The organism is Haloferula sargassicola (assembly GCF_040362925.1).
GTDB lineage: Bacteria > Verrucomicrobiota > Verrucomicrobiia > Verrucomicrobiales > Akkermansiaceae > Haloferula > Haloferula sargassicola.
Genome location: NZ_BAABRI010000006.1, coordinates 167,816 through 216,977, shown reverse-complemented (window position 1 = coordinate 216,977; position 49,162 = coordinate 167,816). Strand labels below are relative to the sequence as shown.

At 65.0% G+C, this 49,162-nt stretch carries 39 protein-coding genes (1 of these 39 only partly in view); 15 read left to right on the top strand and 24 right to left on the bottom strand.

Annotated features, from left to right (window positions below; all coding sequences use genetic code 11):
• Nucleotides 1-605: 605 nt before the first annotated feature.
• The 6 genes from ABXH26_RS07070 to ABXH26_RS07045 form a co-directional block, all read right to left on the bottom strand.
• Nucleotides 606-953, bottom strand: coding sequence for a P-II family nitrogen regulator (locus ABXH26_RS07070; protein ID WP_184020297.1), 348 nt, complete (start codon nt 951-953; stop codon nt 606-608).
• 163 nt (nt 954-1,116) lie between these two features.
• On the bottom strand, nt 1,117-2,565 hold the full coding sequence (locus tag ABXH26_RS07065; protein WP_353566340.1) for an NfeD family protein: 1,449 nt from the start codon (nt 2,563-2,565) through the stop codon (nt 1,117-1,119).
• Nucleotides 2,566-2,570: 5 nt separating this feature from the next.
• Nucleotides 2,571-3,041 carry a hypothetical protein gene (locus ABXH26_RS07060; protein ID WP_353566339.1) on the bottom strand — a complete coding sequence of 157 codons (471 nt, stop codon included), beginning with the start codon at nt 3,039-3,041 and terminating at the stop codon, nt 2,571-2,573.
• Nucleotides 3,038-4,081, bottom strand: a complete 1,044-nt coding sequence (gene floA, locus ABXH26_RS07055) for a flotillin-like protein FloA (RefSeq protein WP_353566338.1) — start codon at nt 4,079-4,081, stop codon at nt 3,038-3,040. Before floA ends, ABXH26_RS07060 begins: the two co-directional genes overlap by 4 nt.
• A 70-nt stretch (nt 4,082-4,151) precedes the next feature.
• Nucleotides 4,152-4,667: a 2'-5' RNA ligase family protein gene (locus ABXH26_RS07050; RefSeq protein WP_353566337.1), complete on the bottom strand. Its 516-nt coding sequence runs from the start codon at nt 4,665-4,667 to the stop codon at nt 4,152-4,154.
• Nucleotides 4,664-5,026 (bottom strand): winged helix-turn-helix transcriptional regulator, encoded by a 363-nt coding sequence (locus ABXH26_RS07045; protein ID WP_353566336.1) that lies wholly within the window; start codon nt 5,024-5,026, stop codon nt 4,664-4,666. Before ABXH26_RS07045 ends, ABXH26_RS07050 begins: the two co-directional genes overlap by 4 nt.
• Nucleotides 5,027-5,077: 51 nt before the next feature.
• Between ABXH26_RS07045 and ABXH26_RS07040 the strand changes: the two genes are divergently transcribed.
• A complete protein-coding gene (locus ABXH26_RS07040; RefSeq protein ID WP_353566335.1) occupies nt 5,078-5,650 on the top strand; it encodes a DinB family protein in 573 nt (190 codons plus the stop codon).
• 15 nt (nt 5,651-5,665) lie between these two features.
• Here the strand turns inward: ABXH26_RS07040 and ABXH26_RS07035 are convergent, their stop codons facing one another.
• On the bottom strand, nt 5,666-6,976 hold the full coding sequence (locus ABXH26_RS07035) for a hypothetical protein (protein WP_353566334.1): 1,311 nt from the start codon (nt 6,974-6,976) through the stop codon (nt 5,666-5,668).
• Nucleotides 6,973-8,502, bottom strand: coding sequence for a hypothetical protein (locus tag ABXH26_RS07030; RefSeq protein ID WP_353566333.1), 1,530 nt, complete (start codon nt 8,500-8,502; stop codon nt 6,973-6,975). Before ABXH26_RS07030 ends, ABXH26_RS07035 begins: the two co-directional genes overlap by 4 nt.
• Nucleotides 8,503-8,617: 115 nt before the next feature.
• Here ABXH26_RS07030 and ABXH26_RS07025 point away from each other — a divergent pair, with 115 nt between their 5' ends.
• The gene (locus ABXH26_RS07025) at nt 8,618-9,961 is read left to right on the top strand and encodes an MATE family efflux transporter (protein ID WP_353566332.1); all 1,344 of its coding nucleotides are present in this window, start codon (nt 8,618-8,620) and stop codon (nt 9,959-9,961) included.
• Nucleotides 9,962-10,297: 336 nt separating this feature from the next.
• Here the strand turns inward: ABXH26_RS07025 and ABXH26_RS07020 are convergent, their stop codons facing one another.
• Nucleotides 10,298-10,990 (bottom strand): hypothetical protein, encoded by a 693-nt coding sequence (locus ABXH26_RS07020; protein ID WP_353566331.1) that lies wholly within the window; start codon nt 10,988-10,990, stop codon nt 10,298-10,300.
• A gap of 14 nt (nt 10,991-11,004) precedes the next feature.
• Nucleotides 11,005-14,442 (bottom strand): hypothetical protein, encoded by a 3,438-nt coding sequence (locus tag ABXH26_RS07015; protein WP_353566330.1) that lies wholly within the window; start codon nt 14,440-14,442, stop codon nt 11,005-11,007.
• 292 nt (nt 14,443-14,734) lie between these two features.
• Between ABXH26_RS07015 and ABXH26_RS07010 the strand changes: the two genes are divergently transcribed.
• From ABXH26_RS07010 to ABXH26_RS07000, 3 genes are all read left to right on the top strand, one after another.
• Nucleotides 14,735-15,367 (top strand): sigma-70 family RNA polymerase sigma factor, encoded by a 633-nt coding sequence (locus ABXH26_RS07010; protein ID WP_353566329.1) that lies wholly within the window; start codon nt 14,735-14,737, stop codon nt 15,365-15,367.
• The gene (locus ABXH26_RS07005; protein WP_353566328.1) at nt 15,364-16,731 is read left to right on the top strand and encodes an anti-sigma factor; all 1,368 of its coding nucleotides are present in this window, start codon (nt 15,364-15,366) and stop codon (nt 16,729-16,731) included. Before ABXH26_RS07010 ends, ABXH26_RS07005 begins: the two co-directional genes overlap by 4 nt.
• Nucleotides 16,732-16,846: 115 nt before the next feature.
• Nucleotides 16,847-19,222 (top strand): hypothetical protein, encoded by a 2,376-nt coding sequence (locus ABXH26_RS07000; RefSeq protein ID WP_353566327.1) that lies wholly within the window; start codon nt 16,847-16,849, stop codon nt 19,220-19,222.
• Between the two features lie 76 nt (nt 19,223-19,298).
• On the opposite strand, the gene ABXH26_RS06995 is transcribed toward ABXH26_RS07000, so the two are convergent.
• The 10 genes from ABXH26_RS06995 to rlmN form a co-directional block, all read right to left on the bottom strand.
• Nucleotides 19,299-20,033 (bottom strand): PEP-CTERM sorting domain-containing protein, encoded by a 735-nt coding sequence (locus ABXH26_RS06995; protein ID WP_353566326.1) that lies wholly within the window; start codon nt 20,031-20,033, stop codon nt 19,299-19,301.
• A gap of 120 nt (nt 20,034-20,153) precedes the next feature.
• A complete protein-coding gene (locus tag ABXH26_RS06990) occupies nt 20,154-21,173 on the bottom strand; it encodes an AAA family ATPase (RefSeq protein ID WP_353566325.1) in 1,020 nt (339 codons plus the stop codon).
• Nucleotides 21,170-21,769 (bottom strand): nicotinamide riboside transporter PnuC, encoded by a 600-nt coding sequence (gene pnuC / locus ABXH26_RS06985; RefSeq protein WP_353566324.1) that lies wholly within the window; start codon nt 21,767-21,769, stop codon nt 21,170-21,172. Before pnuC ends, ABXH26_RS06990 begins: the two co-directional genes overlap by 4 nt.
• Nucleotides 21,766-23,124: a phenylacetate--CoA ligase family protein gene (locus tag ABXH26_RS06980; RefSeq protein ID WP_353566323.1), complete on the bottom strand. Its 1,359-nt coding sequence runs from the start codon at nt 23,122-23,124 to the stop codon at nt 21,766-21,768. The genes pnuC and ABXH26_RS06980 overlap by 4 nt, the downstream gene beginning before the upstream one ends.
• A complete protein-coding gene (locus ABXH26_RS06975) occupies nt 23,121-23,702 on the bottom strand; it encodes a hypothetical protein (RefSeq protein WP_353566322.1) in 582 nt (193 codons plus the stop codon). Before ABXH26_RS06975 ends, ABXH26_RS06980 begins: the two co-directional genes overlap by 4 nt.
• On the bottom strand, nt 23,699-24,670 hold the full coding sequence (locus ABXH26_RS06970) for a radical SAM protein (protein WP_353566321.1): 972 nt from the start codon (nt 24,668-24,670) through the stop codon (nt 23,699-23,701). The genes ABXH26_RS06975 and ABXH26_RS06970 overlap by 4 nt, the downstream gene beginning before the upstream one ends.
• Entirely contained in the window at nt 24,667-26,475 is a 1,809-nt protein-coding gene (locus tag ABXH26_RS06965) for a VWA domain-containing protein (protein WP_353566320.1), read from the bottom strand. The genes ABXH26_RS06970 and ABXH26_RS06965 overlap by 4 nt, the downstream gene beginning before the upstream one ends.
• Nucleotides 26,472-27,404: a hypothetical protein gene (locus ABXH26_RS06960; RefSeq protein ID WP_353566319.1), complete on the bottom strand. Its 933-nt coding sequence runs from the start codon at nt 27,402-27,404 to the stop codon at nt 26,472-26,474. The genes ABXH26_RS06965 and ABXH26_RS06960 overlap by 4 nt, the downstream gene beginning before the upstream one ends.
• Before the next feature lie 35 nt (nt 27,405-27,439).
• Nucleotides 27,440-29,029: an AAA family ATPase gene (locus ABXH26_RS06955; RefSeq protein ID WP_353566318.1), complete on the bottom strand. Its 1,590-nt coding sequence runs from the start codon at nt 29,027-29,029 to the stop codon at nt 27,440-27,442.
• A gap of 56 nt (nt 29,030-29,085) precedes the next feature.
• Complete coding sequence (gene rlmN, locus ABXH26_RS06950) at nt 29,086-30,171, bottom strand: dual-specificity RNA methyltransferase RlmN (protein ID WP_434783421.1); 1,086 nt, start codon at nt 30,169-30,171, stop codon at nt 29,086-29,088.
• Between the two features lie 193 nt (nt 30,172-30,364).
• Between rlmN and ABXH26_RS06945 the strand changes: the two genes are divergently transcribed.
• From ABXH26_RS06945 to ABXH26_RS06925, 5 genes are all read left to right on the top strand, one after another.
• The gene (locus tag ABXH26_RS06945; protein WP_353566316.1) at nt 30,365-32,032 is read left to right on the top strand and encodes a site-specific DNA-methyltransferase; all 1,668 of its coding nucleotides are present in this window, start codon (nt 30,365-30,367) and stop codon (nt 32,030-32,032) included.
• A complete protein-coding gene (locus ABXH26_RS06940; RefSeq protein ID WP_353566315.1) occupies nt 31,951-33,381 on the top strand; it encodes an ATP-binding protein in 1,431 nt (476 codons plus the stop codon). Before ABXH26_RS06945 ends, ABXH26_RS06940 begins: the two co-directional genes overlap by 82 nt.
• A 253-nt stretch (nt 33,382-33,634) precedes the next feature.
• Nucleotides 33,635-35,755, top strand: coding sequence for a DEAD/DEAH box helicase (locus ABXH26_RS06935; protein WP_353566314.1), 2,121 nt, complete (start codon nt 33,635-33,637; stop codon nt 35,753-35,755).
• A 21-nt stretch (nt 35,756-35,776) separates the two neighbouring features.
• Nucleotides 35,777-36,301 (top strand): hypothetical protein, encoded by a 525-nt coding sequence (locus tag ABXH26_RS06930; RefSeq protein ID WP_353566313.1) that lies wholly within the window; start codon nt 35,777-35,779, stop codon nt 36,299-36,301.
• 51 nt (nt 36,302-36,352) lie between these two features.
• A complete protein-coding gene (locus ABXH26_RS06925; RefSeq protein WP_353566312.1) occupies nt 36,353-36,739 on the top strand; it encodes a VOC family protein in 387 nt (128 codons plus the stop codon).
• 30 nt (nt 36,740-36,769) lie between these two features.
• Here ABXH26_RS06925 and ABXH26_RS06920 read toward each other — a convergent pair whose 3' ends face one another.
• Together ABXH26_RS06920 and ABXH26_RS06915 are read right to left on the bottom strand one after the other, a co-directional pair.
• Complete coding sequence (locus tag ABXH26_RS06920) at nt 36,770-38,203, bottom strand: DUF7453 family protein (RefSeq protein WP_353566311.1); 1,434 nt, start codon at nt 38,201-38,203, stop codon at nt 36,770-36,772.
• An 85-nt stretch (nt 38,204-38,288) separates the two neighbouring features.
• Complete coding sequence (locus ABXH26_RS06915) at nt 38,289-41,339, bottom strand: 3-keto-alpha-glucoside-1,2-lyase-like domain-containing protein (RefSeq protein ID WP_353566346.1); 3,051 nt, start codon at nt 41,337-41,339, stop codon at nt 38,289-38,291.
• A 196-nt stretch (nt 41,340-41,535) separates the two neighbouring features.
• On the opposite strand from ABXH26_RS06915, the gene ABXH26_RS06910 reads away from it, so the two are divergent.
• Nucleotides 41,536-41,778 carry a hypothetical protein gene (locus tag ABXH26_RS06910; RefSeq protein ID WP_353566310.1) on the top strand — a complete coding sequence of 81 codons (243 nt, stop codon included), beginning with the start codon at nt 41,536-41,538 and terminating at the stop codon, nt 41,776-41,778.
• An 80-nt stretch (nt 41,779-41,858) separates the two neighbouring features.
• On the opposite strand, the gene ABXH26_RS06905 is transcribed toward ABXH26_RS06910, so the two are convergent.
• Nucleotides 41,859-42,401: a hypothetical protein gene (locus ABXH26_RS06905; RefSeq protein ID WP_353566309.1), complete on the bottom strand. Its 543-nt coding sequence runs from the start codon at nt 42,399-42,401 to the stop codon at nt 41,859-41,861.
• Here ABXH26_RS06905 and ABXH26_RS06900 point away from each other — a divergent pair.
• Complete coding sequence (locus ABXH26_RS06900) at nt 42,384-43,592, top strand: SecDF P1 head subdomain-containing protein (RefSeq protein WP_353566308.1); 1,209 nt, start codon at nt 42,384-42,386, stop codon at nt 43,590-43,592. The two genes, ABXH26_RS06905 and ABXH26_RS06900, sit on opposite strands and share 18 nt — an antisense overlap.
• Nucleotides 43,593-43,595: 3 nt before the next feature.
• Here ABXH26_RS06900 and ABXH26_RS06895 read toward each other — a convergent pair whose 3' ends face one another.
• Nucleotides 43,596-44,876 carry an ATP-binding protein gene (locus tag ABXH26_RS06895; RefSeq protein ID WP_353566307.1) on the bottom strand — a complete coding sequence of 427 codons (1,281 nt, stop codon included), beginning with the start codon at nt 44,874-44,876 and terminating at the stop codon, nt 43,596-43,598.
• Between the two features lie 218 nt (nt 44,877-45,094).
• On the opposite strand from ABXH26_RS06895, the gene ABXH26_RS06890 reads away from it, so the two are divergent.
• From ABXH26_RS06890 to ABXH26_RS06880, 3 genes are all read left to right on the top strand, one after another.
• A complete protein-coding gene (locus ABXH26_RS06890) occupies nt 45,095-45,712 on the top strand; it encodes a hypothetical protein (protein WP_353566306.1) in 618 nt (205 codons plus the stop codon).
• Between the two features lie 18 nt (nt 45,713-45,730).
• Entirely contained in the window at nt 45,731-47,191 is a 1,461-nt protein-coding gene (locus tag ABXH26_RS06885; protein ID WP_353566305.1) for a DNA polymerase Y family protein, read from the top strand.
• A gap of 69 nt (nt 47,192-47,260) precedes the next feature.
• Nucleotides 47,261-49,162, top strand: partial view of an error-prone DNA polymerase gene (locus ABXH26_RS06880; protein ID WP_353566304.1) — the 5' portion only. 1,227 nt of this gene lie beyond the right edge of the window; 1,902 of the gene's 3,129 nt are visible here — the first part of the coding sequence; its start codon is at nt 47,261-47,263; its stop codon lies off the right edge, out of view.

Here is a 49,162-nt window from a genome sequence, read left to right as displayed (position 1 = left end):
CCCCCCCCCCCCCCCCCCCCCCCCCCCCCCCCCCCCCCCCCCCCCCCCCCCCCCCCCCCCCCCCCCCCCCCCCCCCCCCCCCCCCCCCCCCCCCCCCCCCCCCCCCCCCCCCCCCCCCCCCCCCCGGACGGGGGCTTGGCAGCGCTCTCGCTCTGGTCGTCCGTTCGAGTCCCCGGGAAACCGCCTGCTCTCCCCGTCCTCTCCGATCGCCCTTCTCGCTGCCGGGAACTCGAACCGCCCCCACTCACTCACCAGCTCCACCTCCCTGCCCGGAGGTCCATGCCCGCCGCCCCCTTCCATCCACCTCCGACAAGAAGGGGCGGCGGGCATCGACCGCCGGGCGGGGGCTTGGCAGCGCTCTCGCTCTGACCGTCCGTTCGAGTTCCCGGGAAACCGCCTGCTCTCCCCCTCCTCACCGATCGCCCTTCTCGCTGCCGGGAACTCGAACCGTCCCCACTCACTCACCAGCTCCACCTCCCTGCCCGGCGGTCCATGCCCGCCGCCCCTCTCATACCCCGCCCCCTTCCATCCGCCTCTAAAAAACCAAAACGACCGCCTCCACGAAGGAAGCGGCCGCGTGGTAAAATGGTGGCGAGAACTGCTTGTCAGTTCACAGCGACAGCAGACGAACCGGTCTCGCCGGTCCGGATCCGGATGGCTTCTTCCACCGGGGAAATGAACACCTTGCCGTCACCAATCTTGCCGGTGTTGGCGCTCTTCACGATCGCCTCGCTCACCGCGCCGGCCTGCGCATCATCGACAATGATTTCGATTTTCACCTTGGGAAGGAAATCCACGGTATACTCGGAGCCCCGGTAGATTTCAGTGTGACCTTTCTGACGGCCGAATCCCTTCACTTCCGTGACGGTCATGCCCTGGATGCCCACTTCGGCGAGGGCTTCCTTCACTTCCTCCAGCTTGAACGGCTTGATGATCGCTTCGATTTTCTTCATGTTGCGCGGTTGGTGTGGCACTTCAAAGCAACAGACGTGCCAAATGCCCGGTGGAAAATTTTGAAATTTCCTGACGCTAGGCCGATTGCTTGGGAAAAGCCAGAGGAAATCCAGCGCCCTCTAACTTTTCGGCCAGCGGCCCGACCCGCGCCCAAAACTGATGTTAGACGTCGGCGGAGGACGGCGAAAACCGCTCCACTTTCAGCGTCATGCCGTCTTCCAGCACCCGGACCTCGCTGCCGGCGGGAATCAGCCCGTGGCGGGAAACGGCATCCCGTTTCCGCTCGGCGACCATCACCGTGCCGGATGGCCGGAGGTCGGTCAGCGCGATCCCGGTCATGCCCGCCAGGCCGCTCTGCGCGGCGGCATCGGTCGGCGCGCCGCCGGGCAGGTTGTGGACGGCCACCAGGCTGCGTAGCAGCGGGATCTGAGGCAGGAAACGGCCGAGCAGCAGGACGAAGCCGAGCGCCCCGAGCAGTCCGAGGCAAAGGAAGAGGCCGGGTTTCACCAGCAGCTCGTTGAGGCTGAAGTAGATGCCATCGTTGAGGTTGTCGCGGTTGAAGCTCCGCTGGTCGACCATCGCGAACCACAGCGAGCCGAAGATCAGGATGCCGCCGATGATGCCCGCGATGCCGCCGGGCAGGATGAAGAACTCCAGCACCACCAGCACCACGCCGAGCAGGAAGACGGCCATCAGCTCGTAGCCGGCGAGGTTGCCCGCGACATTGTTGCCGAAAAAGAACAGCCCGAAGGCAAGCAGCGCGACCGCCCCGCCGATGCCGAAACCCGGCGTCTTCATCTCGAACCACGCCGCGCCGATCCCGATCGCGATCAGCAGCGGCGACCAGGCGGCCAGATACCACGCGATGCGTTCAAAGCCAGTGGGTTCCGGGGTGACCACCGGGACGCCGGCGAGGCCCTCCTTTTCCAGAACCTCGTCGAGGCTGGCCGCGATCCCGTCGGCAAACAGCGGCTTGCCCTCATACTCCGTCACCGCCTGCGTGGCGGTCAGGTTGAGCAGCGCGCCCTTGGGCACGGTCACCTCGCCGAAGCTGCGTTCGTTTTCGTCGTCGATGATCATCATCGCCTGCAGCACGTCGAAGTTCCGGCCCTTCTGCTCGGCGATCGAGCGCATCGTCGCCTCGAACGCGCTTTCGAGCTTGGCGCGCATGACCTTGTCGATCTCGCCGCCCATCATGTTGACCAGCGCGGCGGAGCCGACGGTGGTGCCGGGTGCCATGTAGATGGTGTCGGCGGAAAACGCGATCATCGCTCCGGCCGACAGCGCCTCCCGCTCGACCCACGCGATGAGCGGGATCTCGAGCTTGGCGAAGTCGTCCATGATCAGGCTGCGGGTGTCGAAAGCCAGCCCGCCGGGGGTGTCGAGCCGCAGCACCACGGCCTTCGCGCCCTCGTCCTCGGCACGGTGGAGCGTGCGCTGCATGAACTTGAACGACTGCTTGTTGATCAGGTCCTTCTGGCCGATCGGGATGACCACCACCTGGCCCTCCAGCGAGGCCTCGCCGGAGCGGCCGAGCAGGTTGCGCTCGGGCACCTCGTCGGCGGCGAAGGCGAGAAGGTACGAGAACAGTAGTAGAAAAAGGACGCGCACGGGGATCAGTCGGGAAAGGTCTCGAAGGGCTGCGGCTTGAGCGCGGCCGGCGGGCCGAGGATTTCGGTCAAAAGCATCGCATTCCGCGCGGCGCGGGGCGAGCGGAGAAGGCGGTCGATTTCCGCCCGGTGCGAGCTGCGTCCGCGACGGCGGGTGCGGATTTCGAAAGCCCGGGCGAGCTGGAGTTCCTCGCGGCTCGGCTCGCGAACTTCCGGCAGCATGGGCGGCTTGGAAGCGGCCACCACCGGCTCCGGTTTCGGCGCAGCCGGCGGCTGCCAGGGCATCGGCGGAGGCAGGGTTTCGACCTGCCGGCGCCAGATGATCTCGCGCTCCTCGTCGGTAAACACCGACTCCTCGTCGGCATCCTTTTTCGGGAAGATCTTGTCCTTCAACCCGCTGAGCAGGGTGAGGATCACGATCACCAACAGCCCGATGGCGTCGCCGGGCAGGTCGGAAACATCGAAAGCGAGGATCATGAGTCCTGCGGCGGGGTGTCCGGGCCGTCGTCGGAGGCGATCGAGTCGCGCATGTCGGTATCGGCCACGATGTTGCGGTAGCGGGTGTAGTCCATCACGCCGAGATTACCGGAGCGGAAGGCCTCGGCGATCGCCTGCGGGACCTGGGCCTCGGCCTCGACGACCTTGGCGCGCATCTCCTGGGTGCGGGCGGCCATTTCCTGCTCGGCGGCCACCGCGGCGGCGCGGCGCATTTCGGCCTTGGCCTGGGCGACGCGCTTGTCGGCCTCCGCCTGCTCGGTCTGCAGGCGGGCGCCGATGTTGTCGGCCACGTCGACGTCAGCGATGTCGATGGAAAGGATTTCGAACGCGGTCGAGGCATCGACGCCTTTCTCGAGGACCAGCTTGGAAATGGCATCCGGGTTTTCGAGGACATGCTTGTAGCTGGCGGCCGAGCCGACCGAGGTGACGATGCCCTCGCCGACGCGGGCGATGATGGTTTCTTCGGTGGCGCCGCCGATGAAGGAATCGAGGTTGGTGCGCACCGTCACCCGGGCGCGGACGTTGACGGCGATGCCATCGCGCGCCACGGCGGTGATCTTGGAAACGCCAGCCTCGGGGTTGGGGCAGTCGATGACCTTCGGGTTGATCGAGGTGCGGACGGCTTCCAGCACGGTCTTGGTGGTGCCCTTCACGGCGAGGTCGATGGCGCAGGCGCGGTCAAATGATAGCCCGATCCCGGCCTTGTCGGCGGCGATCAGGGCGAGCACCACGTTTTCCACGTCACCGCCGGCGAGGTAGTGGGCCTCGAGGGTCTCCGAGGTCAGAGGCAGGCCGGCTTTCACCGCCGTGATCCGGGCATCGACGATGCGCCCGAACGGCACCTTCCGCAGGAACATCCCGATCAGGTTTCCCCATGAAACGGGGGCATTCGACAGCTTGGCGCGCAGCCAGGTCTTGAAAAACATCGAGACCACCAGCGCGGCGATCGCCAGCAGGATGATCACGACCACGAGGAAGACGAGGTTGCCGGTGCCTTCGGCGGCCAGAATTGCATTCATGCCCGCCAACCTACGCACAACCGGAGCCGGTGCCAGTGCAGAGGGCGTCTTCAATTGGAATCGGCTCGATCTAACCGAACGGGAACTCCGCCAGCGCCTCCCAAGGGCCGCCGAGGTAGCGCCACAGCCTAAGGCCCTCGATGCTGCCGCTTGCCGGAGGTGGATCGGTGGATTCGAGCGCCGCCAAGGTCGCGCGGGCCGTGTCGGGAGCGACCTTGTTCTGCACCGTGACATGCGGCCGGAAGCCCTGCCGATCCTGGCCGGTGAGCCACGGCTCCCACGCGCGGGCCAGCATTTCGCGCAGCGAACCCAGCTCCGGGCTGTCGATCCGCAGCGCCGCCCCGCGGCCGAGATGGAGGGTTCCGCCGGAAACGAAGGACATCGGCGGCAGGCCGGAAGTCACCTCCCGGAGCCGCTGCTCCACCGCCGCCTGCTGGTCGCCCGGCAGGTGGTGGAAAAGCGTGAGATGGGCCGGAATGAAGTTCCTCTCCGGCGGAAAATAGCGCCGGCGCAGCTGCTCGAAGCGCGCCTGGCTGCCGGCATCGAACGCCGCCGTGAGGATGAGCGGCTTTTCTCCATCGCTCATGGCAGCAGAACCTTGGTGCCCGGTTCCCAGGCGAGCCCCCAGTCGCGGATCGCCAGCACCACCGGCTTGAGCGCTCGGCCCTTTTCGGTGAGCTGATAAATGAAGCGCTTGCCGCCCGGCCCGGCCGGGACTTTTTCCACCAGCCCTCCCTCCACCAGCCGCGCCAAGCGGTCGCTCAGGATGTTCGTCGGAATCCCCTCCGGCGAGGCCGCGAAGTCCTTGAACCGCGTCGCCCCGAGCATCAGGTCACGGATCACCAGCAGCGTCCACCGATCGCCGAACCAATCCAACGCACAGGACACGGGGCAGGGTGATCGTCGCTCGGGCACGGCGTCATCATGAGCTTGGGTTGCTTGCATCTCAAAAGCATTTTTACTTGCAAAACACAAGCTTCTTGTTTCATTCGGATCATGGCCCATGAACCCCAACTCGCGCCGCCGGGAGCCGGGCTGCCATGGCCGGAGCTGATGATCGCCCGGTTCCTGTTCGCCCGCCACCGCAGGCGCGGCCGCGAGGCGCATGGGGAGCTCTTCCGCCGCGAGCGCGATGCCATCCTCAAGCTCGTCGAATCCCGCCCTCCGGACCAACGTGGCCAGCGGGTGCTGATCGACCGCGTCCGCGGCCTCGAGGACAGCAGCCGGAACTGGTCGCTGTGGATGACGCTCGACCACCTGCGCATCTGCCACGACGCCTTCGCCGGCATCATCGCCGCGCTCGCTGCCGGCAGCCCGCCGGCGGGAAAAGCCAGCACCGCCGACGTGAAACCCTCGCCCCAGGCCGGCCCGGAGACCGAGGGGGCCTTCGTGAAGTCCTGCGATGCCTTTCTTTCCGCCGCCGAGGCGGTGCCCGACCTGCACACCGCCGCGCGCTACGAGCACCCCTGGTTCGGCGCGCTCGATGCCGATGGCTGGCACGCGCTCGGCGGCCTGCATTTCCGCATCCACCATCGACAGATCGAAAAGATCATCGAGGGCCTGCGCTGACCGAAGCTCGAGGCGTCAATCCACGCGGATCATGTCCCGTTGCGAGGTGATGAGCTGCCAGTCGTAGCGCGCCTTGATCGCTTCCTCTTTGAGTCGCGGATCAGTGATCGAATCGATCGCACGCTGCGCTTCGGCGACGTTTCCCCGGACCCACAGGTTCCCGAGCATCATCTCCACGAAGCCGCTCTCGCGGTGCCAATCGCCGGCCGGCAGCGCCTCCAGCCACTGGCGGCCGCCGACCGGGTCGTTGAGCAGCATTTCGGAAATAGAGAGGTTGAAGATGCCGCGCACCTCCTCCCGCGGCGGCAGGCCCAGGGCCCACTCGGCGAGCGCGGTGCGATCGACCTCGAAGCCACGCAGCTTGTCCGCCACGCCGGCACCGAGAGCTTTCCACTCGCCCGCCTCGACCGCCACCTCGATGGCATCCAGCAGGGCCGGCGAGCGGTGGTCCACCTGGCTCAGCAACAGGCGCGCCGCCTGGCCGCGATCCGCTTCCGGCACCTTGTCCCACTGCGCGGAAAAGGCCTCGGGATCCATGCGCCGGATCGAATGCGCCCACGCCGCCATTTCGCGGATGCGGTCGCCGCCTTCCGGGGCCTTGCTCCATTCCTCGAACAAGAGCTGCGGGTCCCCTCCCTCCGAGGTTTCGAGATACAGGTGGGACATCCATTTCTCCACCTGCCCGGGCTCTCCCTTGGCTGCCATGGTGGCCAGCAGCTCTTCTTTGACGGAGGGCGTGAACTGGTAGTTCAGAGCCCTGATGAAGTCGCCCTGCACGCTTTCCGGCATTTCACCCAGCATCGAAGCCACCAGATTCGGCTCCTTGTCCAATTGGGCGAACATCCAATTTTGCGCCAGCAACTGCTTGGCCATCAGGTTCCGGCCGAGCGCATTCCACGATTCGATGGGCTGCTTGGTGAACGCTTCCGAGAAGGCCTGCGCCAAGGGATTGTACAGGAAGATCCTGCCGTCTTGCTGAGCGTCCCACGCTTCTCCCAAATAGGCCTCGATGGCGCTGTCGAGATCGTAGGCAGCCCATTCCCGGAGCAGTTTCACTTGGGCATTGATGCGCGCTCCCATGGTCAGCGGCTCCTTGATCAGAGCCGCCCAGGCCGCGCGATAGGCATCGATCCGCGCCTCCCGCCCGCTCAGCGCCTTGCCTTTTTTGCCCTCGGCCGCTTCCGGGGCCGACTTTCCGAGGGACTTTGCCTCCGCGGCGGTCGCTTCGTTTTCCGAGAAAAACCCCGTGCCATGCAGGGCCGCGGCGAGCCCGGCCCCGAGGGCGAGCGCTCCGAGATGGCTGAGAATCCGGGTCGTGGGTTTCATCGGTGTTTGGCGATGCGGCGCTGAAGTTCCGGGTCGGTGACTTCCGACCTCAGCTCGGCGGCGAGGTCGGGATTGCCGCCATCGACGGCCCGGGCCAGCGAGTAGAGGCCCATGTCGCGGTCGAGCCCCGGCGGGAGCTCGCGCACCCACTCCACGTAGCCCTCGCGAAGCCGTTCGTGGTTGGTGAAACTGCGGCGGTTCCAGGTGTCGAGGCGGTCCTCCCACTGCTCGGAGGTCTCGACCGGGACCTGCTGCAGCATCTCGAGATACTGCCGTGGATCCACATCCACGAAATGCGTTCGGGAGGCGTACAGGGCGAAATCATCCCGTTGCTCTTCCGGGAGGTCGTCCAGCAGCTCCATCGCGGCGGCCGGGTTCTCCTCCGCCAGTTCCTTGAAAACCAACTCCCGCAGGAAGTCCGGTTCGCGCTCCGCCAGCTCGGGCGTTCCCTGAAGGACGATGTCCATAATTTCCTGCGCGGTGGCTTCTCCGTGACGGAAGGCGAATGCCCAGTCCCGTTCCTTGTTCATGAGGACGTTCACGTCGTTCATCGCCATCTGGTTGATATTTCCTCCATTCGCCAATCGGAGGTCCAGGGGAAGGGTCGGATCCTCGCTCAGGTTTCGCCGCACCGTGGGATTTTGACCGAGCAGCCAGCGGAAGTCCTCGGACAAGGATTCGTCCTGCAACAAGGCCGCGAAATAGTCGCCCCGACCGGAAATTCCCTCGCCTCCCAGAACGAGGCCGAGATCGTCGAGCTCCACCGCCAGCTGCGTCAGTTCGTCGATCCTCTCGCCCGGCCACTGCTTGCCCACCTCTGCGGCAAACTTGCTCCAAAGCTCCGGAGCGAGCTTCTGCTTCATCACACGCACTCCGGCCCCATCCCCCTGTTTGGCCATCACATGCCCCAGCCGGGATATCAAGGGCGTCGCGGCAAAGGCCGGCATTTCCTTCGCCAAGTCCGCCCAATCCCCGGTGCTCCGGGTTTCGAAAAACTCCGCCCCGAAGCCGACGATCGCGGATTGAATCATCCATGGCGCGATTCCCTGGCTCTTCATCGCCCACTCCACCACCGCGTGCGGATCATTCAGAAGCAAGTGGTGAAGCAGCGCCCGTATTTCCAGCATCGCCGCCGATTTCGCGTCCCGATCCTTGAGGGTGAAATACGTTTTCCCAAGCTGGTCGAGGGCGCCCCCGAGATCCGCCGGCACCTCCATCTCGCGGATCCGGGCCACCAGCTCGTCCGGGGTTTGCGGCACCTCCGTGACGGCCCGTCCATCGGATTCCCGGAACGCTGACGCGAATGCATCCTTCGAGTCCGTCGCCATCACCCGGTCCAGGATTTCGCGTCCCGACTCATGCGCCGATGCCGCATCGCCGGCGGCCCGCCGCTCCGTCCGCGGCGCTCGGGCGAGCTTTTCCTTCTCCACGGAAACATCATCCCGCCCTTGAAACAACAGCCAGCCCGCCGCCAGCGCGAGGAGATGGGTCGCGATGCCGATGCCCTGGCTTTTGGATAAGCCCATCTTCCAGATCTATCTCCCGGACGCATGATGGCGAGAACTTTGGCATGCCCACCACCCCACGCCCCGGGCAATTCCGCCATCGACAGGGCCGAAAGATCATCGAGGGTCTGCGCGGATGAATCCGCCGCTGTCGCTGACCACCGATTCGATCGCACGGCTCACCTGGCGGATCGCGCTGCCGATGAGCATCGGCATGTTCTTCAACACGATGTTCAACGTCGTGGACACGCTGTGCGCCGGTTGGCTGGGGACCACCGCGCTGGCGGCCTTGTCGCTGTCGTTTCCCGTGTTCTTCGTGGTCATGGCCACCGGCAGCGGGCTGAGCCAGGGCACCACGGCGCTGATGGCGAACTACCTCGGCAGCGGCAACCGCGACGAGGCCCGGCACGTGTTCGCGCAGTCGCTGCTGATGTCGCTCGCGGCCGGCATCGTGCTCACCGGGCTCGGCCTCGCGACCGCCCCGGCGGTGTTCCGTTTCCTCGGCGCGGAGGGCGACTACCTCGGCACCGTGATGGCCTACATGCGGCCGATTCTCTTCAGCAGCATCGCCATCCTGCTGCCGATGGCGCTCAACGCCGCCCTGATGGCGATGGGCGAGACGCGGCACTTCCGCAACTTCCTGATCGGCGGCTTCGTGGCGAACTGCGCGCTCAATCCCGTGCTGATGTGGGGCCTCGGTCCGTTTCCGGAAATGGGCGTGGCCGGGCTGGCGCTATCGACCGTGCTGATCCAGGTCGGCGGCGTCGCCTTCCTCGGCCTGCAGGCCTGGCGCTCGCCGGTCGGCCACGGGCTGAAACGCTGTCATTTCCGACCCGACCCGCGGCTGCTGCGCCAGATCGCCGGCCAAGGCGTGCCGGCGGCGCTGAACATGCTGACCATCGCACTCGGGATTTTCGTCACCACCTGGTTCGTGCAGCGCTTTGGAAAAGACGCCGTGGCGGCGGTCGGCGTGGCCACGCGGATCGAGCAGATCGTGCTCCTGCCCACCCTGGGGCTCAACTCGGCGGTGCTGAGCATCGTCGGCCAGAACCACGGCGCCCGGCTGCCCGACCGGGTGCGCGAGGCGTGGCTGACGGCGATCAAGGCCGGAGCCGGGCTGATGCTCGCCGGCGGCGGGCTGATCGTGCTGCTGCGCGGCCCGGCGATGCGGCTTTTCACCCCGGATGAAACGGTGATCGGCCACGGGCGGGACTACCTGCTCACCTCCGCCGTAACCCTCGCCGCCTACCCGATCATCTTCATCACCGTGTTCGCCATGCAGGGGATGAAAAAGCCGTCCTACGGGCTGTGGCTCGGCCTGTATCGGCAACTCGCGGCGCCGGTGCTGGTGTTTCACCTGCTCGCCTTCGGCCTCGGCTGGGGCCTGTGGGGCGTGTGGTGGGGCATCGCGATGGTCACCTGGAGCGCGGCCCTTTTTTCGCTCTACTGGGGATACCGTAGATTGTGTCCGGGCTCTTGAATGGCTGTCCACGACCTTGAACCTGCAGCCTCTCCGCGTCCACTCCGTTACGTGGTGGCGTGATACCGGGACCACCGGGGCTTGATCCATAACGGAGGCCCCGTCACGGTCTCCAACCCTTTTCGCCCATCCGTGTCCTGCCCCCGATTCATCACCATCGTTGTCCACGCCATCCGCAGGCTCATGCGCCCAAGGTGGCGCCGCCAGTACGAGCGCGAAATGAAGCGCCGCCCCCGCAAAAGGAGCATCCTCGATCGCAAACCGCGGCCGTTCCACGACTTGTAGGGATGGCTTAGTCCGCGAGGTGGCTGCCGGAGATGATCTTCGGCCGCTGGATCAGGACTCCGGCCGGAAGTCGTTGAAGGCGAGGACGCGGGGCGCGGGGCGGCCTTTTTCGCCGAAAATGAAGGCCACTTTCCGGGAGCGCGGGTCGTGGAGCCAGGTGGTCTCGCAGATCGGGTGGATCGGATCGCCGGGCTTGAGGCGGTAGGCGAGATCGACGGCGTAATCCTCCTTGCCGGTGGCCGGCGCGCCCATCATCTGGCGGGAGCCGGGAGCCAGCGAGAGCGCCTGGCTCCCCACCTTGCCGGCGATCGAAACGGGCGTGAGGTTGAACCAGAGGATGCCGCCGGCGGCGAAGCGGTCGAAGTCCAGCTCCACCACCTGCATGGCCACCGGCGCGACCGGATTCGCGTCGTCGGTGGTGACCATGAGGTAGAAGTTCTTCACCGCGGCCGGCACCTGTGCGGCGGGCGCGCCGGCCGGGATTTCCTCCGGTGTGGCGGGTGCGGAGGGCAGCAGGTGGAGCGTCAGGTCGCCCTCCGGCAGCCGGTAGAGCGGGGAAAAATTCATCGCGGGCAAGGCGACCTCGCGGGCCGTCTTGCCATCGTAGAGCTGGAGCGTGGACGGGGCGCCGCTGGGAGCATTGAGATAGAGAATGCGGCACGAGCGGGCCGCCTTTTCCTGCGCCGGGAGGACGACGGGGATGAGGAAAAGGAGGGCGGCGAGGAGACGGAGCGGGTTTTTCATGAAGCAGGATCGGGTCAGATTTCGCGCGGGCTGAGCCAGCGGAAGGACACTACCTCGAAGCGGCGGCCGAAGGTGCGGTTGGCCTCTTCCTCGGGCAGGTCGGTGATGTCGGCCTCATCGGCGGGATCGACGAAATCCGGCATGCGCCGCACCACGGCCTCGCAGGTAGCCGTGGCCAGCACGCCGCCCTTCGCATCGCGGGCATCGCCGTAGGCACGGACGGTGAAGGTGTCATCGCGGGCGGAAAGGATCGGCGCCAGCGGCCGCAGGATGTCCGCCTGGCGGGTCCAGCCGGGCAGGCCGGTGGCGCTCTCGCCCACCGAGGCCTCGGGAAACTCGTAGCCCGCCAGGCTCGCCCGCGGCAGCTGGTCGATGCCGGCATTTCGCGACAGCCGGGACAGCTCCGTGTAGGGCCCGTCCGTGCCGAGCTGGTTGAGCGCGGTCTGCACAGCGCCCGCCAGCGCGAGTTCGCCGGAGCTGAGCTGGCGGTTGATGAATTCCGACAGGCTCAGAAACGGCCCACGCTCGCGCACCTGCTCGACGATGTTCCCGGCCAGCTCGTCGAGCAGGTCGTCATCGAAGCGCCGGTAGCCGCCGAATTCCGAGCTGCCCGGAAACGCCCCGGCGCTGCCCTGGGTGCCGGCCTCGGAGTCGCCGGCGATCGGGAACCGCGACACGGCGTGATCGATCGAGCCGCTGAGCTCCACGCCGGTGCTCGAAAAATACGGCATCTTCTGGTCGCGCGCGTGCCGTAGCAGCGCCTTCCATGCCTCCACAGAAACCGAGTTCACGTTGAACATCCCGCGCACCTCGAGCCGCGAGGCGATCGTCTGCCAGGCATCGCGATCCTCCACGTCGTCGCGCGGGTCGGAGCCCGCACGCCGGGCGGCCGGCTGGTAGGCGCGGTTGTCGAGCGACTCGTCGCCGGAAACGAAGTTCTCGTAGACCTCCTCGTAGGAGTCCCCGCCGCGGCCGAAGGCGTTCGGCCGGGTGGCGATGGAGGACACGAACCAGTCGTCGAACAACAGGTGGTTGGCGCAGTAGGCGTCATCGTGCTGGAGGTTCTTCGGATCGCGCGGGGCGCCGGAGCTGACGACGGCATCCGGAGGAAGGATGGGGGTGGCATCGCTGTTGCCGACGAGGTCGAACTGGAAGGGCGGCACCGGATTTTCGTAGCGCAGGTCCCAGTTCTGGAGGTCGGCCAGCGAGCAGATCGGCCGCAGCGGCAGCTCGGCGATTACCGCGCGGCTGAGGCCGCTGCTCTTGTCGAAGCCGGAGATGATGTAGCCTTCGTTGCCGTCGGCACTGCTGTTCGGCAGGCGGCTGTCGCCCGGCGCGTGCTGGATGAAGCTGTAGTCGAAGGGCGAGTTCACCGGATGCAGCACGCCGGGGTAGGCGTAGTTGATCTCCGCTTCCGCCGCGGCCTTGCTGCCCATGGCGGTGTAGTTCACCAGCGGGCTGGATTGCAGGAAACCCTTGGCCGGCAGTTGCGACTCGCTGGCCAGGCGGGTGCCGAAGATGGTCGAAAGGAAGGGCACCGGCGTGTTCGTGACCTCGGCCGCCGTGGGCTGGGTGAAACTGGACGACGAAATAGGCGGATAAACCTGGTTGGCGAGCGAGCGGTCATAGACCATGCGATAGACCAGATTCCGATCGCTGGAGTTATAGGGACCCATGTCGAGATAGATTCCCACGCCCTCGGCATAGTCGCTGTAGGGGGTGTCGAAACGGGCATCGACCACGATGGCATCGGACGCGCCGACCGTGACGTTCGTGCCGCGGTTGTCCTTCACGTGAAAAAGATGCCCGCTGCCCGGCCGGTAGCCGGACCGGAGGTCGAGGATGATGTTGGAATCCACATCGACGGGCTGGCCGGTCTGGGCGCTGAAGACCTGCGTTTCCCCGGGCCCCAGGATGAAGGGCTGGCGGATGCGGTACTCCAGCCGCGGGGTGCCGGAAAGCGCCGGCACGCCCTGGCTTTCACTCCCGGTGAGCAGGCTGCGGTAGCGCCGGTCCGCGCGCCCGACCTTGTAGCTGAACGCGCACGGCAGGTTGCGCTCGAGCGAAAACCGCAGGCCGTTGCAGCGCAAATTCACACCGTAGGGATTCCACATGGTGATCACTGGATTGACCAGCAGGCCGAGCTCATACTCGCCGCCGGCCCGCTGGGTGACGTGGGAAAACACCCACTGGATGCGCGCCACCACCGGCACCACGCGGACCTGATGGAGAAACGGGTACGAGTTGCCCGGGTCGTTGATGTCGTAGGCCCGGTAGCTGACCGTCGCCTCGCCGTCGGAGGATGCGTTGACCTGCTGGTAAAAGGTCACCCAATCCCGGAGATGGGCCCACGAGGCGACCGCGCCATGCTGGTAGATCGGTGCCGTGCCGGTGCCGCCGCGGTAGGAGGCCCAGGGGTAAAGGATCGACGACCGCGCCTGCGCGTCGCGCTGGGTGGGCCGGGCCATGGAGGCGGTTTGGTCCGGCGTAAGCCGAAACACCGGCAGCCCGCTGCGGGGCAGCGAGTCCCAGGTTTCGCAGAACAACGACAGGTCCTTGCGCCAGCCGCCGGTGGCGACGTTGGTCAGCAGGCCGACGGAGGCCACCGACAGGTCGTGGAAACGCTCGGACGGCCGACGCTCGGCACGCTCCGACGCGAGCAGGTTGGCCGACTCGAGCGAGACCGCTTTTTCCGCCTGCTCCGGATGGTCGAGCAGCCGCTTCAGCCCGAACACCTCGGGGTCGGCCTCGGCGTGGCTGCGGGCGATCGTCGACCACTCCGCCACGCCGTCGTCGTCCGGTTCGTAGGGTTCCGGCAGGCGGGCCTTCTGGTTCTCGCCGGCCACCCACCAGGCCACGGCGCCCGCTTTTTTCCCTCCGACCAGGGTGGGCTGCAGGTAAACGCGGCGCTCGTCCCCGGTGGCCAGGGTGCCGTCCGAGAGCAAGGCCACCCGGCCGGCCGTGGCCGAGCGGCTGGCCAGCGAGCTGGCATCATCGACGCCCTCGAACCGCCGCGGGCTGGAAGCCAGCCAGCCGAGGAAGCGGCCCTCGCTGCCGGACGAGGCGGGCTGCTCCTTGGTGGCGTAGTCCGGTGCCACCGGCCGGCCGGGGAAGCGGCCGGAAGTCTCGTGATCGGTGCCCTCCCAGCTTTTCCACACGCCGACCAACGGCGGATCCGTCTCGTGCAGCAGCATCGAGGAAGCGGTCACCCGGGTGTCCGGCCCGGCGAGCTTTTGCAGGGATCCCAAGGCGAGCTGGAGTGACAGGCGCGCGTTGGCGCGGGCCGTGGCGCGGTGCTGCTGCGAGTGGCTGGAGCGCAGGGAAATGGTGCCCAACGAGAGCATACCGAGGCTCATCAGGCTCAGCAGCGCCATCAGGATCACGACGACGATCAGCGAAAAGCCGGGCGGCCGGTGCCGGGGAGCCGGGGGTTGGGAATGGATGGGATTCATGACGCGGCGAACGCGGTCAGCTTGGGTTTTTCGGGAGCTCCCGCCGGGGCATCCGCAAACACTTCGGGGCATTCCGGAATCCTGACTGGATGGATATGTCTATGTCATGTTGGCGATCCGGGCTTCCTGACACCTCGCTGCAAAAAGTGCTCGAAACGTATCATTCCGCGATGTCCTGATCCGGGAGGTCGTGGCTTGCCATCGCAGGCATGCACCTCGAATACTGGCGCTGAAGTCATCGGCCCCGGCGGTCGGTCGCTGGCCCGCATTTCCGGGTCGCAAGCCCACCCTTATGTCGAGCGCGCCCAGCATTCCGGATCACAACCCCTTCCCGCCCGAGGTCCCCTCCGGCGGCGGCGGGATCGGGCGGACATCCGGCAACGTCCCGGCGGTCGTGGCCGAGCACTTCTCGGCGCTGCTCACCGAGGTGACGCCCGCCCTTTCCGCCTACCTCGGCACCATGCTGCGCGACCGCGGCGAGGTGGAGGACTGCATGCAGGAGGCCTTCGTGGTGGTGTGGGAGAAGTTCAATCCGCGCTGGGAAATCGAGGACTTCCGTCGCTACGCCTTCACCTGCGCCCGCTTCAAGGCGCTGAACCTGCTGCGAAAAAAAAGCTCGCGGGCGATCGTTTTCATGGACCCGAAGGTGACCGAAATCATGGATCGACAGATTCGCCACCATGCCGAGGAGGAGGCGGCCACCGATTACCACCACTCCATCCGGGCGCTCGAAACCTGCCTCGGCCAGCTCGCCGACGAGCAGCGGGCGATCCTGGCCGCGCGCTACGACACGGGTGGCGAAACGCTCGAACAACTCGCCCTCAAGCTTTCGAGGAAGCTGCCCGCGCTTTACAAGCAACTCGAACGCCTGCGGACCGCCCTGAAATCCTGCGTGGAGAAGCAAATCCGAAGGCCTGAAGCATGAGCGAGGAAACCGACATGGAAGCCTGGCCGGACAAGGAGCTGGTGGCACAGATCGACGGCCTGATCGATGGCCAGCTGGACCCCGAAGAGCAACGCCGCCTCGAGAACCGCCTGCGCGACGATCCCGCCGCGGCCGACTACTGCGCGCAGCGGATCCTGTTCCACTCCAAGCTGGCCCAGATTATCGGCCCGAGCCGCCTCGAGCTGGTGCAGAACCGCCGCCTGGTGATCGAGGGCGAGGGCGAGTCCCGGCGGGTGACCATCGGCCACAGCCACACCGCCCAGATCGGCGGCGAAGGGACCCCGATCGGCCTCCCCGCCCCGCCCCGCGGACCCTCGCGCCGCGATACCGCCTTGTGGGTGATGCTTTCAGCCCTGCTCCTCGGCCTGCTGCTGTTAGCGGTGCTGGTTTTCCGCCAGGGTGCGGAAAAACCGGCTGCGGACGGCAGCGCGCACCCCCCCCGCCTGACCAATTCCGCCACGCCTTGGCACCGGCGCCCGGAGACCGACGACGCCCTGAAGTTCTGGCTCCAGAACATGGCCTGGCACCAATACGGGCTGGATGAAATGAAGGCCGCCACCGGCATGGACAAGGATGCCTTGGCTGGCGCGCTCGATCGCTTCCAGATCGACCGCCGACCGCACCCGGTCCCCGCTGCCGGCGAACCGCTTTTCGTCCTCCCCTACCCCGGCGGCCGCCACCCGCGGATCGGCCTCCTGGAGCAGGCCGTGAACCCGCAGCGCGATACCAAGGTGAGCGTGTTCACGCCGTGGGACCCGACCAGTTATGTCGTTCTCGATCTGCCCGAGGCCTTTCTGACGCGCAACTTCCTCTACTATCTTTCCCACTCCGACAAGCCGACCATTTGGAGCCTGCAGGGCATCCAGCTCCAGCCGGTCGAATGGGAACGCCACGAAAACGGCACGCTGACCTACGAGCGCGAGCTGCCCAACGGCGTGGCCTTCGGCGCCGAGGTCGACCCGCGCCCCGCCGAGCTGCGGCTGAAGTGGTGGATCCGCAACGACACCCCCGCTCCGCTGCGCGAAATCCTGGTCCAGAACTGCGTCCTGCTCGGGCGGGCGAAGAGCTTCGCCGCCCAGACCGACGACAACAAGATCTTCCGCGGCGACTACACCGCCTGCCGCAGCGTGGACGGCAGGCGTTGGGTCATCAGCGGCTGGGAAAAGGCCTACCACCACTGGGCCCTGCCCGAGTGCCCGTGCATGCACGCCGATCCCACCATCGAGGTCTGCCAGCCCGGAGAAACGGTGGTGCTCCACGGGTGGTTCTCGTTCTACGAGGGCGGAGACCTCGATGCCGAACTCGAGCGGATCGACTCGCTGGACTGGAAAAAGGACCGCTGAGTCCGCGCTTTTTTCAAAAAGGCGTCAGGAACCGCCGCGTCGTGAGATGAAGCCATGATGCCGTCGGTCCTCGGAGGAAGGCTTCGGGCGTGCCGGCGGAACTCCGAAACAACCCATGAAACAATCGCTCATCTCCGCTGTCGTCGCGGGCTTGTCGCTATCGGCGGCTTCGTCGCAGACGCTCCTCTGGTCGGACCACTTCGACGTCCCCGACTCCGCCTTCGACTCCGCCGAACTCACCGGCCGGCTCGACGGCCTCGCCGCCGGCGAGACTGCCATGCAGTCCTTCGGTGCCCAACAGCAGATCACCAACGACCAACTCGACCTCGCCGGCATCGGCGGCGTCCGCTTCGGCCCGGAATTCAACCGCTACGACTGGGCCGGCGCCACCACCGGCCCGACCATCCTCGGCTCGCAGGGCTTCGTGGTCACCTTCGACTGGAGCCACGACGGCTCCAGCTCCGAGTGGCTGGCGTGGAAAATCGGCACTCCCAACAACGACTCGCCGGTCAACGCCGGCGACGTCAACCACGCCATCCTGATCCGCCAGGGACCGGCCGGCGGCGGCGAAATCGTCGAGCGCTGGAACAACGGCACCAACCTCGGCGGCACCGGCCTGACCTACAACCCGGTGGCTGGCACCATGACGACCTATGCCGTGGAGCTGCGCTATACCTTCAACTCCTTCGATGACAGCTCGCCCGTCAACGTGGTGGCGCTGGTGGATGGCACGGAAATCGTGAACGACAACTTCACCTGGACCGGCCACGGCGGCGCGCTGCGGATGGAAATGCAGACCGGCATCGACGGGAACTTCATCGATAACCTGGCCGTCACCAGCCTGCCCGAGGTGCCGTTCGCGCTGGCGCTCGATGAAAAAAACTTCCTCTCCGGTGAAGCCGTCGGCACCGCCATCGGCACGCTCACCGCCAACCTCGGCGTCACCCCGCTCAACTCCACCTTCACCTTCGTCAGCGGCGAGGGCGATGCGGACAACGGCTTGTTCACCATCGATGGCGACCAGCTGAAGATCGGGACCGACTTCACCGGGACCGCCTCCTCCGACCAGCAGGTGTTTTCCGTGCGCATCCAGGCCGACAGCACCGAGGATGGCGGCCGGTCGGTGGTGAAGGCGTTCGAGCTCACCGTCGGCAAGGACGACGACCTCGACGACCTGCCCGACCCGTGGGAGCTGCGCTGGGCCGCGGACCTCACCGTCCTCGATGGCACCGGGAGCTTCGACAGCGACAACGACACCCTTTTCGACATCGAGGAATACCAGCTCAGCATCGGCGAATTCCCCGGCTACCGCGCCTACCCGAACATCAATCCGACCGCGGCCGATTCCGATGGCGACGGCGTGCTCTCCGATCTTGACGAGCTTTTCCCGATCACCCTGCGCCCATCGACGGACCCCACCGAGCTGGACACCGACTTCGACGGGCTCAGCGACGTGGCCGAGACCAACACCGGCATCTACGTCGATGAAAACGACACCGGCACCGATCCCGCCAACAACGATTACGACGGCGATGGCGCCCGCGATGGCTGGGAGCTGGACACCCTCGGCAGCGACGCGATGTATGACCCGCTGGTCTATCCTCCCTCCGAGGCACCACAGATCACCGTGACCCGGATCACCGACGACGCCAGCACTTCGATCAGCGCGACCAAGGTGTACACCCACGCCATTTCCGGCGGCAGCGAGGCGATGGTAAACGGCGTTACCTTCGAGGCCCTCACCCCCGCGCTCACGCCGCCCGACTTCAGCTGGACCACGATCAATAACCAGAGCCGGCTTTCCAGCCCGTCCAACCTCGGAAACTGGGACAGCGCCGCGGGCGGCGTGACCGGTCCGGGCATCATTTCGCTCTTCGAGGGGCTCACCTGGTCCGGCTCGGGCGATGGTCCGGGGGCGAAGCAAACCTACACGCTCTCCGGACTGACTCCCGGCGAAGATTACGTCGTCCGCGTTTTCATCCGCAAATTCGGCAACAACGGTATCCGGCCGATCGACCTGTCTTTCATCAACGGCACCGATGTCGTCACGCCCTATCTCGCCCTGCCCGAAGACCTGCCGAGCCTCATCCTCGGCTCCACCAACAACGACGAGGCCTACTACCTGAGCTATCCCTACACCGCGCAGGGCACCGAGTTGGTCATCGAAGCCGCGCTTCATCCCGGCGTGCCGGCGCTCAGTGGCAGCTTCCACCTCTACGGGCTGAGCAACGAGGTCGAAGGTGCGGTCGCCGCCCTTCCGCCGGCCATCGTTTCCGTCGCCGCCGCGGCGTCGGGCGATGTCACGATCGATTTCACCGGCGCCCCCTCGACCAGCTACAGCGTGACCAAGTCGCCCGACCTGGAAAGTGGCTTCGGCCCGCTGGCCAGCCCGCTCAACCCGATGACCGATGGCGGCGGCTCCGGCCAGGTGGTCGTTCCCGCTTCTGAATTCGGCGGAGCCGGCCGCTACTTCCTCCGCATCGAGGAATAAGGCGCTCCATTGAAAAAAAGTGCCGTGGTCGCACCCGCGACCACGGCTTTCCAACCCGATGGAATAACCCGGAAAATCAAGCCCTCCGGCGGCGCACGAAAAAGACCAGCCCGGACAGCGCCACCAACCCGGCGGAGGCGGGCTCCGGCACGGCTTGGCCGATCACATCCAGCTCGACCATTCCGGCCACGCCGTTGTCGGCATCGGTGAACTGGAGCTGCACGAACTGCACGCCCGTGGCGATCGTTCCGCCACCGTCATCGACGATCCGGTGAAGACTCGTGATCGGCGTGGTGAAGGTGCCGGTGTTGTCGGTGCCCTTGTCGTAGCTGGCGATCTGGCTGAAGGAGATGCCGTCCGTTGAAACGAGGGCGTTGAACGAGGCATCGTCGCGTCCCGAATCGTTCCAGCCCATGATCACGTCGATCTGGCTCAGGTCGAAAAGCCCGCCCAGATCGTAGGTCACCACGGTGCCGGTCGCCACCGCGCCATAGGCGGCATGGTCGATGTCGTCGCCGCCCGGGCCCGACTCATTGTAAACCGTGGCCAGGCTGCCATCCGTCCACGCGGATTCGCCGGTGGCGAACTCATAGTTTGAATTGCCGTTGACCACGGTCGGCGTGAGGCCTTGGGCGAGGTCGGTGCTCGAGGCGAAGATGGTGGAGGGTGAGTAGGGATCATGGACCGCGCCGCCCGAGGGAGCGACTTCGGAGCTGTTGTTGATCACGATGGCTCCGCTGGCGAGCGAAGCGCCACCGAGACCAGCGACCACGCCCAACCGGCCGAGGATCTGGAGTTTGGATGACGTCATGGTTTTGAGGTTTTTTTTTCTGGGGATCCATCCCCCGCCTGAATCACGAGAGATCGGTCCATCTTCCCATGTGCTGATTCAGATTTTCCTGACCCAAAAAATCTCTTGTTCGCCTAAAAATCATGGAGCCATTTCGCGACGAAGAATTTGGGGCGTAAGCAATGAAGATGCGTAGCAAACACGCTCTTCCACATTTCCCCGGAGGATCCCAATTCTACCTTTGGGATGATTCAAGAGATACCATTCCTGGCCAATTTCTCGGAAAGACTCTCCGCGTCGGGTGCCATCCTGCACGAAGGGAAAGTCGGCTGCACAAAGGAAAGTATGGTCGTAGGTCCTTGCGGCGAGTTGCTCGAGTTCGGGATCGGCGCGGCCGAACATTTCGTGGGAGTAGAAGAGCGTGGTGAGCGGGGTAGAGTCGCAGAACACGAAGCGATGGGTCGCCGGGTCGCGCAGCGCGGTTTCCTCGCGGCGGATCTGCTCGCGGGCGATCTTCAGGAGGTCATCGTATTTGAGGACTCCGTCCAGCTCTTCCCAAAGCTCGCGGCCGTATTCGGCGACATAGGTCGTGCCGAAATGCTCTGCGAGGGCGGCGGCGAGGGTGCTTTTGCCGGTGGATTCGCCGCCGACAAGGGCGACCCGTTTCACGAAACCGGCATAGACTTCGGGCGAAAGAAAGTGGCGCAGGCCATGGATGTCGCGGCGCAGTTCGGTGCCGGAAACGGGAACTTGAACGCGGCCAAGATCGACGGCGACATGCTCGGCCGGCGATCCTTGGCGGCGTGCGAGGTCGGCGGCAAAGCCGGGGCCGTAGTCCTCGCTGGTAAAGATGGCGTCGACGGGGCTGTTGGTCTTTTCGCGGAGAACCGATGCGCAGAAGGCGCGGTGGATGTCGGCGGGATCGTCGTTTGCCGGGAGGGGCGTGCCGGCGTGATCGAGTACGATGCGCGTCGTCGTTGGAAAGAGGGTCGCAAGCCAGGTGGCCCGCCGTTCCGGTTCGCAGCCCGGGAACTCAGGACGGCTGTAGCTGAGGATGACGACGTGGTCGCAAGCCTCGATCGCGGCGCGGATGACCGACTCGTGGCCACGGTGGAGCGGCGCGAATTTTCCGACGACCAGTCCGATGGCGAAGCGTTTCATGATGCCGTCGCCTCGCGCCGCCAGCGGAGGAATCCGATGGGGGCATTGATCCAGAAGAGCAGATAGAAGAAGGCCGTGAGCCACAGCCCGCGCGATGCGAAGAGCGGCACGGCCAGCGAGTTGGTGGCGAACCAGAAGATCCAGGTTTCGAGTTTCCGCCGCATCAGGAGGAACTGCGCGGCGACGCTGAGGGCGAGGACGGACGAATCGATGAAGGGCGCGTAGGCATCGGTGAAGCGATGCAGCAGCCAGCCGTAGCCACCGGCGGCGAGGATGCCGGCCGGAATGATGGCCGCCAACTCCCGCGTGGAGGTCCTGCTGACCGGGCGTTCGACGCGCCGACCGCGGTGATGGAGCCAGTGCCACCATCCGCAGGCGCTGGTGCCGATGAAGAAGACTTGCAGGGTGACATCGGCGTAGAGCTGGCTGGTGAAGAACAGCCAGCCGAAGAGCGCGCAGCCGAAAATGCCGGTCCACCAGGTGTGGATCGAGTTGCGCGTGGCGAGGACGATGGAGACGAGATTGACGCCGTTGGCGATGATCTCGAGCCACGGCGGGCGGTGAAGGATTTCCCGGAACGCTTCGAGCGGGTTCATGAATCGGAGCCCGCGAGCGCGGAAGAGTACTGGGGAACTTTGGCCGAGTCTGTGATGCGAGGAAACGGAAGCGACTCGATGATGGCGGAGGGTCCCAGCAGCGCGGTGAGGGCCTGATGGGCTTCGGTTTTCGCGGCAGCCGTGGCTTCGATCGAAAACTCGAAGACGGCATCCTCGCGCTGGTGGAGCCGGAAGCGGGCGAGGGGCAGGGGACGGAGCGCGTGGGTGACGTCGATGTTGTTCAGCCACACGCCGTCGGGACGGCGAAAGCGCACGAGCGCGCGGCCTTCGAGGTCACGCAGGACCGGCTCGCCATCGATGAAGTCGAGCGAAGCGAAATCACCGGTGCGATAGCGGAGCAGCGGGAGGCAAAAGTTGAAGCCGCCGGTGAGGGTGACCTCGCCGCGTTCGCCCGCGGGGACCGGGCGATCCTCGGTATCGAGGACCTCGACATACATGTGGGGCTGGAGGAGGACGTGGCCGTTGAGAGCCGGGTCGAACACGGCCACGGGACCGGCTTCGTTGAGTGAATAAAGATCGACCACCGGGCAGGCGTAGGTTTTCTCCAATTCCTCGCGCAGCCCGGAAAGGAGGATCATGGAGGTGGAAAGCAGGGCTTTTGGCCGCAAGCTGGGAGCGATCTGAAGAAGCTCCGCGAAGGACAGCGGATCGCCCGCGATTACCTCGGGCGCGAGGGCTTCCAGGTACGGGCGGCGGTCGTCCGGCGAGTGCCAATCGACGGGGTGGAGATTGATTTTCGCCAAGCCTGCTTCATCCATTGATGGCGTCACCGACACATAGGTGAAGCAGCGGAGCTGATGACCGATGAGAACCACGCCGACCTCGCCGCGACCCGCCGTGAGCGTGACGCCAAAGCGTGCGAGCGCCCGTTTGTGATACGCGAGATAGCCGGCCGCGACCCGCGGGTGGGAGGCGATGAGAAGCGGATGACCGGTGGTACCCGAAGTTTGGAAATTGATCATCCGCTCCAGCGGAACGGAGTCGGGCACGAACGCGGCGATGTTTTCTCCAAGATCACTTCGGGAAATGGAGGGCAATTCCTCGAAGCGCTCCGCTTTTGCATAACTCCGATAGTGCGGCACATCGCGCAGGCAGCTCGCGACGAAGGCATCGAGCCATTCGGGATGGCCGTCGCGCGGCCAGCCGACCTGCGAGGCCAAGACCGCGGCTTCCTCGCGACGGACAAAGGCGAGGTCCTCCGCATCGAGCCGGTTGCCACTATGGTTCCGGTAGATCGGGGCATGGGGATGCTCGCGCAGGAATTCCAGCATCCGCCGACCGGACTCCCCAAGCAGCGGATAGCGTTCCGCATCGTCTGGCTCGGGGTCGTTCATTCGCGCGTGTATTTGTCGGCGGATTCCTGCGCGGCCTTGCGGACCAGCGCCTCGCGGATGGCACGGGCCCGCTCCTCGGCCTTGCGCGAGGCGGCGAGCACGCGGTTGCGTTCGATCGAACTCAGCGTGGTGAGCCGGTCCGATGCTTGGGCGATCGTTTCGCCGGCAGGCCTCATGTCCAGACGGGCGAGGGTGAAACGGACCAACTCTTCGCGTCGCTCCGGATCATCCCGATAGGTCGCGGCCGGGTTTTGTCCGGCGAGTTCACCGGCGCCTTCGCTGAGAAGGGAAACGAGGGCAGCGGCCGTGGTGCCGGCTTTCAGAAGTCGGTCGTCGGCGAGCAGCCAGCAAAGCAGCAGCGCGACTCCAGCCCGGCGAACCGACGCGCCCGATCCGTCCGGAATCCACCTCGTGGCATCAGTCATGGCGACGCCGTGCAAGGCGAGCAGGTCGCCGACCACGGCATGCACGTGCACCGTGCCACGACCCGGCGGCCTCCACGGCTCGGCGAGGAAATCGGACGGAGCCTCGGCGAGCCGTCGCAGCAGGTGCTCGAGTGTGGGTCCTTCGCGATTCATGTTATGGGAGCGAATTTCCCGAAAACCTGGGTGCTGGGGCAGTCATCGCAAACGCAGGGACGAAGCGCGGCGCGCGAGTTGGCGAACCGATCGCGGAGACGGGCGATGTCCGAAGCATCATGAATTCCGCTGGATGGCATGCCGAGGGTTCGGGTGGTGAATGAGCATGGCGAAACCGATCCGCGCTCGTCGATGAAAAGGAAGTTTTCTCCGGGGCCGCAATCGTCCACCGCATGCGGGTGTCCTTGAACGGCGGAGCGCATCCGGTGGACATAGTCCGGTGTGCCGGCAATGACCATGTTCACGGAGGCCGCCTGCTTGCGAAGCGAGGGCAGGCGCTGGGAGAACCGTTCGATCTGAGCGAGGCTCGGATGGTTGATCGCGTAGTAATCCGGCCGGTCCCGGCCACCGAGTAGATTGAAGGTGACCTCGTCCACGCCCCACTCCGCGACTTCATCGACGAGTTCGGAAAAGCAGTCGATGGTCGACCACAGCAAGACCGTGTTGATCCTGATCTTCAACGGGCGGGCTTCGATGGCTCTCTGCCGGGCGAGCGCGGAGACGGCACTGCGAAGCATGAGGAAGAGGCCGGGCGACGAACGGAGCTCGTCATGCGCTTCATCGGGAGCGTCGAGACTGATGGTCAGCTCCGAGTAGTGATCGAGGACATGCCGTCTCACGTCCGGTGAGCCCAGCGTGGAGCCGTTGGTCGTCGCACTCACACGCAGGCCGAGATGTTGCGCATGAAGGGTGAGGGCGGGCAGGTGCGGCCACAAAAACGGCTCGCCGCCGAGCCAACTCACCAGAACCGGGTCGTCGTGTTCGCGTTGATAGCCGGCGAGAATCTCAAGCAAGCGTCGTACTTCGTCGGCGGACGCGCTGTTTCTCGGAAAACGGAGTCGCCGGTCGTAGGCGCAGAACGGGCAGGCGGAATTGCAGCCGGTGGTGACGCGCCAGACGACGATCATCGGGTGGCGGGGCTCAGGTTGGCGTCGGGCCCGAAGGTCTGGCGGCTGAAGGCGCGGGCGAAGGCGACGAGGCCGTCGAGCGTGGGAACGGCGTGGACATGCCAGCCTTGTTCGTCGCGAGCGCGGCGCAGGGTGCTTACGAGGTTCTGATAGTAGGAAGGCATCCGGCGCTCCCAATCGGAGGGGATGTTGAGGGCGAGTGTTCCGCCACCGCGGCCCTTGGCGAGGGCCTGGGCGCACAGGGCCCAACCCGGGTTGGACCGTTCGTCGGGATCGTCGAACATGGTCGTCACGCCATCGTCGGAAATCGATAGCACGTGGACCGGACGCTCGTCGGGCCGGCGGTTGGCGTAGGTTTCCCGCAGGACATGGAGCGGAAACTGCGTGGCTCCGCCGTAGTGTGCGGTCAATACGCGGAGGATCTCCGTTTCATCGCGGATGAAGCCGGGCGTCGATTGGAACTGCTTCTTTCCGCTCCACAGCGTCGCGTGAACCCGGGCGCCGGAGCGAAGGGCGGAAAGGACGATGATCACCCCGGCAAGCGCCGGATAGGAGAGGTGCACGGCGGGGTTCGGCATCGAGCCGGAGCTGTCGACATAGAGATCGAGGTCGATCGGTTCGCGCCGCGGCTCGCTGCCGGGCGAGGTGCCGTAAACGCGGCGCACGGTGGTCAGGCCGGGCACGGTGTGGGGGCTTTGCAGCACGGACTGGAACCAGTCGCACTCGTCGAGCGGATCACCGATGTCCCACGGCTCGAGCCCCTCCGGGAGCGGCTCGGTGGACTCGGGTGCGGGCCGGCGCGGGTAGCGGACGAGGTGGCGCATCGCGAGCTCGCGGTAGTAGGCGATCGCCGCTTCGTGATCGGTCCCGGGCCAACCAGCCGCGCGCAGGATTTCCGCATACTCGAAGGGCTGGCGCTGCTGGCCGGATGAGGTCGTCGTCGTGGATGAAATGGGTGCGGGTGTCTCCTTCGAGTCCGGATCATCTTCAGGCGCGATGCCGGTGATCCGCGGGTCGAGCGAAGGATGCGAGATGTCGCCGTCGTCGGCCGAGGCGTCGGTGAGGCCATCCTGGATCCCGCCCGCCCCGGCGCCGCGGGTGTCGTGCAGGCGGGCGAAATCCTCCGCCGCTTTCTGGTCCTCGACCAGATGGGGAAGCAGCAGGCTGGCGAACTTCCCGGCCGCGGAAAGCCAGTCCGAGGCATAACTCCGGACGAGGCGCATGCCGAGCCACGCGTCGCCTTCCATGGCCGGAGTGGTCGCAGCGCCTCCGAGCGAGCCACCTGGCAGGCTCCATAGCAGTTCATAGATGCGGAGATAGAGCGTCCAGACGGCACCGGGGTTCGAAGATGCATCCGCATCACGACGCTTGCCGAGCTGCCGGTAGATCTCATCCATGCGCAACCCTGCGGAGCGCTGGAGCCGGTCGTTGATGAGCAGATCGGTGTAAAGGTTGGCCACCATCGGGGCCCGGTCTTCCATCGTTGGCAGGGCTCTGCACATGAGCGCGAGGCAACGCGCGTGATCGGTGAGCGTGGCGGGCGCGAGGACGTGATGCCCGATCTCATGGGCGAGGATTTCCACGGCGTAGTCGCCCAGGCCGCTGCTTTCGATCTCCGGCAGATCGACGACCACCGACTGGTCCTGCAAGCGGATCATTGCGAAGCTGCCTGTGAGCTGCTCGGCTTGAGCCGCGCGGCGGGTTTCACATAACATGGGCGGATGAAGCTGGGTGTATCGGCTCCACGCGGCGAGCGCCTCGGGCCACGCTTCCTCCCACTTCGTCTTGAGGGCGGAAAGGTTCATCGCTTCTCAGGATGGGGGCCGATCCAGATGGCATGACTCTGCGCGGAGGTGACGGCGCAGGTGCCGCCCGCTGCGGCCGAGCTGGTTACCAGATGTCCGGGCGGCAGGCGGCCGAAGTCATCGACCGGGTCGGGCGATGGCTCAGCGGCGGAGATTTCATCCGGTGCGGCTCGGTGGAAGGTGGCGCCGAAGGCATCCGCCAGCAGGATCCATGCTTCATCTCCGCTGCGGACCAGAAGATGAGGGCCGCTTCGCGAAACCCGGGGCGGCGTGACGAAGAGACCGCCGTAGCCTCGGAAGGCTCCGACTTTCCGGGTGGAGTCATGCTTTTCGAAAGTGAACCAGGGATCGGCCAGATAGGCGTCGCGGACTTCATGCCATGTCTTGTCAACCGGGGCGCCGACCGCTTCGAGCGCGAGCTCTTTCGGAAGTCCATCCGCGGCGCGGAGGGCGGGTTCGCGGAAATGGGCGAGGCCGGCACGCCATGCGAGAAGCGGGACAGCGATCAGGAGCTCGTCGGCCGTGGTGCAGCGCGGGCCGAGCTTCACCAATCGCTCACGCCAACTTTCGGCATCCGTGTCCGGGGTGGAGTCGAGTTGATGCGCGGCATTGCACAGCGCGGCCATGATCCGTCGCGGAGCGGTGGCGATCAGCGGTGAAAGCTCGGGGAAAACCCCGGTCCACAGGGAGTTGATCGCCGGAGTGGCGGCGGCGGGACCGGCCAGCTTTTCCGCGACGAGTTGAAGGCCGAGCTCGTAGGCGTCGTCGAGCGCCCCGACTGCCTGGCCGGAGGGCAGGTGCTGCAGGGCGAGCGCCAGGGGCGAGACTTGCGCGATGAGGAAGCGTGAGAAGTCATCCGCATCGAGCCGCGGCCAGCGTCGTCGCGCGACCTTGAAGCGTGCGTTGCACGCGTCGCGTCGGGTCTGCAAGAAGCCGGCTAGCGGAGGAGCGAGCATGGAGCCAGTCAGCGGGTTTTCAGCCAGCGGAGGTAGTTGCTGTAGCGCTGGTGCAGGTACTTGAGCTGCATCAGGTCGTCGTGCAGGTGACCGTAGAGTTTGCCGCCTTGGATCAGCTTGTTGATCAGGCGCTCGATCGATTCCAAGCGGCCGCGGGTGTCGCGTTCCGAGAGACCTTCGAGGCCGGCATCGAACACGGCCGCGAGTTCGCCGACGGGATCGTTGCGATCGAGATCGAGGCGGTCGAACTCGGCGCAGGATTGGTCGAAGACCCGTCTCAGCCAGCTGATGTGGTCGGTCCGGAGCGGGCCGTTGTCGGCCGTGTTGAAGTAGGGTGAATCGAGGTCGGGCTGCAGTTTCTCATGAAGCACGAAGGGCAGCACCTGACGGAAGTCATCGAGCGAGACCGCCGGATGGCCGCGGAAAAACGCGAGCGCCTTGGCATAGACGAGGAGCGTCATCAGGTTGCGCACCGAGAGGCCGTTGCGGGTCTGGCTGCCGAGATCCTTGAGCCGGTCGCGACCGTTGTCCCGCGCGGTGAGTTCCGGCCACTCGGCGCCGGCCAGCCGTGCGGTGTCCTTGGTCATGTATTCGAACTGCGAGGCCGCGGGCTCGAAGAACTCGAAGTGGCTGGAGAAGAACTCAAGCCGCCGGCGGACGTCGCGCGGCACCTGGACGGCACGGATGAGCTTCTGCAGGCTGTCGATTTCCGCCTCGCTGAAGACGATCTCGGGCGGTACCAGTTCTTCCGGCCGGATGTTTTCCTCGATCCGCTCCAGCAAGGTGCCGAGGAAGCGCGGGTTGAATGCCAGGGCCGGCACGATGACGTCGATCCGGTCGCGCAATGCCTCGATGACCTGATAGGTGCCGCCGCCCTGGTCGTCATTCGCGGTGAGATACCAGGCGGACTCCGGGCACTCGTGGATGTGGCCGAGGACTTCCGCGTAGTTGTCGCCCATCACCGTGAGCAAGGCGCTCTGGGTGCGGGTGGGGATGCGGTTGTATTCGTCGATGATCTTCACGCGCTGGCCGAGCCACGGGCGCCAGGCGATCCGGATGTCTTCCATGTTCTGGGCGGCGACGAGGTCGGCGGGAAGCGGATTGCCGAGGAGGTCGGCGATGGTCATCTGCGGGTGGCCGTGCTGCATCGACCGGCGGACATCGCGCACCGGATAGCCGGCGAGCACGCCCATCAGGATGGCGCTGGCTGTCTTGCCGCGGCCCGGACCACCGACGAAGAGACATTTCCGCCGCGCGGCGAAGGTCAGCAAGGGCAGCAGGACGAAGCTCGAGTAGCTCTGCGCCGAGGGCAGGGTGAGCCGGGTCTTGCCATCGCCGACTGTGAAACGGGAGGGTGGCGAGTCATTGAACTCGATGTCGTAATGCGGAGAGATGATCGCCGAGTTGACGATCCAGAAATAGGCCTGGCGGAGCTTTTCATCCAAGGGCACCGGGGTCTCATCCGCGGGGTCCTCATCGCCGGTAGAAAGCGGTCCGCGATAGAGGTCCGCGACATCGAACTCGCGCGCGGCCGGCGGGGTGGAATCGGGATTGGTCGGAGCTTGCGAGACGCGCCGGAAGGGATTGGGAAGGCCCATGCGTGAGAGATCTCAGATAAGCGAACGGAAACAAGCGTGAGTTGCTGGAAAGATGCTCAGCGCGCCTTCACCGGCGCTTCGATGATGCCTTCCTCGGTCTCCTGCTTGAGGCGGAGCTGGCCGCAGGCGGCGTCGATGTCGTGGCCTTTTTCCAAGCGCAGCGTGGCGCTGACGCCGGCGTTTTTCAGGATGTCGCGGAAGGCCTTGCAGCGGGTTTCGCTGGGGCGAACCCAGTCGAGTCCCTCGACTTTATTGTAGGGGATCAGGTTGACCTTGGCGGTGAGCCGCCGGGCGTGGCCGGCGAGGATGCGGGCCTGCTCGAGGTCGTCGTTGACGTCCTGGATGAGGATGTACTCGAGGGTGAGGTGCTGCTTTTTACGAGAGTTCCAGTAGTCGAGCGCCTCGAACAAGGCGGCGGTGTTCCACTTTTTGTTCACCGGCATGATCTTGTTCCGGACCTCGTCGGTGGCACCGTGGAGCGAGATTGCCAGGCGGATCTGCTGCGGGTGATCAGCGAGGTCGCGGATCCGTGGAACGAGGCCGGAGGTGGAAATCGTCAGGTGCCGCGCGCCGAGATGAAGCCCCCACTCGGCGGTGATGATCTCGATCGCCGCCATGAGGTGGTCGAAGTTGGCGAACGGTTCGCCCATCCCCATGAAGACGAGGTTGTCGACCCGCTCACCGGACAGGCGCTCGGCGGCGAGGACCTGGCCGGCGATTTCGGAGGGGTCGAGGTTTCTCGAAAAACCGGCCAGTCCGGAGGCGCAGAACTTGCAGCCGTAGGCGCAGCCGACCTGGGAGGAGACGCAGAGCGTGCGGCGGTCGGATTTTTCGCCGTAGAGCGCTGGGTTGGCGGGGATGAGGACGCTTTCGACGTAGCGGCCGTCGTGGAGCTTGAAGAGGAACTTGCGGGTGGTGTCGGCGCTGCCCTGGGTGTGGGTGTGCTCCAACGCATGGGGGCGATACTCCGCGGCGAGCTTATCCCGCAGGGCGGCGGGAAGGTTGGTCATTTCCTCGATGGCCCCGACCTTCTTCTTCCAGATCCAGTCGAGGATCTGCCCGGCACGGAACGGCGGCTGGTCCCATTCCTGGACCAGGGCGGTGAGTTCGTCTTTGGAGAATCCGGTGAGGGCGGGTCGCACGGCCCCAAGTTGGCGCATCGCGCCGCCGAGGTCCAACCCGGATCGGACGGCAGGATTCGGGCTGGCCGCTCCGGGAGCGGGTGGTTAGGAAAAGGTCAGCCCTCCCGGGCATCGTATCCTCCGCTTCGACCACCCACCCATGCCCACACTCGACTGGATCGGAAAAGACGCCGTCATCCGCCACCACAAGGAGGTGCCGTTCCGGCTGCTGGAACCCGATCCGGAGCGGTCCCATGGCGACCCCGACGAGGGCAACCTGATCGTCCAGGGCGACAACCTCCATGCGCTCAAGGCGCTGCTGCCGAAGTACGCCGGGCGGGTGAAGTGCATCTACATCGATCCCCCTTACAACACCGGCAAGGAAGGCTGGATCTACAACGACAACGTCAACGCGCCCGAGATCCTCAAGTGGCTCGGCCAGACCGTCGGTAAGGAGGCCGAGGACCTCTCGCGCCACGACAAGTGGCTGTGCATGATGTACCCGCGCTTGGTGCTGCTGAAGCAGTTCCTCAGCGAGGACGGGGCGATCTTCGTGTCGATCGATGACAACGAGGTCTCGGCCCTTCGCATGCTGATGGACGAGATCTTCCGGGTGAAAAACCACTTGGCGACATTCACGTGGAGGACTGACGGTAATTTTGACAACCAGGCGAAGATCAAGGTCTCCCACGAATACATTGTGGCCTACGCCCGTGACGCAGACGCATTCGTTCACCCAGCGGTTGTTGATCCGTCGATTCAGGATCACAGCAAGCTATTCAGGCCGGAGATCCGAAACACCATTGTCAAAAATGGACCGAAGAACCCGGTGTCGGCAATCGATCTTCCTTCGGGTTTTCCGTGTGCAGTTGAAGAGGGGGCCATTGAGGAGGCATCCAACGATTGGCCAAAATTCAGCAACGCTGTGACAATCCGGGACTTCAAGACTATCAATCCCGTGTCGGTGAGTAGCGGGTGGAGTTCGAAAAGACAGATTGAGGAGTTTATCGCACGAGGGATGGTCGCGGTGCCGGATTCGAAGGGTCAAATGACCACTTTTGAGATGACGAAGACTGGAGCGATTGAGTCGGTGAAGAAACGGGAGACGCCCAGCCATGTGATTTCGACGCTTTCTGGTTTCAGCAGCACTCAGAACATGGCGAGGCGACTTGAAGCAATGGGCTTCAAATTCGACTACCCCAAGCCGGTTGAACTTGTTGCCTATCTGATTTCACTGGTGAGCGAGGGAGGCATCATCCTTGACTCTTTCGCCGGCAGCGGGACGACCGGTCACGCGGTGCTCAAGCAGAACGCGGAAGACGGCGGAACGCGGAAGTTCATCCTCGTGGAAATGGAGCCGAACATCGCCGAGGACATCACGGCGGAACGGGTGAAACGGGTTTCCCAAGGCTACACCGATGCCAAGGGCAACCAAGTGGAAGGCCTCGGCGGCGGCTTCCAGTTCTGCCGTCTGAGCGACGAGCCCCTGTTCAACGAGTTTGGCGACATCCGCGACGACGTGACCTTCGCCCAGCTCGCCGATTTCTTGTGGTTCTCCGAGGCCGGCACCGGCTACACCGGGAAAGGAGACAGCCCCTTGCTCGGGGTCCACGAGGGCCGGGCGGTCTACCTGCTTTTCAACGGCATCCTCGGCGACCGCCGTCCGCAGGGCGGCAACATCCTGACGAACGCCATCCTCGAAGCCCTGCCGCCGCATGACGGCCCGAAGATTATCTACGCCGCCGCCACCAAGCTCGGCGCCGCCGCCCTGCAACGGGCCAACGTGGTCTCACCGAAGATGTGCTCCGCAAGGAGAAGGAGGGCCAGTATCTGGAACGCAAGGGACGGGATACGAAACCGACGAAGATTGCCAACGAGCTGATCGGCATGCTCAACGCGGGTGGCGGCGTGTTGGTGTACGGAATCGCGGACGACGGGACGGTCGAGGATCTCCACCAGGGGGGAGGATTTCTTTCCAGCGATCCCCCCGACCTCGATGCCTACCGGAAGCTGGTTCACGACTTCATCAAGCCGCCCGCGATCATCGAGCGGGAGGAGGTGTTCCTGTCGGGTGGCGAACTGGTGTTCCTCTACCACGTGGATCAGGACTACGAGCGCCTGTTCCAGCGCAGCGACAACGAAGCGGTCTATCTGCGCGTGGCGGATGACAACAAGGGCCCGCTGAACCGGGAGGAGGTGGGGAAGCTGGAGTACAATCGCGGCATCCGGGTGTTCGAGGACGAGGTCCGGGAGGATTTCGATCCGGGAGACCTGGATCGCGCTCTGTGCGAGTCGTACCGCGAGGCGGTCCGGTATGAGGGACCATTCCCGGACCTTGCGGTGAAGCGGCACCTGGCCGTTCGGCGTGACGGTGCCGTGAAGTACAAGAACGCGGCGATCCTGCTCTTCGCCAAGGACCCGGAGGCCTACATCCGGAATGCCACGGTCCGCTACGTGCGCTACGAGGGAACCGAGCGGAGATCGGGCAGCGAATTCAATGTGATCAAGGATCAGCGTTTCGAGGGAGGGATCCCGGCGCTGATCCGCGAGCTGGAGACCTTCCTAGAGGCTTCTTTCCGCGACTACTACTTCCTCGACATGGAGAAGGGGCGGTTCCTCCGGGTGCCGGAGTTTCCGAAGGACGCGTGGCTGGAGGGCGTCGTCAACGCGCTCTGCCACCGGTCCTACAACATCCAGGGAAATCCGATCATGATCCGTCATTTCGATGACCGCCTGGAGATCGCCAACAGTGGACCGCTACCTGCGCAGGTGACGGTGGAGAACATCGAGCACGAACGCTTTGCCCGGAACGTACGGATCGCCCGGGCGCTGAGTGATTTCGGCTACGTCCGCGAGCTGAACGAGGGTGTCCCGCGAATCTACCGTGCAATGCGGGAATTCACGCTGGAAAAGCCGGAATACTCGGTCGATGGGACGACCGTGACGTTAACCCTCCGGAACAAGGTCAGCGATCACAAGGAGACGATCCTCGCGGACGTTTTTGACGAGATTGAGAGCGATTGGCCGCTCTTGAACGCCAGCCAGCAGCGGCTGATCCAGCTTCTGTTCGAGAGGCAGGAAGCGACCGTCCCGCAGATGGCCGCAGCTCTTGAACTCAGCGAGAAGGCGATCCGCTACAATCTCAAGCGGCTGGACGGCTTGCGGATCGTCGAGCGTCTCAGTGAAAAGGTCCGCGATCCGAACGCGGTTTACCGGTTCCGGAGTGGCTAAGGGAAAAAGGGGGATTTCTAAGGGAAAACACCCGCATGCTCATATATGATTGATTTTGAGAGATTTAAACCATTCACACCCCTTGCGATCGATCGCTAAGGGAAAAGGAGGGAATCTTAAGGTAAAACCGAGCCAATTTAAGGGAAAGCCACCGGCAGTTCATGAATCATTGGACGTCAAACCGTTATAAAACCCAAAAAAAATCCCTGATCCGATAAGGGAAAATCGTCCCTGAATAAGGGAAAAATCACCGATGACCTTCACCCTCAAATCCTACCAGCAGAACGCGCTTGCCAGCGTGGAGCACTACTTCCGGGAGTGCCAGCGGATGGAGAATGCGGACTATGCGTTTCAGGAGGCGACCAAGGAGCTGTGGGGCCGGAAGTCGGATTTCACGCCGCTGCGAGGATTTCCCGAGGAAATGCCCTATTTCTGCCTGCGGGTGCCGACCGGGGGCGGGAAAACCTACCTGGCGGCCAAGAGCGTGGCGCTGGTGAACCACCGGCTCCTGCTCACCGAGCACAGCGTGATTCTGTGGCTGGTGCCGTCGAAAGCGATCCGGGACCAGACGCTGGCCGGTCTGAGGCAGCTCGACCACCCCTACCATGCCGCGCTGCGGGAGGCGGGGCCGGTGACGGTGATCGACCTCGACGAAGCGAAGGCGCTGACCCGCTCGACGCTGGAGACCAGCACGGTGGTCATCGTGGCGACCCGGCAGGCATTTCAGGTGGGCGACGAGGAGATCCGCAAGGTCTATGAGAGCAGCGGGGCGTTGATGCACCTGTTCGACGGTCTCGCGCCCGAGCAGAAGGCGGAACTGCTGAAGGATGCTGAGGGGAAAACCACCCCGTATTCGCTGGCCAACGTGCTGCGCCTGCGCCGTCCGTTCATCATCGTGGACGAGGCGCACAACAGCCGTACGGAGCTGGCCTTCGACACGCTGGCGAAATTCCGGCCATCGGGGATCATGGAGCTGACGGCGACCCCGGACACGGAGACGACGCCGAGCAATGTGCTGCATTCCGTTTCCGCCGTGGAGCTGAAGCGGGAGGAGATGATCAAGCTGCCGATCCAGCTCGAGACCGAGCCGGACGAGCAGAAGTGCCTGGCGATGGCACTCGACCAGCGGGAGCAGCTCGGAATCATCGCCGCCAAGGACCATGCCGCAGGAGCGCCTTATCTGCGACCGCTGGTGTTGATCCAGGCAGAGCCGAAGTCGGCGAGGAAAGAAACGCGCCACGCGGAATGGGTGAAGCGGGAGCTGATCGAAAACCACAACGTGCCGGAGGAGGAGATCGTCATCGCCACCGGCAGCGAGCGCGGGCTGGATGCCTTGGAGGAGGAATACCTGGGTGGGATTTTCTCGGACAAGTGCCCGGTAAAGTACGTGATCACCCAGAAGGCCTTGGCCGAGGGCTGGGACTGCGCATTTGCCTACGTGCTGGTGAGCATGGCCGGGGTGAAGAGCGCGACGGCGGTCGAGCAGTTGCTCGGGCGGATCTTGCGGCAGCCCCAGGCGGCGCACCGGGAGAATCCCGCGCTGAACCGTTCCTACGCCTACGTGGTCTCGAAGGATTTCGGGGAGACCGCCGAGACGCTGCGTGACTGTCTCGTGCAGGCGTCGGGCTTCAACCGGCAGGAGGCCGCTGAGTTCGTCGCGGCGAAGAGTCCCGAGCAGGCGAAGCTGGATTTCAAGCGTGGCGGCGGGCGCATCCGCATCACCCCGGTGGAGGTGAAGCTCGGCGAGTCACTGGACATGTCGAAGGTCTCGGCAACCACAAAGAAGAAACTCAAGTGGAGCAACGCCAGGAAAACGCTGACTTTTACGGCACCGCTGAGTCAGGAGGAAACCGAAGAGGTGCAGGCCGCCGCGGTGATGGACGTGAGCCGGGAAGCGATCGCGAAGGCCGGCGAGGCCAGCCGAACCGAAGCGGTGGAGATTTTCGAGACGCCATCGGAGAAGGGGAAGGCGTTCTTCGTGCCGCAGATGGAGGTGTTGATCGACGGCGAGCTGCGTCTCTTCGATGAGCCGGAAGCCATCGACTACCCGTGGGAGCTGCCGCTCTATCAGGCGCTGGCATCGGATGATCAACTCAAGGAGCTGAATGCGGCGGCGAAGGTGTCGGAGGGCGGCCTGATCGATGTGGATGAGGATCAGGGGCGGGTGAGGACGAAATTCAGCCGCGAGCTGAGCCGGGATCTCGGACTGTCTTACCGTCCGGAGAACTGGGACGAAGCCAAGCTGGCAGCGTGGTTCTGCCGACAGATCCACGATCCGTGGATCACTCACGCGAGCAAGCGGGCGTTCGTGGCGGCTTGGCTGTCGGACCTTCTGCAGAAGGACGGCATCGACCTGGCGCGAGTGAACCGATAGAAATTCCTGCTGCGCAATCTTGTGGAAGGTCGCGTCGCCGAGCTGCGGACCAAGGCGGTCGAGACCGCGTGCGACGCCTTCCTTTTTGGTGACGGAAAAGAAACGCGGGTGCGGGTGGGGTCGGAGTATGAGTTCGAGTTCCACCCCGACGCTTACGCGCCGGACCGGGACTACGGCGGCGACCATGATTTCGAGAAGCACTACTATCCGCGGATTGGCGATTTCGATTCCGAAGAGGAGTTCCTCTGCGCCTGCTGGATCGACCGGCAGAAGGAGGTCGAATACTGGGTGCGGAACCTCGTCCGCAAGAACGGTGCGGCGTTTTTCCTGCAAACGGCGACCGGCCGGTTCTTCCCGGATTTCGTCTGCAAACTGAAGGATGGCCGCATCCTCGTGGTGGAATACAAAGGCGCGGATCGATGGAAGGCGGCCGAGCTGGACCGATTGGTGGGCCAGCTTTGGGAAGAGTTAAGTGGCGGTAAGGCTGCATTTGTCATGGTGAAAGAGAAACGCTGGGAATGGATTTCGGCGAAGATTGACCGTTGAACTGACGACTCCCTCCTTGTCGATCAACCGGAGATGGGAGATAGCTGGAGAATGTCAGAACAGAGAAATCCCGTCGGCTGGTTCGAGATCTACGTGCGCGACATGGAACAGGCGCGGAAGTTCTACGCCGAAGTCCTGGCTGTGGAGCTTGAGAAGCTTGAAACGCCTCCCGGCATGGAGATGGAAATGTGGAACTTCCCCATGTTTCAAGACGCGGGAGGAGCCGCCGGAGCGCTGGTGAAGATGGAAGGCGTGGAGCCCGGCGGCGGCGGAACCCTGGTTTACTTTTCCTGCGAGGACTGCGCGGTCGAGGCAGGTCGCGTGGAACCCGCGGGTGGCAAGGTGGTGCGGGAGAAGTTCCCGATCGGCAACTACGGCTTCATCGCGCTGGTGGTCGATCCGGATGGCAACATGATCGGTCTGCACTCGCTCTCCTGAGCGGCCCGGCCTTCCTCTGAAAGACTCGCCTCAGGGAGCGGCCACGCTTTTCACCCAGAAAAAATACCGCGCCGGGGTCGGGGTGGGCGCGGAAAAGGAAAACACCAGCGTGCCGCCGGTGCCGGCCACGGTCTGCACGGTCGTGCCGCCGGACAGGGTGCTCGAAGCCATGAGCTGATAGTTCGTCCCGGAAACCGATGGCACGCTGATGGTGCCGGAAGTCGGCGTGGTGAAGACGGTCGTCGAAGCGAGGGTCTCGACCGCCGGCTCGAAGCTCGCCCGGTAGATCGCCGCGCTGTTGTCATTGAAGACCGCGAGGAAATAGACCCAGTCACCGACCCACGCGTCGCCGACGTTCATCGAAAAGCGGATCGGCGTCTTGCCGCCGAAGCTGGTCTGGAGGTCGACGATCGGTTCCACGGTTCCGGTCGCGTCGGTGTAGATGCCATACTGCAACGGGGGCGCGAATTGATTGCTGCGGTAGCCCACAAAGACCACGTTTCCATTCCGGATGGTCGGCCCGTAAAAGTCGTAGAAATTGCCGGTGCCCTCCGGGATTGCATCCTGATTGCTGGCAACGAGCGTGAGCTGGCCGCCGACCAACTTGTAGAGTTGGTTGTCGGAAGAGCCCGCAACGAAGGCATAATCCGCGCCGGATTTGACGACATTGCCGACATTGAAGTTGCTGCCCAGCGTGCCGCCCTGAGGTGCCGGAGTCGCTTGGTCGACGACCGTGCGGAGGGTGCTGCCGTTCCACTCGTAGATGCCGGCCGTGCCGCTCCCCCTGCCGACGAAGACGACCTTTCCGCCCTCCGCATAGGGCCGGGTGAAGGTGTCGAAGGCGTAGAAGGCCGTGGACGTGCCCGGCACGGTGGTGACGCCTTCCTTGGCGATCAGGGAAATGTTTCCCCCCTCCCAGACGGCGATCGCCGAAGGCTGGGCCGGGGCGATATTGGTGCCGGGCACGGTCAGGGCCACGCGGCCCCCATCGATCGAGGACGGGCCGATGGGATTCCGCGGGTGGGGCACCGGGTAGCCGGGAAAGGGCGAGTATTTATCCAGGATGCGGTTTCCTCCCGGAAACAACATGATGGAACCATAGTAGCTGTTCGGCTCGTTGGGGACGTAGTTCGCATAGCCGGAAACGATCCAGTTCGAGCCGCTCACGCCGGAGATCGAGATATTGTTCACGGAGGCTCCATCGACCTCGCTTCCCCAGGTGATGACCGGGGTGCCCGCGCCCCGATAGATGCCGTAGTCAGGTCCACCCTCCGATCCATCGGTCTTCGAATAATACACCTGCCCGCCGATCACCCAAGGCACCCCGAGCGGCGTCCCGAAGTCTTGCGCGGGCGCTTCGGCCAGCTTCTCCAAGGTCACATTCAAAGCCGCGCCGAGCGGGAGGGGAAGCAGCAGCGAGGTCGCGACGAAGCATGGGCGAAGCAGCCGGGGGGACACATGCATTCCGACTCCCTAGAGGAACCTTCAGGAAAAATCCAGCCGCGGAGTGTGCCGGATCGAGCGTTTCTTTCCGCCGCCCGGGCCGGTCTCAGCCCTTGCCGCTGAGCAGCAGGGCCAGCAGGTCCTTCAGTTCGTTCTCGTTGAGCCGGTTGATCAGCGCCGGCGGCATCGGAGAGGCCGGCGAGGGCGCGCGACCCGTCACGCTGGCCACCGGCACCGAGGTGCGCACGGAGGGATCGAAGGGATTGGTGGCGATCGAGAACTGGCCCGCGCGCTCCTCGATCAGACGGCCGGTGATTTGCTGGCCGTCGCTGGTTTGAAAAATCTCCCACCCATACTGGTCGGAAACGGCCTTGTTCGGATCGATGATCGCCTCCGCCAGGTCACGTACCGAGAAGCGCCCGGCCACCGCGCTGAGGTCGGGACCGACCGCGCCGCCTTCGCCATCGAAGCGGTGGCAGGTGGCGCACAGCGCGGCCTGAAACATGCGTTTGCCGGCCGCCAGGTCGCGGTGGGCGAGGCCGGCATCGGCGAGCGAGACGACGTCATCGACCGTCCACGCCTGGCCCGGACCTTCCACCGGCGGCAGGTCGGCGAACAGGTTGGTGCCGGACTTTTCTTTCGCCTCCTCGAGCGACCGCTCGGCCGGCGTGCAGAGGTTCAGCGCCTCGTTTTTGAGGTCGCGCAGGAAGCCCGCGTAGCTATGCCCGCCCTTCTTGCCCAGCAGCTCGTCGAACCACGCGAAGAAGCGCCCGCGGTCGTCGGCATCCCATGGTCCGGGCACCACGCGCAGGCAGTAGATGGCGTGGATGCGGTCGGCCGAGGGGAAGTGGGCGAGCAGGTTTTCGACATCGCCGCCGTACTGCGAGTTGCGCTTGGCCAGCGCGGCCCAGTCGGGTGCGGGCTCGGGCTCGATCTGGTCGGCCCAGTCGAGCGTCTTGCGCACGATGCCCGGCGCATTCAGGTAGCACAGCATCCGGCACAGCTCGCGGTCCACGCCGCGCTCGCCCACGGGAAACACCGGCATCAGGGTCGCGGCCAGCTTCGATCGAAGTTCTTCGGAAGGCTCACCATGGCGCGCGAACTGGAGCCCGAAGGCTCGCAGCCAGTTGATCTGCTGGGCATCATCGAGCTTCGAGAAATCCATGCCCAGCAAGGCCTCGGCGAGGCCATCGCCATCCGTCGTCCGCGCCAGCGCGATGGATGCCTGGATCACCCGCCACGGGTCGCTTTCCCGCTCGAGCCGACGTTTCCACGAGCCGGGATTCCGTTTTTCCAAAGCGGTCCTCGCTTCAAAGCGCTCGACCCGGTCGGCGGAACCGAGCGCCTGCCAGGCCTGATCCACCGACGGATCCGGCACCTTGGGCGCGGCTTCGTATTTCACCGGTGAAGTATCTTCATCTCCAACATAACGGATCCGCCACAGCGCCGAGGCCAACCGCCGGCCGCCGGTCATGAAATACAGCGCGCCATCGGCCCCGATGACCGCATCGGTCAAGGGCATCCCGTTGCCGGCGAAGAACTCCTCGCTGGTCGCCCCATAGCCGGCGCCGGATTTCTCCAGATGCACCGCGTGGATCGTGGCATAGGTCCAGTCGAAGGCGAACAGCGCGCGCTGGTAGCGGGCGGGGAACTTCGCACCCTTTCCCGAGACCAGCGCGGTCGGCGAGCCGGGCCCGATATTCAACAGCGGCGGCATCGAATCCTCGTAGGACTCCGGCCATTTCCCGGTGCCGAAACGCCAGCCGAACTCCGCGCCGGGCACGACCTGGCAGATCCGCGTCGGCCGATACCACGGCATGCCCATGTCCCACTCCATGTCGGCATCATAGGTGAAAAGATCGCCCTGATCGTTAAAGGCGATCGCATAGCAATTCCGCATCCCGATTGCGCACAGCGTCCAGTCGCTGCCATCCGGTCGGAAGCGCGCGATCCAGCCGCCCGGCGCCATGCGGCCCGTGGCGTGGCCGTTCGCATCCGGGCGGCGCGGCAGCAGCTGGTCCTCCGCCCACACCCGCGGCACTTGCGAGTGCTCGAACTCGGGCGCATCGACATGATTGCCCGTGACCACATAGATGAACTGTCCGTCCGGCGACTCGCGCAGCCCGTGCATGCCGTGCTCACCGCCGGCCGGGAACTGCTTCACCAGCTCCGGCTCGCCCACCTTGCCGTCCTTCATGTCCACCCGCCACAAGCCGTTCGGCTCGTTGGCCTCCGTCGAGGTCGCCCACAGCACGCCATCCCGCCACAGCAGCCCCTGCACCCCGCGCATCGGCAGGCCGGTATCGGAAATATCGACCACGCCCTCGGAGCCCACCGTCACCTTCCACACCGTGCCGTAGTGGTCGGAGCAGAAAAGATGGCCCTCGTCATCACGCGTCATCGCCACCCACGAGCCCTCCTCCGGCGTCATCTCGTGCAGTTTTTCAAAACGAAACCCGTCCCGCAGTTGGTAGCCGGGAAAGCCGGGGACCTCGTGCATGGCTCCTTTTTCCTCCGGCTGCTCCGGCCATGCCTCCAGCGGGCGGATCCGCATGTCCTTGAAGCTGGCCTTCATCGGCCCGCCGACGTGGAGCTGCAACGCCAGGATCCCGTCCAGCGGCCGTTCCGAATCGTCCTTGTCGAAGACCTCGACCGTAATCTCGCCGTTGACCTCGTGGCGGACCTTCCGGCCGAAGGCGGTGATGCGGTAGTCGTTCCACTGGTCGAGCCGCGTGTCCTTTCGCTCCACCCCCAGCAATTCCTCGCCCTGGCCGATGATCAGGCGCTTGCCGCGGGTGCACAAAATGCCGGCCCCCCGCTCATCGTAGAGCATCCCGAGGTAGTCCGGCGCCGGATGCATGTCGCACTGGTAGCCGCCCACGCCCCACTTCACGCCCTCCGCCCGCCACGCGCGATATTGGACGCCCGAGTTCTCGCCCTCCACCTTCGCCTTGAACTCGAGCACGAAGTCACCCGGCACGTCGGTATCGAGCAGCAGGTAGGAGTTTTCCGTGATCTTCCGCTCGCCGTCATCGGTGCGGCCGACCACCACACCGTCCTCCACCGACCACAGCTTTTCATCGCCCGACCATCCGGTCAGGTCGCGGCCGTTGAACAAGGGCGTCCATTTCTCCTCGGCTCCCGCGAGAGAACTCATCACCGCCACCGCTGCCAAAATCCCGGTCAATCGCATGGCGGCCCATACGCCCCGCGGCCTCGGCCATGTTTCACCCGAGATCGATGGAGCATGCGGTGAACGCCGGAAAACCGAGGCACATTCAGGCATCCGCCTCGCGGCGGAAACACCCCGTTCACGCCGGCGCTCCCACGTTGGATGCGATTCCCTCTCTTGAATGATTGCTTCTCTGGGGTGCCATGACATGCCTCTGCTTGGTCGGTGGGTTTTTGAAGGTCTTGATGGACGCCGCGGAAAGAAACCCTGCCCGCAGGACGACTCGTGCCGAGCCGCGACCGTCTCCTCCAAAGCCGATGACTTCATGATCCGCACTCGATTCTACGGCCAGTTGGTCATCGACTTGGCAAAAGATGATTTCTCCGCAATAGCAAACCTGACCAAAAAAGTTCGGGATGAGTGAACTTTGTCTCACGCGCAGCGGAGGCCTCAAGTCACTCCAACCTCAGGGTCGCAAACAATCCTCCGCCTCGTTTCAGCCCCTCACAGACTTCTTCGGGCGAGAGCCCAGGGTTCGGCACCGACGAAGAACACGGGTAGAAGTGGATCGCGGACCACCGGGAGCAGCTCTTCCCGCGGAGCCTCGGGATGATCAATCCACGTTTCGGCATACGGCAGCGAAAAGAGTTCGAAGAGAATCCTTTTGTCGAATGACCGATGAAAATGAAAATCCCCTCGGCGCAGCCCGTAGCTCGAACGAGCAAACGAGCCGGAGCTGGAAATATCCACACCGGTCGCGAGGGTGACCGCCGGAACATTGGCGAAGAACGCACAGGATGGTCCCACCTGTTCCGCCGTCGGGAAGCGCTCCCCATCCGGCTCGGCGGCGCCGGGCGCGAGTCCTGCCAGACAAAGGAGCACGGACCAGCCGCCCGGCCGTCTCGCCTTGCCCTTTCCGCGCGTCGCCGGGCGACCTTTCATTCCCATACCCCTCCCTCCTTTTGCTGCTGAAGGCGAGCCCGGGCTTTCGGCTCGCAGGATTCCCAGGCGGGTGAGAAGCTTGCCTGGATGCATGATTGGAATCATCGACTGCGAATCCTTCTGTTTTGGACGGCTCTGACTTCCATGGGACTGAGTCATTCGCTGCGCATCTCTGAAGTCGCATTGGAGGGATCAGAGGCGACGGAAGAGATGACAGTGGAGACCGAAAAGGGCAGCGAGAAGCTGTGGGTTTGCAAGGATCCCATCGTGACGGAGAAAGACGTGGTCGATGCCTGGCCACAGGCCACCAGCGGTCAATACCAGGTGGGTATCAAACTGAGCGAGCAGGGAGGCGAACGGCTTTCCAAGGTGACCGGACAGCTCGTGGCAGGCCGTGACCGGCTCGCGGTAATCATCGACGACCAGCTGCGGATGGCACCAGTCGTCCAAAGTCAACTGGGCAGGAGTTTTGTTCTCTCCTTAAACGATGAGAACTTCTCCGAGGTCGCTGACCTGATCCAAGGAATCCTGGGTGAGAAGCCCTCTCCCCGATCCGAATCCAAAGACCTGCCTCCGCTTCCTGAGACCGCCCCCTACACCAAGGAGGAGTACCAGAACTTGAAAGCCGAGCGGGAGAAGGTCGGCCTTTTTTATCTCGATGAGCTCCCTTCAGTAGAAGAGCTGAAAGTCATGTTGGAGCCTGGCCTGAGTTACGAGGAGGTCGTTTCAAAGCTCGGTAAGCCCACGTTCACGATAGGTGACCAAAGCGAAGACGATATATCGATTTTCTATGAACTCGCTCCCGAGAAGCTGCCTTTGAACCCCGAAAGAAAGCAGCACCAGAGCGGGATCAGCATTACTTTAAAAGACCATAAATTGACGGGCTGGAGCAGTTCGTGGAGCACCGGCCAGCGCCAGCAAAGGCTCGTGAACCCGACCGAAAAAAAGCTAAAGGTGCAGATGCCTCACTTCGATTTGTTTTCAGGGGATTCGGACTGGGTCAGCGTGGTCGAGGAGACGAAGATTCCAGACCCAGAACAGGACATCACTCTTGCCGACCTTTTCGATCTGCTCTCCCTCGCTGGGACGGCCGCCCAATATCACGACCTCGGATCGAAGTCATCGATCCAAGCCGATTGTGATGTGATCGCTTTCCTCGGCCGACACCTCCGGGAAATCGCCAAGTTGCAGGGACAGGCCGTGAAGGGCCGAATTCCGTTGAAGGATTTGGACTCCGCCATCCAACCTTACCTTTTGGGTGGGAAGGAGGTCCCCGATCCTGCCGCAAAGGACTAGCTCTCACTCCCTCCAGAACCGCTCCAGCGGCACGGCGGTGATTTTCGGATCCTCCGAGAGCCGCAAAGTATGGTGACCATCGTAGAAGACGATGCCGCTCTGGAAATCCCCGCCCGCCAGCGCGGCGAGGCGTTTCAGGCCCTTGCCGTCGCTCGGCTGGAGCGTGGCCGAGGCTTTCACCTCCGCGCCCCACACCTGCTTGCCGCGGGTGATCACCACGTCCACCTCGACCTGGTCCTTGTCGCGGTAATGCCAGAAGCGCAGGTCAGGATCGGTCCAGCCGGCCTGGGCGATGAGCTGCTGCAAGACGAAGGACTCCAGCACGTGGCCGAAGCGGTCGCGCTGGAAGTTCCAGTCGCCCGCCGTCAGCCCGGTCAGCGAGCAGGCCAGGCCGCTGTCGACGAGGTGGACCTTCGGGGTTTTCACCAGCCGCTTCGCCGAGCTGCGGTGCCACGGTTGGAGCCGCCGGATGAGGAACAGCCGCTCAAGCACGGTCAGGTAGCGCTCGACGGTCTGGCGGTCGAGCCGCAGGTCGTTGGCGAGCGAAGAGGTGTTGAGCAGGCTGGCGCTCTGGTGGGCCAGGATTTCCAGCAGGCGCAGGATTTCCTGCCCGTCGCGGACGCGGACGATGTCGTGGACATCGCGGTCGATGATCGCCCGCAGGTACTGCCGGTGCCACTGCCGCGCCCGCTGGAAGGTGCGTCCGATCAGCTCGGGGTAACCGCCGCGCACGACGCGTCCGATCAGGCTGGCGGGCTCCACGCCCTCATCGCGCAGGACGTTGGGGAAGTCTTCCTGTTTCGCCAGGTTTCCGGAAAGCCAGCGCTGCAAGAGCTGACCCGGCTGGCCGTCGCGCTCGGACTCGGCGAAGGGGTGCAGGTAGATGCACTCCATCCGCCCGGCCAGCGAGTCGGCGAGGTCGGGGAGTTGCAGCAGGTTCGCGGAGCCGGTGAGCAGAAAACGCCCGGGCCGGCGGTCTTCATCGACGCTGCGCTTGATCGCCAACAGCAGCTTGGGCACGCGCTGGATCTCATCAAGCGTCACGCGGGCCGGCAGTTGGTCGATGAAACCGCCCGGATCCTTTTCGGCGATGGTGAGCAGGTTGTCGTCATCGAGCGTCATGTAGGGCCGGCCGTCGCCCTGCGAGCGGGCGAGGGTGGACTTGCCGCATTGCCGGGGCCCGAGCAGGCAGACGACCGGCGTGTCGAGCATCGCCTCGTCCATCGCCCATTGGATCGAGCGCGCCCGAACGGCCGTCCCCGGCCCTGCCATGTATCCGTCCATTTGCGGGATACAATACCGTCCAATTGCGGCATTAGCAAGCGTCCAATTGTGGCATGACACCCCGTCCAATTGCGGCATCCCATTCCACGTATTGCTGGTTTTCAGATATTTACGAACTCACTTCGGAAACTCTAATTACCTCTTTTTCTGCTCCCCGTTCTACCCTCCCGTAAAAGTGTTCACTTGAACATTTCCCTCCAGCATGATCCGCTATACCGATGGCGGTCGCGATCGAGGATCTGCGCAAGCAGCTGCGGGAAAGGTTCCCGCAGGCGCACGCGATCGTCCATCCGTCATCCTCCATCCCTTCATCCGAAGCCTTCTCTCCCGACGCCTTCCCTCCCGGAGCCATTTCGGAAGTCATAGGCTCCGGCCTCGGCATGCTGGTCGCCCACCTCCTCGGCGAACCGGAGGATCACGCCGGTTTCCCGGAATTCGTGCTCGTCGATGGCAGCGACGCCTTCGATCCCGCCTCCTTCACCGCCGATGCCTGCTCGCGTTTGCTCTGGGTCCGCTGCCGCGACGCGGAAAAGATGCTCAAGGCCGCCGACCTGCTGGTGCGCGATGGCAACGTGCCCTTCGTCCTGCTCGACACCTGCGGCATCGACCGACGCGAGCTCGCCCGGCTGCCTGCCTCGGTCTGGTGGCGCCTGAAACTCGCCGCCGAGAAAAACGCCTGCCGCCTCGTCGTCATGTCCGCCCGCCCGCAGGTCCCCTGCGCCACGCTGAGGCTGTCATTGAATCATCGCCTCGAACTCGACGACTTCGACCGCCCCCGCCGCGAACTCCGCGACCGCCTCGAAGTCACCCGCGAACGCGAACGCCGCTCCGGATAACCATCTGCGATCCCACCCATGTTCGCCGCCCTCCATCTCGTCGATCTCCCCGTCCTCGCCGCGCTGAAAACCCAGCCCGTCGCGTGGCGCCAGCCCTGCGGAGTGCTCGCGCTGCAAGAGGGCGCCATCGTCGAAAAAGTCAAACTCCCCCTCCTCGCCGTCAACGACGCCGCCCGCCGCACCGGCATCGACGCCGGCTGGCCGCTCAACCGCGCCCTCGTCCGCTGCCCCGCGCTGGTCGTCCTGCCACCCCAACCCGAGCACGAAGCCGCCCTGCTGGCGGAAATGATCGCCCACGCGGAGACCCTCACGCCCGACCTCGAGATCGCCACGCCCGACACCCTCGTGCTCGATCTTTCCCGCGCCACCGCGCGCCAGACCGGTCGCCTCGACTGGCTGGAAATGGCCGACGGCGGCGAGTTGCGCCACGTCCGCGCCGCCACCCCCGACCTCGCCACCCTCGGCGTCCGCAGCGAGGACTGCCACGGCGGCTTCGTCACGCAGGAGTCGCTGAAACCCCTGCCGCTCGCCTTGCTCGGAAACCTCCCCGGCGGGATCGAACTACTAGAGTTACTTGAGAACTGGGGCCTCCGCACCCTCGGCGACCTCATGGGCCTCCCGCGCCAGGCCCTCGCCGAGCGACTCGGCCCCGCTGCCGGCGAGTGGCACGACCTCCTCCACGAAAAAAAACGCCGCCTGCTCCGCCTCCACCGCCCGCCCGAAAGCCTCGCCCAAGAGCTCGACCTCGAACACCCGCTCGCCGAGAGCGAGCCACTCGTCTTCGCCCTCCAGCGCCTGCTCGGCCCGCTCAGCGCGCGCCTTCACGCCCGCCACGTCGCCGCCCGCGCGCTCCACCTCGGCTTCCATTTCGAGGACGGCAACGCCCTCGCCCGCACCCTCCGCCTGCCCGAGCCGCGCACCGACGCGCTCCTCGATCCCATCCGCCTCCTACTCGAAAACCTCAAGCTCCCCGCACCCGTCATCCGCCTCACCCTCGATGCCGAAACCGCCGACCCCGAGGCCGCCCAGCGCGACGCCTTCCAGCGCGAGCTCCCGCGACCCCAGCAGTGGCAGGAAACCCTCGCCCGCCTCGAAGCCCTGCTCGGCGAGGGTCAGGTCGGCATCCCCGATCCCCCCGCCGACCACCATGCCGACCACTTCCGTCTCCGCCATCCCGATGCCGCGCCTGCGGAAAACGACCACTGGCCCTCTTGCCCGGTTCCCCTCCGCCGCTTCCGGCCGCCGCACGAAGTCCACGTCGCCTTCTCCCCCGGACCTACGCCGCTCGCCGTACTTTCCGGCCCCCATCGCGGCGAGATCCTCCGCCTCCGCGGCCCCTTCCTCCACTCCGGCCGCTGGTGGGACGAAAACGACCGCTGGCGACAGATGGAATGGGACATCCAGCTCGCCACCGGCATCTACCGTCTCGTCCACCTCCCCCCCGAACGCTGGCGCATGGAAGGCGGCTACACCTGGTAAATAAATACACCATCCCATCCATCCCCCTAATCCCATCCATCCTGCTCCAATCCCCCGGCACCCCGCCTCATGCCTGCCGAACTCCACGCCCGATCCGCCTTCTCCTTCCTCCGCGGCGCCAGCCAGCCGGAAGCGATGGTCCATCGCGCCGCGGAACTCGGACTCCGCTCGATCGCCCTCGCCGACCACGACGGCTTCTACGGTTCCGCCCGCGCCCACCAAGCCGCACTCGATTGCGGCATCCGCGCCATCCCCGCCGCCACGCTCGACATCGCCGGTGCGCCCGTCCCCGTCCTCTGCGCCAACCACGAGGGATACCGTACTTTATGCCGCCACCTCACCAACGGCCACCTCGGCACCATCGTCCGGCACACCCCGCTCAATGGCGGCGGCCTCATCGCCCTCACCGGCGACCGCGAAGGCCCGGTCATGCGGAACCTCATCAAGGATGATCGCGACGCCGCCCTACGCGCCGCCGAGTCCCTCATCGACCTCTTCGGTGCGGGAAACGTTTACGTCGAGATCATGCGCCACGGCCTGCGCGACGACGGCCGGCTCATCCGCCACCTCACCGACCTCGCCGCGCATCTCAAGCTCCCGCTGCTCGCCACCAACGCGCCGCTCCACGCCACCCGCGCCGACCGCTTGCTCGCCGACGCCTTCACCTGCCTCCGCCACCACATCCCGCTCGACCAGGCCGGCCGCCTGCTCGCGCCCAATGGCGAGCGTCACCTCAAGTCGCCGAAGGACCTCGCCCGCCTCTTCGCCGACCAACCGCAGGCCCTGACGAACGTTCGCCAACTCGACGAACGCCTCCAGTTCACCCTCGCCAACCTCGGCTATCGCTTCCCCGATTTCCCCGACGAGTCCGGGAAACCGATGACCCTCCCCGACCAGACGCGCCTCCTCCGCCAGCGCAGCCTCGAAGGCGCCCGCGAAAGATACGGCAAACCTAGTAGCGAGGTTTTCGCCCAGATCGACAAGGAGATCGAGCTGATCGACCGGCTCGGCTTTTCCGGTTACTTCCTCATCGTCCAGGACATCGTCCGCTTCGCCCGCAGCCGCGGCATCCTCTGCCAGGGCCGCGGCTCGGCGGCCAATTCGGTCGTCTGCTTCGTCCTCGGCATCACGAATGTCGACGCCTTCAAGCAGCGCCTCGTCTTCGAGCGCTTCCTTTCCGAAAACCAGCGCAAGTGGCCGGACATCGACATCGACTTTCCCTCCGGCGAGCGCCGCGAGTCGGTCATCCAGTACGTCTTCCAGAAATACGGCGCCCGCGGGGCCGCCATGACCGCCAACGTCATCACCTACCGCCCGCGCTCCGCATTCCGCGAAATGTCCAAGGTCCTCGGGTTTCCGCCCTCGCTCGCCGATCGCTTTTCGACCACCGGTCATCACTCGCACCACGACGAGCACGAGGAAGAAGGCGCCGACTTCCACCGCCTCGTCCCGCCCTCGCACCCGCGCGCCGCCGCCTTGGAAAAGCTTTACCACGCGGTGCTCGGCATGCCGCGCCACCTCGGCCAGCACTCCGGCGGCATGATCATCTGCCACCGCGGTCTCGACGAAGTCGTCCCCATCGAGCCCGCCACCATGCCCGGCCGCACCATCGTCCAGTGGGACAAGGACGACTGCGAGGACCTCGGCATCGTCAAGATCGACCTCCTCGGCCTCGGCATGCTCGCCGCCATGCAGGACGCGTTTTCCATCTGCGAAAAGCGCGGCCACCTCGTCGATCCGGCCCGCATCCCGCTCGGCGATCCCAAGGTTTACGAAATGCTTCACCGCGCCGACACCGTCGGGACCTTCCAAGTCGAGTCGCGCGCGCAGATGTCCACCCTGCGCATCCTGCGGCCCAACCATTTCTACGAAGTCGCCATCCAGGTCGCCATCGTCCGCCCCGGTCCAATCGTCGGCGACCTGCTCCACCCCTACCTCCGCCGTCGCAACGGCCTCGAGCCGCCCGACTTC

Excerpts from the sequence above, each read along its gene's own strand:
- ABXH26_RS07070 (WP_184020297.1), bottom strand. The coding sequence starts at position 953 with ATGAAGAAAATCGAAGCGATCATCAAGCCGTTCAAGCTGGAGGAAGTG.
- ABXH26_RS07060 (WP_353566339.1), bottom strand. The coding sequence starts at position 3,041 with ATGATCCTCGCTTTCGATGTTTCCGACCTGCCCGGCGACGCCATCGGG.
- floA (WP_353566338.1), bottom strand. The coding sequence starts at position 4,081 with ATGAATGCAATTCTGGCCGCCGAAGGCACCGGCAACCTCGTCTTCCTC.
- ABXH26_RS07050 (WP_353566337.1), bottom strand. The coding sequence starts at position 4,667 with ATGAGCGATGGAGAAAAGCCGCTCATCCTCACGGCGGCGTTCGATGCC.
- ABXH26_RS07045 (WP_353566336.1), bottom strand. The coding sequence starts at position 5,026 with ATGCAAGCAACCCAAGCTCATGATGACGCCGTGCCCGAGCGACGATCA.
- ABXH26_RS07040 (WP_353566335.1), top strand. The coding sequence starts at position 5,078 with ATGGCCCATGAACCCCAACTCGCGCCGCCGGGAGCCGGGCTGCCATGG.
- ABXH26_RS07035 (WP_353566334.1), bottom strand. The coding sequence starts at position 6,976 with ATGAAACCCACGACCCGGATTCTCAGCCATCTCGGAGCGCTCGCCCTC.
- ABXH26_RS07030 (WP_353566333.1), bottom strand. The coding sequence starts at position 8,502 with ATGGGCTTATCCAAAAGCCAGGGCATCGGCATCGCGACCCATCTCCTC.
- ABXH26_RS07025 (WP_353566332.1), top strand. The coding sequence starts at position 8,618 with ATGAATCCGCCGCTGTCGCTGACCACCGATTCGATCGCACGGCTCACC.
- ABXH26_RS07020 (WP_353566331.1), bottom strand. The coding sequence starts at position 10,990 with ATGAAAAACCCGCTCCGTCTCCTCGCCGCCCTCCTTTTCCTCATCCCC.
- ABXH26_RS07015 (WP_353566330.1), bottom strand. The coding sequence starts at position 14,442 with ATGAATCCCATCCATTCCCAACCCCCGGCTCCCCGGCACCGGCCGCCC.
- ABXH26_RS07010 (WP_353566329.1), top strand. The coding sequence starts at position 14,735 with ATGTCGAGCGCGCCCAGCATTCCGGATCACAACCCCTTCCCGCCCGAG.
- ABXH26_RS07005 (WP_353566328.1), top strand. The coding sequence starts at position 15,364 with ATGAGCGAGGAAACCGACATGGAAGCCTGGCCGGACAAGGAGCTGGTG.
- ABXH26_RS07000 (WP_353566327.1), top strand. The coding sequence starts at position 16,847 with ATGAAACAATCGCTCATCTCCGCTGTCGTCGCGGGCTTGTCGCTATCG.
- ABXH26_RS06995 (WP_353566326.1), bottom strand. The coding sequence starts at position 20,033 with ATGACGTCATCCAAACTCCAGATCCTCGGCCGGTTGGGCGTGGTCGCT.
- ABXH26_RS06990 (WP_353566325.1), bottom strand. The coding sequence starts at position 21,173 with ATGAAACGCTTCGCCATCGGACTGGTCGTCGGAAAATTCGCGCCGCTC.
- pnuC (WP_353566324.1), bottom strand. The coding sequence starts at position 21,769 with ATGAACCCGCTCGAAGCGTTCCGGGAAATCCTTCACCGCCCGCCGTGG.
- ABXH26_RS06980 (WP_353566323.1), bottom strand. The coding sequence starts at position 23,124 with ATGAACGACCCCGAGCCAGACGATGCGGAACGCTATCCGCTGCTTGGG.
- ABXH26_RS06975 (WP_353566322.1), bottom strand. The coding sequence starts at position 23,702 with ATGAATCGCGAAGGACCCACACTCGAGCACCTGCTGCGACGGCTCGCC.
- ABXH26_RS06970 (WP_353566321.1), bottom strand. The coding sequence starts at position 24,670 with ATGATCGTCGTCTGGCGCGTCACCACCGGCTGCAATTCCGCCTGCCCG.
- ABXH26_RS06965 (WP_353566320.1), bottom strand. The coding sequence starts at position 26,475 with ATGAACCTTTCCGCCCTCAAGACGAAGTGGGAGGAAGCGTGGCCCGAG.
- ABXH26_RS06955 (WP_353566318.1), bottom strand. The coding sequence starts at position 29,029 with ATGGGCCTTCCCAATCCCTTCCGGCGCGTCTCGCAAGCTCCGACCAAT.
- ABXH26_RS06935 (WP_353566314.1), top strand. The coding sequence starts at position 33,635 with ATGACCTTCACCCTCAAATCCTACCAGCAGAACGCGCTTGCCAGCGTG.
- ABXH26_RS06925 (WP_353566312.1), top strand. The coding sequence starts at position 36,353 with ATGTCAGAACAGAGAAATCCCGTCGGCTGGTTCGAGATCTACGTGCGC.
- ABXH26_RS06920 (WP_353566311.1), bottom strand. The coding sequence starts at position 38,203 with ATGCATGTGTCCCCCCGGCTGCTTCGCCCATGCTTCGTCGCGACCTCG.
- ABXH26_RS06915 (WP_353566346.1), bottom strand. The coding sequence starts at position 41,339 with ATGAGTTCTCTCGCGGGAGCCGAGGAGAAATGGACGCCCTTGTTCAAC.
- ABXH26_RS06910 (WP_353566310.1), top strand. The coding sequence starts at position 41,536 with ATGATTGCTTCTCTGGGGTGCCATGACATGCCTCTGCTTGGTCGGTGG.
- ABXH26_RS06900 (WP_353566308.1), top strand. The coding sequence starts at position 42,384 with ATGCATGATTGGAATCATCGACTGCGAATCCTTCTGTTTTGGACGGCT.
- ABXH26_RS06905 (WP_353566309.1), bottom strand. The coding sequence starts at position 42,401 with ATGATTCCAATCATGCATCCAGGCAAGCTTCTCACCCGCCTGGGAATC.
- ABXH26_RS06895 (WP_353566307.1), bottom strand. The coding sequence starts at position 44,876 with ATGGACGGATACATGGCAGGGCCGGGGACGGCCGTTCGGGCGCGCTCG.
- ABXH26_RS06890 (WP_353566306.1), top strand. The coding sequence starts at position 45,095 with ATGGCGGTCGCGATCGAGGATCTGCGCAAGCAGCTGCGGGAAAGGTTC.
- ABXH26_RS06885 (WP_353566305.1), top strand. The coding sequence starts at position 45,731 with ATGTTCGCCGCCCTCCATCTCGTCGATCTCCCCGTCCTCGCCGCGCTG.